The organism is Dinoroseobacter sp. S375 (assembly GCF_049800775.1).
Lineage (GTDB): Bacteria > Pseudomonadota > Alphaproteobacteria > Rhodobacterales > Rhodobacteraceae > Dinoroseobacter.
The window spans coordinates 86,233-139,660 of the sequence record NZ_JBNAFR010000009.1 but is presented as its reverse complement, the minus strand read 5'-3'; the positions used below and the strand labels follow the sequence as shown (position 1 = coordinate 139,660).

The window sequence follows — 53,428 nt, the reverse complement described above, 5'->3', positions numbered from 1 at the left end:
TCCTTGTCCACATGGGTCACGAACGAGCGGTCGATCTTGATCCGGTTGATCCGGAACTGCTTGATCGAGCTGATCGAGGCGTGGCCTGTCCCGAAATCATCCAGATCGATGCCACAGCCCAATTCGCCCAAGGCGCTGATATTGCGCAGGATAATGTCGTCTTCGGTTTGCGAGATCACCGATTCCAGAATCTCGACCGCCAGACGATCCGCCGTCAGGCCAAAGCGGTCGAGCTCCCACTTCACCTTGTCGATCAGATGGGGATTCCGCAGCTCCATCCCCGCAAAATTCACCCCGATGTTCGGAATGGCGAAACCGCCCCGCTCCCAAGCCACCAGCGCCTTGAGGCCCTGGTACAGCATAACTTCGCTCAGCCGTTCAGTGCGGCCGGTGGCCTCGATCGCAGGGAGGAATTCCGCCGGGGAGACGGTGCCGCGGGTCGGATGCTCCCACCGGGCCAAGGCCTCGAACCCCGTAACCTGCCCGGTTTCGGTGGAAACCTGCGGTTGGAACCAAGCAACAATCTCGCCATTCTCCAGCGCTTTGGCCACATCCTCGGCCAGTTCGTGGCTCGCGCGAATCTCGGTCTGCATTTCCGAGGAAAAGAGACGCAGCGCCCCTGCGCCATGGGACCTGGCTTCGACCATGGCGCGCTCCGCCGCCACCAGCAGGCTCGCGGCGGTGGGTTCGGGCGATTTGCTGGCCAGCGCAATCCCGACCGAGGCGCTGACATAGGCGGTCGTGCCATGGACCACCACCGGTTCGCTCAATGCGCGCTGGATCCGGTCGCCAATGGACAGAATCGAATCGAGCGTCATGCCTTGGGACGGGGCGAGGAAGAGCGCGTAGGCATCCGCGTCCAGCCGGACAACCATGTCATCCTCGCGCACCGCGCTGCGCAGGCGTTGGGCGGTCTGGCGGAGCACTTCGTCACCCGCATCCCGCCCCCATCTTTCGTTGAAGGAATGAAACTCATCGATGTCGATCACGAGGCAGGCGGCCGTCCGCGTGCTCGCCCCGGGTGTCGCGAAATACCGGTCCACGATATCCAGCAGGGCCGCTCGGCTCGGCAGACCCGTCAGCGCGTCGCGCCCGCCCTTGGGCGAGGTCACGACATCCATCGCGCGAAAGGCCAGAACGACGAACGGAATGAGTGTGCTGGCCCCGACCAGCCAGCGAATATCCCTTGTCGAATAGGAAATCGCCACAAAAAGAGGAATAAACCCAACAAGTAAGGCCGGATCGCGGAGCAGCTGCCGACCAGTGTTCTTCAAAGTGTCCAAAAGACGCGAAACCAAAACACATGCCTCTTCTTGCGCGCACGGCCTTGTGCCGCTCGCTGCGAATGAAGCTATGTTCCGTCCATCGCCAAGCCGTTAAGGCCCGGTTTCCTTCTGTTTCGAATTTTCCGAAAACCCTTCGGCATCCAGAGACAGATTGGCGAAGTCGAAGAGTTTCGGGTCCAACATGTGAGACGGCCGGATATTGGTCAGGGCCTTGAACATGACCTGCCGGCGCCCGGGGCTGTTGGCCTCCCACCCGTCGAGGATTGCCTTGACCTGCTGCCGTTGCAGCCCGTCCTGGCTGCCGCACAAGTCGCAGGGAATAATGGGATAATTCATCGCGCGCGCGAATTTCTCGCAATCGGCTTCGGCCACATGGGCGAGCGGTCGATAGACGAAGAGATCCCCTTCCTCGTTGCGCAGTTTCGGCGGCATCGTGGCCAGACGACCGCCATGAAAAAGATTCATGAAAAATGTCTCGAGAATGTCGTCCCGGTGGTGCCCCAGTACCACGGCCGAACAGCCTTCCTCCCGTGCGATGCGATAGAGGTTCCCGCGGCGCAGCCGTGAGCAGAGCGCGCAATAGGTCCGGCCTTCCGGGACCTTGTCCATCACGATGGAATAAGTGTCCTGGTACTCGATCCGGTGCGGCACGCCCATCTGCTCCAGAAAGGCCGGCAGTACCGTGGCCGGGAAGCCGGGCTGGCCCTGGTCGAGGTTGCAGGCAAGGATGTCCACCGGCAGCAGCCCGCGCCATTGCAACTCGTGGAGCGCGGCCAACAGCGTGTAGCTGTCCTTGCCACCGGACAGGCAGACCAGCCAACGCGGCTTGGCGCCATCCCGTGCGCTGGGCTCGATCATCCCGTATTGCTCGATCGCTTCGCGCGTGTTGCGGATGATCCGCTTGCGCAGCTTCTTGAATTCCGTGCTGCTGGGCGCGCCGTGAAACAGCGGATGGATCTCGGTCTCGTCGAGCATATCGGGCATCCTTCAGGGGTCCCGGAGGGCATAGGCGAGCGCACCCCCCGGCGTCAATCGCTTGCCCGGCGGGGGGAGGGACTTAGCTCTGGCCCAAGGGGGATCACATGCGCGCATTTCTGATCGGAGTGGTTTTACTGTTGGCGGCCTGCACGGGCAAACCAGCGCTCGAGGATCCGGCCCTGAGCGACAGGCAGCTCAATCTCGAAGACTTCTTCTCGGGCGATCTCATCGCCTATGGCCAGTTTCAGGACGTGTTGGGCACGGTTCGACGGCGTTTCGAGGTCGAGATCACGGGCCACTGGGATGGTCAGACCCTGCGCCTGGTCGAGGATTTCGTCTATGAGGATGCCAGCACCGAGCAGCGGATCTGGACCCTGACCAAGACGGGTGCGCAAAGCTGGGAGGGGACGGCCCCCGGCGTGATCGGCACTGCGACGGGGGTGGAGCGGGGGGATACGTTCAATTGGGTGTATACCATCGACCTGCCACTCGGCGATGGCACGACCACGCGATTTGCCTTCGATGACTGGATGTGGCTGCTCTCGGAGGATCGGCTGCTCAACCGCGCTTACATGACCCGAGCAGGGGTCTATGTCGGGGACGTGATCATCACCTTCGAAAAGCTCTGATCATAGGGGGGCGGACACCACCGAGAGGCGGATCACCGCACCGGCGGCAGGCCCGGGACCGGCTCAGTCCGGCACGTCATCCACGCCCATCCCGCCCCAGGGGTGGCATCGCAGGACACGGCGCAGGGCCAGCCAACCTCCCTTCATCCCGCCATGCTTGCGCAGCGCCTCCATGGCATAGGCCGAACAGGTGGGGTCATAGCGGCAATTGTACCCAACCCAGGGGGAAAACACCGCGCGATAGGCGCGCACGGGAAGCGACAGAAGGAACGCCAGCGGGCTCATGCGCGCGGGGCCTTGGACCGCTGGCCACCGGGCCCGCGCGGTTTGCCCGGGGCATGAATGCGCGCGAGTGCCGCGACCAGATCGGCGCGCAGGGCCGCGAAATCACGGGAGGCGGTGGCCTCCTTGCGTCCGATCAAAACATAGTCCCAGCCCGGCTTGCCATGGGTCGGCAGCTCAAGCCGCGCGATCTCGCGCAGGCGGCGTTTGGCGCGATTGCGGGCGACCGCGTTGCCAACCTTCTTGGAACAGGTGAACCCGATGCGGGTCTGCGCCGAGGACATGTCCTCGGCGCGCCGTCGCGCCTGTAGCAGAAAGGCAGGGGCGGCTTGACGCCGGGCCCGGGCGGCGGCGAGAAAATCCGCACGCTTGGTCAAAACGACAAGTGCCGCCTGCGACGTCGCGGGCGGCGGTGCGGGTGCCTGCGCGGCACCGGGCTCGGAGGGCGAGCGCTCTGTCGTCATAGCCCGAAGGCCAGCGGCAGGGCTCAGGCGCTCAGCGACTTGCGGCCGCGAGCACGACGGGCGTTCAGGATCTTGCGGCCGGCCTTGGTGGCCATGCGCGCGCGAAACCCGTGACGACGCTTGCGAACCAGGTTCGACGGTTGGAACGTGCGCTTCATCGCTTTTCTCCTTCGGTTGACCCGCCGCCCGGATGGCGCGCGTGCCAGAAAATCTACAGAGCCCGTCGTTTAGGCGCACGGGCCATTTGAGTCAACGCGTTTCCGGCGTTTTCCCCGCCCCTGCAGGCTGTGTCACACAGCGCCTTGAGGGGGGAGTGGCGGACCGAGGAGGATTCGAACCCCCGACCCCTTGATTCGTAGTCAAGTACTCTATCCAGCTGAGCTATCGGTCCGTGAGGGAGGTCACTAACGCCCGTCCCCGGTCATTGCAAGCGGGTTTTTCGTTATTCTGCAGCCGCGTCAAGAATGGCCGAGCTGCGCGGCAGGCGCAGGGCGAATTCGGTGCCCTCGGCATCGGTCTGCACCAGTTCCAGCGCGCCGCCATGGCCACGCACGAGCTCGGCGGCAATCACGAGACCCAGCCCGGTTCCGCCCTTGCGCACCCCGCCCTGAAACGCCGTGAACAGGTTCTCGCGCGCCCGTGGCGGCAGGCCGGGCCCGGTATCGCGGATGCAGATGATCCATTCGGCGTCTTCCTCGCGGGCGGCCACGCAGATCTGTCCCGGCTGACCGGTCGCCTCGATCGCCTGCCGGGCATTGCGCACCAGATTGGAGATCACCCGATAAAGCTGCTCGCTATCGGCGCGGATCGCCAGCGCAGGCGGTACTTCGGAGACAAGCGTCACCGCGTCGCCGGTACAGGCCAGCGTCTCGCTATCGATGACGTCATCGATCAGCGGACCGAGATTGAACCGCGAGAGCGTCGGAGGCAACTCCTCCGCCTTGCCGAAGGCCAGCGTCCCCTCGCAGAGATTGACCGCGCGGCTGATCGAGCGGACGAGCTTGGGCGCGGCGCGTTGCACGGTCGGGTCCTCCGACCGCTCCATCCGGTCCGCCAGGAGCTGCGCCACCGTCAGGATATTGCGCAGGTCATGACTGATCTTGGCCACCGCCCCGCCAAGCTGAGCCAGACGGTCCTTCTGCTTCAGGGCCGTGGTCAGCTGGGTCTGCAAGGAATTCAGGGCGTCTTCGGCATCGCGCAACTCGGTCACCCCGGCATCGGGCGCGATGATCCGGCGCGCATCCTCGGGTGCTTCTGCATAGGCCGTCATGTGATCGACCACCCGCCGCATGGGTTTCACGAGGAACCGGCGCACCGCCAGGAAAAGCAGTGCGGCCGTGAAGATCGAGATCACCGCCGACAGGATCAGGATCCGGATCCCGTAATCGATGAGGGCCGCCCGCAGGGGGGCCGTGGGCATCGTCACCTCGATCACCTCGCCCGCCCCGCGCACCGGCGTGCCGATCACGCGGATCACCTGATCCTCGGTCATGGTGAGGTTCCACATCGCATCGCGGATCAACTCGAAGGCCGAGGGATCCCGGAGATCGTAGGTGCCATAGATCTCCCCCGGCATCGGAACCGAGAGAATCAGCTGCCGCACCTCATCCCGCCGCAGCACGACGTTGAGAACCTCGGCGTTTTCCAGCAACTCCGCCTCGAGTTCGGGGGCGACCATGTCATCGGGTGTGGCCAAAAGGGCCAGCGAGGCAATCTGCGCCCGCTCCAGCCGGTCCAGCAGATAGTCTTCGCGGAAGCGCGCGACCGAGGGCACGAAGATGAGCACCTCGGCCAGCATCACGAAGATGACGGTCAGGATCAGAAAGCGTCCGGATAGCGAGTTCAAATCAGTCGCTCCTTTCTCGATCCCGACATAAGCCTGTCAGAACTTCTGGACAATGCGCACGATGCGCTTGACGAGATCACTTTCGAACAGGCGGGGGCTGAAATAGGCCCCGGCGGCGCGCTTGTTGATCTCACCCAGCGTCGGATAGGGCGCGATCATGTTCGCGACGGCCCCCATCTTGTGCTTGTTGGCGATGGCATATGCCCAGAGCCCGATCAGCTCGCCTGCCTCGGCGCCGACGATCGACGCTCCGATGGGGCGGCCTTTCACGATCATGACCTTGATCAGGCCGGTGGTCTTGCCCGAGGCAATCGCACGGTCGTTCTCGTCATATTCGAACCGGGCCACTTCCAGCGCATCGCCATGTTTTTCCCGGGCCTGCGCCTCGGTCAGGCCGACCTGCGCGATCTCCGGATCCGTGTAGGTGGCCCAGGGCACATGGTCGTCGCGGGTTTTGGCAGGCAAGCCGAGCGCGATCTGACGGATCAAGATGCCCGCATGGTAACCGGCCACATGGGTGAATTGCAGCGGTCCGGCCACATCGCCCGCGCCATAGACGCGCTTGTTCGTGGTGCGCAGCGAGGCATCGACCTTGAGTCCGCGACGATCATACTCGATCTTCGCCGCTTCGAGGTTCAGCTTGTCGAGGTTGGGCGTCCGGCCCACCGCCATCAGCAGATGGGTGCCGGTCACCGACTGGCCATCGGCGGTCTCGACCGTGATAGCGCCGTCACTGCCCGAGATCTTGGAGGCCTGTGCGCCTTCGATGATCTCGATGCCTTCGCCGCGCAGACGCTCGAGGGCAATGGCGGCCAGCTCCGGGTCGTCCTTGCCGAGCGCCTTGGCGCCTTCGAGCACGGTGACCTTGCAGCCAAGGCGCACATGGGCCTGGGCCATTTCCATCCCGATCGGGCCGCCACCGATGACGATCAAATGGTCCGGCTTCTCGCGCAGATCGAAGATCGTCTCATTGGTGAAATAGGGCACGTCCTCGACACCGGGGATCGGTGGCACGAAGGGACGTGAGCCGGTGGCGATCACGAAGCGGCGCGCTTTGATCACCGTATCGCCCGCCTGCACCTCGGTTTCCGAGATGAACTTGGCGTAGTCGCGGATCACGGTGCAGCCGAGGCCCTCGAACCGCTCCTGGCTGTCCACCGGGGCGATGGTGTCGATCACGCTGCGCACATGGTCCTTGGCGGCGGCATAGTCGATCTCGGGCTCGGCCGGGGCGACGCCAAAGCCGCCCTTGCGCACCAGATGTGCCTGCTTGCCTGCAGCGATCAGCGCTTTGGAGGGGACACAGCCGAAGTTCAGGCAGTCGCCGCCCATCAGGTGGCCTTCGATCAGGACGACCTTTGCGCCCATCTGGACCGCGCCCGCCGCGACGGACAGCCCGCCAGAGCCCGCGCCAATCACGCAGATATCGGTTTCAATACGGTTGGTCATGGATCAGGCGCCTTTGGTCTTGCGGAATTGCTTGAGGATGATGGGGAGAAGGGCGAGCGCCGAGAGGCCGAGAATGGGGCCGAGGATATGGGGCTCGAAGATGATGCCGAGGTTCGGGGTCTCGCCGCGGGCAAAGACCTCGCCCAGACCTGCGCCGACCCAGGTGTAGACGGCGGTGCCGGGGATGATCCCGAAGAAGGTGGTCAGCAGGAAGTTGCGCAGTTTCACGCCCACGAGCGCCGGCAGAAGGTTGGCCACAAAGAACGGGATCGCGGGCACGAGCCGCATCAGGAAGAGCACGCTCAGCTCGTTTTCGGCCAGGCCCTCCTTGATCTTCTTCACGTTGCCCGAGGAGGCGTCCATCTTCGCGGCGAGCTTCTCACCCAGCCCCCAGCGGGCGGCGAGAAAGATGATCGTGGCACCGATCGTGGCCGCGAACACCGTCAGGACCGTCCCCGTGGTCAGCCCGAAGAGGAACCCACCCGCCAGCGTCGCGATGGTCGCGCCGGGCAGCGAGAAGGCCACCACGGCGATGTAGATGGCCATATAGGCCGCGATGGTCAGGACCAGATTGGCGTCGCGAAAGGCGATCAGCGCCTCGCGATTGTCGGCCAGGGCCTGAAAGCTCAGCGTGTCCTTGAGGGTAAAGGCCCCGATCGCGGCGATGGCGGCGATCCCAGCCAGCGGCACCCAGCGGGGCAGAGCGGATTTGCGGTTTTCTTCCATGGTCGACATCCCGGGGTTCCTTTGGCTATGGGGCTGTTGTCCCATGATTTGCGCCTGAATGCGCGGCTGCGTTAGGGCGATCACGCCCGCTTGATCTCGGGTGATCGGCACGGGGGCTTTCGTTGCAAAAGGGCGGGAAACTGTAACAGGCGGCGGGGGGAATATGGGCTTTGTTACAGGATGGACCCCGGTGCTGCGCTGCGGCTAGGGTGGGGCGGAGAGAGATAAGGAGCTTTGGAATGCTGCGCGCTTTTGTGGTCGGGCTTTGGGTGAGTTTGCTGGCACTGGTGCCTCCGGGGAGCGCCGAGGCGCAGTCGGGGCTGCGGGAGGATGTGTTCGACATTCAGACGGCGCTCAATTTCTACGGGTTCGTTCCGGGCCCGGTGGATGGGGTGGTCGGCCCTGCGACCGAACGGGGCCTCGACGCGCTGGGCCGGTACCTCAAGCTCGGACCGGTCAATGCCTCGGCGATGGAAGGTCCCCCCTTGCCGCCCGCCCTGCGCGCCCTGATGGACGCGTTTGAGGCGCGCAACGGCGTCTATGGCGACGAGTTGGAGCCCAAGGACCAGGAGCGTCTGCGCCGGGAGGGGGAGCGGTTCTGGATCCGCAAGGCCCTCCAGCCCGACCCCGAGACCTGGGGCGTGACCACGCCGCGCGATGCCGATACCTGCGGGGCCTGGGACAATGAAGGCCTGATCGGTCAGCCGATTGACCCCAACTCCACTTTGGTGCCGCGTGGGGCAGGAAGCGTGCGGGTGATCTATTTCGGCCCTGTCACCATGGATTTCCGTCCGGACCGGCTGAACATCCGGATCGATCCCTGGAACGACGTGACGAACCTGTCCTGCGGCTGACGGGTGGCTGTGTTGCCGAGCGCTCCCTTCGCGCGGGGCGCTCCAGCGCAGCACAGCTTGGCGGTGCTGCGTGATCCGCGCGGGCGCGCCTCTCAGAAGTCGACCTCGACCCCGGGCAGGTTCAGCGCGGTAATGAGATCCCGCAATTCCTGCCGGGCGGCCACGTTCGACATGTTCAGCTGAGCGATGCCGATATCGCGCAGATCCAACAGGGTCAGGCCCCGGGGAAACAGCTCGCGAAAGATCACGCGCTCGGAAAAGCCCGGCGCGACGCGGCAGCCGATCCGCTTGCTCAGATCCTGCAGGGCATCGCCGATCTTCTTCTTGTTGTGCATGTATTGGGTGCCCAGCCGGTTGCGGAGCACGATCCAGTCAATCGGCGGCAGGCCCGCGCGGGCGCGCAATTGCCGCGCGCTCCAGACCATCTCGGAATAGACCGACGGGCCAAGCACCTTGTTACTCGTCGGATCGATCCGCGCGAGCATGTCGAAATCCACATAGGAATCGTTCAGCGGCGTGATCAGAGTATCGGCCAGCGAATGAGCCACCTGGCTCAGCCGCGTATGGGAGCCGGGACAGTCGATCACGACGAAATCACACTCCTCCTCGAGCGAGGACACCGCAGCACTCAGCCGGTAGTCCCAGATATTCTCGCCCTCGGGCAGGCTGGCCTGATCGATCTGCGGCAGCTCGATCAGGGTCGGAAGCGGCAGAACGATTTCCTCGCGCTCGCAGGTGGCGGCGCGGTTCTCGAGATAACGGCCAAAGCTCCGCTGGCGCAGGTCGAGATCAACCCCGCCCACCCGATGCCCCATACGTGCGAGCGCGGTGGCCACATGCATACAGGTGCTCGATTTGCCCGAGCCGCCCTTTTCGTTGCCGAAGACGATGATATGTGCCACTGCGCGACCCTTCTTCTCGACGTGACCCGTGCCCCGCCGGATTGCGCGCACAGTATTCAGCTGCTTCCCGGTTTGGAATCCCAAAACGGCGACAATCCGCCAAGTGCGGCGTCATTGGCCAAAGTCATGCCATGGCGCGTTTTGCTTTTTGGTTAATGCCCGCCGGTTTGAGTCGAAATTGCGGTTGTCGCAGCTGGCAGGGTCCGCCGTGCCGGTATTGCGCTCAGTCTTTCGCAAGAAAGCCGGCGGGGCCGTTCGGCCCCTCAAGTCCAACAGCCATCCGCGCGGGCCCAACCTTCACCGGGGGCGCCACGCGCATTGCGCGGCCCCGACCGCCAGTGAGCGGGGCGAAGCTGCAAGCCGGGCGACGGACCAGGCGCGGCGCAACAAAAAAGGCGCTCCCGAAGGCGCGCCTTTGGTCTTGTCAAAGAGGCTGGGCTCAGAAGCCGAGGCCTTCGTATTTCTTCTTGAACTTCGACACGCGGCCGCCGGTGTCCAGCAGGCGCGAGCTGCCGCCGGTCCAGGCCGGGTGCACGGAGGGGTCGATGTCCAGCGCCAGCTGGTCGCCCTCGTTGCCCCAGGTGGAGCGCATCTGCACCACGGTGCCGTCGGTCATCTTGACGTCGATGATGTGGTACTCGGGATGGGTATCTTTTTTCATCTCTACGGCCCTCAGTTCGATTTCGGCTTGTAGTTGGTCTGCTCGGCGATACGGGCAGACTTCCCGCGACGGGCGCGCAGGTAGTACAGCTTGGCGCGACGGACCTTACCGCGACGCACCACGGTGATGCTGTCGATATTGGTCGAGTGCAGGGGGAACACACGCTCCACACCTTCGCCGAAGCTGATCTTGCGGACGGTGAAGGACGCTGCGATGCCGTCGCCGCCTTTGCGGGCGATGCAGACGCCTTCGTAGTTCTGAACACGGGAGCGGGTGCCCTCGGTCACTTTGTAGCCGACCCGGAGGGTGTCGCCGGCCTTGAAATCCGGAATGTCTTTGCCGAGCGCTTCGATCTGCTCGGCTTCCAGCTGTGCAATCAGGTTCATGGGCCCTGACTCCTCTATATGCGCGGTTGTTCCGCGACGTGGGGCTGCCCCTAGAGCTCTTGGTCTCCGTCCGGGTCCATATCGTGGGTCTCACAATATGCCCGCCAGAGGTCAGGGCGGCGTTCTTTGGTCAGCCTTTCGGCCATCTCCCGGCGCCAGTCGGTGATTTTCGCGTGATGGCCCGAAAGGAGAATCCCGGGTATCTCGCGTCCCTTCCAGACAGCGGGTCGTGTATAGTGCGGGTGCTCCAGAAGGCCGGTGGAGAAGGACTCCTCCTCCGTGGACGCCTGATTCCCAAGCACGCGCGGTATAAGTCGGACCGTGGCGTCAATCAAGGCTTGTGCTGCAATCTCGCCGCCGGTGAGGACAAAGTCCCCGAGCGAGACCTCTTCTATGCCGAATTCCTCGATCACGCGCTCGTCCACGCCTTCGAACCGTCCGCAGAGCAGGGTGAGGCCCTCGGCCTCGGACCAGGCTTGGGCCCGCGCCTGGGTGAAGGGCGCGCCGCGGGGGCTGAGATAGACCACCGGCCATTTGCGGCGGTCCTCCGGCGTGCCCGTGGCCGCGGTGCCAAGCGCGCGGCCCAGCACATCCGGGCGCAGGACCATACCCGCGCCGCCGCCGGCGGGCGTGTCATCGACATTCCGGTGCTTGCCCACGCCGAAGCTGCGCAGATCCAGGGTGTCGAGCGCCCAGAGCCCGTCGTCCAGCGCCTTGCCGGTCAGGCTTTCGCCGAGCACGCCGGGGAAGGCCTTGGGAAAGAGGGTGATCACCTTGGCGGTCCAGGCGCCGCGTTTGCGCTGGCGCGGGGCCATCAGGTCCTGCGGCTGGGCCGAGAGCGAGATGCTCTTGGTGCCGTGCGAGCGGCTGAGCGAAGGGGCGGGTGGTTTGGTCATGTTCGGGCGGTTTAATCAATGTTTAGCAACCTGCAAGGCATTTTGCGTCCGGGCGCCCCTGTGACCGGCGCCGCGAACCGGAGAGAGGCATGACCCGAGACGACCGCATGATGGCATCGGCCCTGGGCAGCTGGCAGCAGCTGGCACCCTTTGCCGGGCTCGATCCCGCGTCCTTCAGCGGCGAGGAGCTCTGGCGGCGCGAGGATCCCGGGCGGGTGCGGATCGTGATGCGCATGACCGGCCCCGATGGGCGCAACCTGGTGTTTAAGCGCATCTTTGCGCCGGTGGATCAGGCGCGCTGGGCCGAAGGGCTTGCCGGGCAGCGCCGCGCGGTGCGGGCGTTGCGCGGGGACAAGGTTCACGCGCCCGCGGCGATCCTGGCGGAGGATGCGAGCAGCCTGTCGACCATTCAGGATTATGTGGTCGGGCGCACGCTGCAGGATCATCTCCTGCTGAAATATGACAAGCCGGATCAGCGCGGCGCGCTGTTGACGCGGGCGGGGGCCGCGCTGCGGGCCTATCACGACAGCACGGCAGCGGGGGAGAAGCGCTTCAACCCGGCGCGCATGGTCGACTATATGGAGCGGCTCGCACGCAAGGCGCTGGACGGGCAATTGGCGATTGTGGATCCCGATCTCTTTGCGGTGCTTGTAGAGAGCCTCAAGGCCGCGGCAGCGGCGGCCGAAGGCGCGCCGGTTATGCTCGCGGCGCAGCATGGGGATCTGCACGCGCGCAACATGATCCTGTCGGCCAATCGGGCGACGCTGATCGACTTCATGCATGATAAAGAGGCGCCTGCGGTCTATGATCTGGCTCGGCTGCTGGTGGATCTGGGGGCGCGGTTTGCCGGGACGCGGGCTCTGGATCCGCGCTGCGGCTTGCCGCCAGAGGATCTGGCGGCCTTGTCCGAGGGCTATGGCGCGGATATGGGCGCGGATCCCTGTATGGCGTTCCTGTGTCGCTGCCGGGTCCTGCAGGATTGGGCGGCCTTGCCGTCGGTGGGTGGCCAGCGCAGCGCGTTCCAGCAGGAGCGTCTGGTGCAGTTGCAGCGTGCGGCGACGATTCTCGCCGAGACATTAGGGATCGGTGGCGCGGTCCCTGGCAGGACCGCGCGGACCCGCGCCGCGCCGTCCGGGGCGCGCAGGTGGCAGGTCTAAAACAGGCCTTCCGGCGGATCGGCCACGATGCGCCCGGCCCGCAGGTCGACCGTCGGCACGATGGCCAGGGTGAAGGGGATCAGGACCGGGCCCTTGGCCAGCGGGCCCTTGACCTCCAGCAGATCGCCCGCGCCGTGATTATGCACCGCCGTGACCTTGCCCAGATGGGTCCCGCCCGTGTCGTGGACCGCCAGACCGATCAGGTCCGTATGGTAATATTCGTCATCGGGCAGGTGAGGCAGCCGGTCGCGCGGCACGTAGAGCCGGGTGCCTCGCAGGGCATCCGCCGCCTCCTTGTTGCCCACGCCCGAGAGCCGCGCCGAGAGCCCGTTCTTGATCTGGCCGGTCAGCCGCAGGGTGACCTCGGTCCCATCCTCGAAGCTGAGCGGGGTGTACTCGGCGATATCCTCGGGCACGGCACAGAAGCTCTTCAGCCGGACCTCGCCGCGCACCCCGAAGGCCCCGGCGATCGCCCCGACGCAGGTCAGATCCTTGCGCTTGCTCATTGTGCGGGCACTCCTGTGCAGATGCCGCGCGCATCCGGGGTGCCCCCGGCCGCGATACAGCGATCCGAGGCGAGGCGTTGCTCGAACTGCATGCCGATGTAGACGCTGGCGCCGAACACCAGAAGGATCACGGTCTTGGTCACCCCGCCCCCTCAGGCGACCGCGCGCAGGCGGTCGGCGATGCGGAAGAAGTCGGCGGCGCCGATCTCCATCTGGCCGCGATGGAAGGTCCGGCCCCAATGGCGCGGCTGAGCGACGAAGCGCAGCTCCGACAGGAGCGGGCGGACCGAGACCTCGCCCACGGCGTCGTAATCGCAACGCCGGACCCAGGTCAGGCCACTCTGGTGCGCGGCGCCTTGGCTCAGATAGGGTCCGCCGGCGCAGATCTGTGTCCAGTTCTGGGTCCAGGGCGCGTCATCGACCACTTCGCCCACGGCGGTGAAGCATTCCAGCACCGCACCGCCCGCGCTTTCATGGGGCGAGTAGTAGAGAATGCCGTCCCCGGGTTCGAGCTTGCGCACCGGCGAGGCCTTGCCTCCGGAAAAGACACAGACGCCATTTGCCACGGCCGCATGCACGCTGTCGCGTTCGGCCAATCCAATCCAATACCGTGCCACCTCAGCGGACCTCCAAATCCAAAGTGTCGGCGCGTGTTTCCCACCCCGCGCGTTCCAATTCCGGGCTGTCGGCCTCCTGCTCGGGCCAGCCGAGGCAGAAATAGCCGATCAGATCCCATGTCGTTGGGACGTCGAGGTCCCGCGCCAGCCGGTCCGGATCGAGGATCGAGATCCAGCCCAGTCCCAGACCCTCGGCCCGGGCGGTGAGCCACATCATGGTGACCCCCGCCACCACGGAGTACTGGCGCATTTGCGGCATGCTGGCCGCGCCGAGACCCGCCCCCTTGGGCGGATCCGTGTCGCAATAGATGGCAAGCTGCACCGGGGCAGCATCCATCCCCGAGAGTTTGAGCGTCGCGTAGCGCGCCGCCCGGTCCCCGTCCTGACCCGCAAGGGCCGTCGCATTCGCCTCGGCGAAATTCGCGGCGGCCGCTGCGCGCGCCTCGGCACTGTCGACCCGCAGCACGCGCCACGGCTCGGACAGGCCCACCGAGGGGGCCAGCCGCAGCGCATCGAGACACCGGGCCAGCAAATCCTCGGGCACCGGATCGGTGCGAAAGCGGCGCACATCGCGCCGCCAGCGCATCAACTCGGTCAGTTCCGCCCGGAAATCCGGGCTGAAGCTGCGCGCGGTCACGGGCGGGGCCGCGCCGATTATTCGGCCGCGGCTTCTTCTGCCGGTGCCTCTGCGGCTTCGGCGGCCTTGGCGGCTTTCTCTTCGGCGCGCTCTTGGGCTTTCTTGCCCGGGACGGCTTTCTTGGGGTTCGAACGCTCGGCCTTGGGCAGGGTGCCGGCGGCTTCGAGCATACGAGCCACGCGGTCGGTCGGCTTGGCGCCTTCACCCAGCCAGTACTGCACGCGCTCCATGTCCATCTTCACGCGCTCTTCGCTGTCCTTGGGCAGGAGCGGGTTGTAGGTGCCGAGCTTTTCGATGAAGCGGCCATCGCGCGGCATGCGGCTGTCGGTGGCCACGATGCGATAGAAGGGGCGCTTTTTGGAGCCGCCGCGGGCGAGCCGGATTTTCATTGCCATGGTGTTGTTCTCCTAGAGTTTCTTCTGTCTGAACCGGGGTTCAGGATTGGTGTTGTTTGTGGTGTTGGATGACTTCCTGAATGATGAAATTCAGGAATTTCTTGGCGAAGTCGGGGTCGAGATCGGCCATGTGGGCCAGCTCCGACAGGCGTTTGATCTGCGTTTCCTCGCGCGCGGGATCCGAGGGCGGCAGGTCATGCTCGGCCTTCAGCTTGCCCACGGCCTGGGTGTGGGCAAAGCGCTCGGCCAGGGTGAAGACGAGGATCGCATCGAGGCGGTCGATGCTGTCGCGGTGCTCGGCGAGCACGGCTGCGGCGCGGGTCACGGCGTCAGTCAAGCGCGTATCCTTTCGGTTTGAAGAGCGGGTCGGCGTAGTGGCCGATCTCCATTTCGATGCCATGGGCGAGCTGGCTGTCGCGCAGGGCCGCCGGGTCGGGATGGCGATAGACCACGTCATCGCCCGCCACCGTTGCCGCGTCCTTGTCCTTGACCGCGCCGAGGCGCTCGGCCAGCCGGATGCTGTCGAGATCCATCGGGTCGAGATAGCTGACCGCGCCCTCCCAGCCCTGGGCATAGAAATGGGTGCGGCAGGCATGGGTGGCCTCCAGCGCGAAGCCCTTGCCGGATTTCTCGGGCCAGATGATCCAGGCGATCTCGCGCTCGGGCCATTTGGCGGGCTGCCAGCCGCCGGCCATGCCATAGGTCTCGTCGGTGATCTTGTCGTGGATCATCCACATGCCGAAGCCGCGGATTTCCCAATGGCCGATCTCGGCGGCGTAGAGCATCCAGGTCTCGTAGGGGTTCAGCGGCCCGCCCATGAAGCGCGAGCGGTAGGAGGCGAAGGTCGCCTTGAAATTCGGATAATCCTGCGGGTCCGGGCCACGCAGGGAGAGACGCTGGGTTTCCAGAACGGGGATGTCGCGATGGCCCATCAGGCAGTCCCCTTCTTGTCGCCGACCCAATAGACCCGGTCATGACGCCAGACGGTCAGGTCGGGTTTGGCGGCGCGGGCCGTGGGGTCGATCTGCGCACCGAGCCGCTCCGCCAGTGTGACGGAGGGGGTGTTCTCGGGGTGGATATAGCTGACGGCGCTGTCCCAGCCGAGATGTCCGAAGGCGTGGATCAGGCAGGCGCGGGCGGCCTCATCGGCGTGGCCCTGGCCCTCGTGCCCCTCCCAGAGCAGCCAGCCGATCTCGGGTTCGGGCCAGTCGGCAGGATACCAGGGTCCGACGAGGCCGATCGGGGTCTCGGGATCGGTCTGGGCCAGAACGGTGAACATGCCAAAGCCACGCATGGGCCAGTGGGCCATTTCCACGCAGAAGGCGTACCAAGCCTCGGTCTCGGTCAGGGGGCCATGGGCGAACCGCGCGCGGTCGGACATGTAGAAGCTGCGGTAGCCGTCAAAATCCTGTGCCGCGGGGGGGCGCAGGATCAGCCGATCCGTGGTCAACAGGGTCATGCGGTCCCCTCCGCGTCGGAGGGGTGGCGGAAGATCAGGCAGGGATCGTCCGGCTTGGGCTGCGGCGCGGTTTCGTCAAGGCGCGCGCCAAGGCGCTCTGCCAGGGCGATCGAGCGGGTGTTGCGCGCATCGATATAGCTGACGATCTCGGACCAGCCGAGACGGGAACGGGCATCTGCGCGGGCCGCCAGGGCGGCCTCTTGTGCGATGCCGCGGCCTTCGGCCGCTGCGAACAGCACCCAGCCGAGCTCTGTCTCCGGGCGGCCATCGGGATAGTAGGGGCCGACAAGTCCCAGCGCCGTGTCGTCGCCGGTTTCGGTCACGGCCCAGAGCCCGTAGCCGCGCACCTCCCAATGGCCGAGCATGGCCACGGCGTTGCTCCAGGCCTTGGCATGGGACACATGCCCGCCGGCATATTGCGACCGCTCGGAGCGGTAGAACTCCGTCAGGGCAGGCACATCCGCCGGGCAGGGCGGGCGCAGGGTCAGGCGCTCGGTCGTGAGGGTGTTCATGCGAGCACCTCCGCCCGGGCCGGGTGGCGCCAGACCTGCATCGCCCCGTAATAGGGGCTGTCATAGGTGCCGTCCCGCTGGCAGCCGAGCCGTTCGGCCAGGGCAAAGGACCGGGTGTTGCCGTCGATGATCAGGCTGATCGGGCGATCCCATCCGAGGGTTTCATAGGCCCAGCGGCGCGCCACTGTCACGGCTTCCCGGGCGATGCCGCGGCCTTCGGCGCCGCCGAACACGGTCCAGGCGAGCTCGGGCGCGGGCCACGTCTCGGGGAAGTAGGGCCCGCAGATGCCCAGCGCCGTGTCGGTCTCGCGATCGGCGATGATCCAGCGGCCATAGCCGCGCAGGTGCCAATGGCCCACCGTGCCACACATCCGGTCGAACGCATCGGTCGCCTTGTAAGGCCCGCCCACACCCGCCGCGCGCGGGCTCTCGAGGAAGGCGCCATAAGCGGCGGCATCCTCGGCGCGCGGCGCACGCAAGGTCAGGCGCTCGGTCGTGAGCGTCGGGATATGCAGGGTGGTGCCGGTCATTACTTCTTCTTGCCGAACCCCGACAGGCCGGGGGGCAGACCGCCACCGCCCAGACCGGGCAGGCCGCCGCCGGGCATGTTGCCCATGGCCTTGGCGGCTTTTTCCAGATCGGCAGGGTTCATGCCGGCCAGATCGCCGGGCATCCCTGCGGGCATGCCCCCCTTGCCGCCCAAGAGGCCGCCGAGGTTCTTCATCATGCCTTTCTTGCCCATTTTACCCATCTTCTTCATGGCGTCGGCCATCTGACGGTGCATCTTCAGCAGCTTGTTGAGATCCGAGACCTCCATCCCCGCGCCCTTGGCGATCCGCTTCTTGCGGGAGGCCTGCAGGAGTTGCGGGTTGGCGCGCTCGCGCTTGGTCATGGACTGGATGAGGGCGATCTGGCGGCGGATGACCTTGTCGTCGAACCCGGCCTCGTCGAGCTTGCCCTTCATCTTGTTCATGCCGGGCATCATGCCCATGAGCCCCTCGACGCCGCCCATCTTTTCCATCTGCTCGAGCTGGCCGCGCAGGTCGTTCATGTTGAACTGACCCTTCTGGAAGCGCTTCATCATGCGCTCGGCCTGCTCGGCCTCGATGGTTTCCTGGGCTTTCTCGACCAGGGCCACGATGTCGCCCATGCCGAGGATACGACCGGCAACACGGTCCGGCTCGAAGGTTTCGAGCGCGTCCATCTTCTCGCCGAGGCCGACAAAGCGGATCGGCTTGCCGGTCACCGCGCGCATGGAGAGCGCCGCACCGCCGCGCCCGTCGCCATCCATCCGGGTCAGCACAACGCCGGAGATGCCGATGCGGTCATCGAAATTCTCGGCCGTGTGGACCGCGTCCTGACCGGTCAGGCCATCGACCACCAGCAGGGTCTCGCGCGGGTTGGCCACGTCGCGGACCGCTTCGACCTGGGCCATCAGCTCTTCGTCGATCGACAGGCGCCCGGCGGTGTCGAGCATGTAGACGTCATAGCCGCCGAGGGAGGCCTGGGTCTTGGCGCGCTTGGCGATCGCCACTGGGTCCTCGCCCTTGACGATGGGGAGCGTGTCGACGCCGATCTGGGTGCCGAGAATGGCGAGCTGTTCCATGGCCGCGGGGCGGTTCACGTCGAGCGAGGCCATCAGCACGCGCTTGCCGTCGCGCTCGGACATGCGCTTGGCGAGCTTGGCGGTGGTGGTTGTCTTACCGGAGCCCTGCAGGCCGACCATCAGGATCGGGGCGGGCGGGTTGTCGATTTTCAGCGCGCCGGGGTCCTCGTCCCCCTTGAGCACATGGACCAGCTCGTCATGGACGATCTTGACCACCTGCTGACCCGGTGTGACCGATTTGGTGACGGCCTGGCCAGTGGCTTTCTCTTGGACGGCTTTCACGAAATCTCGGGCGACGGGCAGCGAGACATCGGCCTCGAGCAGGGCCACGCGGACCTCGCGCAGGGCGGTGGAGACGTCGGCTTCGCTGAGCGCACCCTGCTTGGTCAGGCGGTCAAAGACACCAGAGAGGCGATCGGACAGATTTTCAAACATCAGGTCTTCCTTTTGGTCCTCTCGGAGCGCGTCCGCCCCGCCGTCATGTCATCCGCCGCGGGCCGTTCCGCGGCAATCCCGAAGCCCCAAGCGGTAAAGCACCCGTGGGCGCAACGCGCTGACGGGTGGCGATCCCTGCCCAATGGCATAGGGACCGGAGGGCACAGGCTCTCCGGAGGTTGGGGGGCGTATGGACGGTTGCGGTGGGTCTGTCAAGCCACGGTTGGGCCGGGCCCGGCGGTTGTGGCCGATCAAATCGAGCGCCTGCGGCGCATTTTTTATGCAGGCTGCGCCCGGTCCCCCGTGCCGGGGGCGGGCGCAGGGGCCTCCGGCGGGGATATTTCGGGACTTAAGGGAAGAACTGCGCGCGAAGAAGCCCCGCCGCGGGCGGGCGGCAGGGCGGGGTGGTTGGTTGCGGTCAGGGGGAATCTGGGGGATCAGGCGGCGAGGGCTTCGATTGCGGCATCGGCCTTGGCATGGCTTGCCTCGGCATCGACCATCAGGCGGTCGGCGGCGACGATCTCGACCTCATGGATGCCGATGAAGCCGAGCACGTGTTTCATGTACTCCGTGGCGAAGTCGATCTGGCTGCCGACCTCGGTGCCGCCGGAGGCGATGGCGAGGATGGCGCGCTTTCCCTCCAGCAAGCCCTTGGGGCCCTCGGCTGTGTATTGGAAGGTCAGGCCCGCGCGGGCGACGAGGTCAATCCAGGCTTTCAGGCTGGCCGGAATCCCGAAATTCCAGATCGGCAGGGAGATGACGACCACATCCGCCGCCTGCACTTCCGCGACGAGGGTGTCGGAGAGGGCGAGGGTCTCGATCTGGGTCGGGCTGCGCTCGGCCGCCGGGGTGAAGTTTGCACCGATCCAGTCCGCGTCGATGACCGGGAGGCCGGGGCTCACATCGCGGGCGGAGATCTGTGCGGGTGCGAGGCGGTCCACGATCCGGTCGGCGAGGGCGCGGGAGATCGAGGCGTCGCTGCGGGGGGAGCTGTCGATGCGAAGAACGGACGTCATGGGGGTGATCCTGTGCTATCGGAGGCGGCGTGGCCCCGGGGGAGTGCGGGCCCGACCGGAGGGTGGCCGGGCCATGAGCGGGAAGTTGCGTGCGTCGTGTGAGGAGAGATTTAGCCGTTGCGTGGATGAACACAATTCCTCATATTGAACAGGAAATGTGAGTGAGTGCACATTTCTCTGGACGCGACAGTTTAGCGATTGAGACGATATGCCGATTGAGAATTGGGATGAGATCCGCACCGCCTTTCAGGTGGCGCGGCTGGGGACGGTCAGCGGTGCGGCGGAGGTGCTGGGCGTGCACCATGCCACGGTGATCCGACATATTGACAGCCTGGAGGGGCGGCTTGGGGTCAAGCTGTTCCAGCGCCATGCGCGGGGCTATACGGCCACGGATGCGGGCAATGACCTGCTGCAGGTGGCGCAGGTGACAGCCGATCAGTTCGATCAGCTGTCCGGACGGCTCCATGGCCATGGGGCGAAGGTGACGGGCGAGTTGATCATCACCTCGCTGGAGATGTTCTCGCCGCTGATCGCGCCGGTTCTGGCGCAGTTTCAGGCCGATCACGAGGATCTGGGGGTGAAGTTCATCACCGATACGCGGGTGTTCCGGCTGGAATATGGCGAGGCCCATGTGGCGATCCGGGCCGGGCGCAAGCCGGATGATCCCGACAATATCGTGCAGCCGCTCTATACCCAGCGGATGACCTTCTATGGCACGCAGGAGTATCTCGACACCCACGGGCCCATCGTGATGGGCAGCGACTATGCCGGGCACCGGATCGTCGGCAGTGCCATCGAGGAGCCGCGTGCGCCCTTCAACATCTGGATGAAGGACAACATGCCCGCGGATCGCATCATCTACCGGGCCTCGGATATCCGGGCCGGGGGCGACGCGGTCGTTGCCGGGATCGGCGCGGGCTTCCTGCCCATGTGGTGGGCGGCGCAATGCCCCAACCTCGTACCGCTCTGTGATCCCATCGATGCGTGGTCGAGCCGGGTCTGGCTGATCACCCATGTGGATCTGCACCGGACGGCAAAGGTGCAGAGCTTCACCAATTTCCTCAAGGCGGCCGCCAAGGACTGGCCATGATCCCGCAGACCGCGACGAGGACCGGGGCACGTCCATGGCGATGAGCCCGGTCGCGCGGGTGCGCGCGCTGTCGCGCCCGGCTCAGGGGCATCTGGCGATGCTGACCTTTTCCGCGCTGGTCGCGGGCTCTTTCGCGCTCGGAGGTCAGATCGCCAACGAGATCGCGCCCGCTGCCCTGAACGCGGTGCGCTTTGGGATTGCGGGCGGGGTCGTGGGGCTTGCGGCCTGGGCCAGTGGCGGGTTGAGCCGTGACCTGCTCCGCGCGCCTTGGCGGTTCGTGGTTCTGGGCGGGCTCTTCGGGATCTATTTCGTCCTGATGTTCGAAGGGCTGAAGACGGCGGATCCGGTCTCGACCGCTGCGGTCTTCACGCTGACCCCGATCATGTCGGGGGTGTTCGGCTGGATCCTGATGCGGCAGGTCACCACGAAACGCATGGCGCTGGCCCTGGCAGTGGGGGCGACCGGGGCGCTTTGGGTGATCTTCGACGCGTCCTTCGCGGCATTTCTGGCCTTTGATATCGGCCGGGGCGAGGCGATCTTCTTCATCGGCTGCATCTCGCACGCGGCCTATGCCCCCATGGCGCGGCTGCTGAACCGGGGCGAGAGTGCTGCGGGCTTCACCTTCGGGATGCTGATCGCGGGCTGCGCATTGCTGTTCGCCTATGGCTGGCGGGATGTGCAGGCGACCGAGTGGTCCGAGCTGCGCCCGCTGGTCTGGATCACCATGGGGTATCTCTCGGTCGGGGCGAGCGCGGCGACCTTTGTCCTGTTGCAGGCGGCGACCCTGCGGCTGCCCTCGGCCAAGGTGATGGCCTATACCTATCTCACGCCGAGCTGGGTGATCCTGTGGCAGATCGGGTTGGGCCAGCCGGTGCCGAACCCGCTGATCCTGATCGGCGTGGCGCTGACCTGTGTGGCGCTGGTGCTGCTGCTGAAAGAGGAAGTGCCGCAAAGCTGAGCCTGCGAGGCGGGTCTTTGACCGGGCGCAAGGACAGGCGTGGCGCAAGCGGGCAAACAGGTTTCCGAAAGGGGCCGCACATGCCCGCCGCAACCTGCAAGACCGACCTGATCGCCATTTGTGACAAGGAATATGCCAAGCTCGCGCGGCTGATCGCGCCGCTATCCGATGCGACTGCCACCGCGCCTGGTGCGGAGGGTGTGTCGATCAAGGACACGGTGGCCCACCGCGCCCATTGGATCACGCTTTATCTCGGCTGGGTGTCCGATGGGCGCGCAGGGGCCGAGGTGCAGACCCCCGCGCCGGGCTATAAATGGTCCGAGCTCAAAGCCTATAACGCGCAGCTGCGCGCAGCGCAGGCCGGGCTCAGCTGGGCTGAGGCGCAGGCGGATCTGGCCGCGGAACATGCGCGGCTGATGGCGTTCCTGGCCGACGAGAGTGATGAGAGCCTGTATACGCCCCATCTGATGCCGTGGATGAATGACTGGACGCTGGGGCGCTGGGCCGAGGCCTCGGGGGCGAGCCACTACCGCTCGGCGGCGAAATTTATCCGCAAGACCCTTCGGGATCAGGCCTCGGCTGCGGCGGAAGTTCCGTCTCCAGAAACCGCTCGAACGCGTCGAGATTGACCGCCTCGAACTGTCCGAAGCTTTGCATCCAGATCGAGGCGTCGCGCAAGGCGTCCGGCTCGAGCTTGCACCATTTCACCCGCCCGCGTTTCTCCTGGCTGATCAGCCCGGCCCGGGTGAGGATCGTCAGATGCTTGGAGATCGCGGCCAGCGACATCTCGAAGGGCTCGGCCACGTCGGTCACCGCCATGTCATCCTCCAGAAGCATGGTCAGGATCGCCCGGCGGGTGGGATCGGCAAGCGCCGCAAAGACTGTGTCGAGACGTGGGGTCATGGCCGCAGGGCTACCACGCCGCCACGCCAAGGGGTAGGCCCGGGGCGCAGGGCGTGGTCCTGACCCCGTCCCGCAAGGGCGGCGCCGGGACCTGAGCCCGGCGCCGCAGGGGGGCTCAAGTCAGGCTGTGGCGCAGTTTGGGGAGCCGGGACAGGATCAGCGTATCCACCAGCAGCACCGTCAGCAGGGCAAGCCCGGCCATGGGAAAGGCCATGGATACCCCCAGCCCGACGAGGACCGCGCCTTGCCAGAGCGGCAATTCACGCGGCATGGGCGGGGCCGCGAGACGGCCCGCCTTGCTCGGGCGACGCTTCCACCAGAGCACGATCGCGCTGACGCAGAGAAACAGCACCGACAGGCAGATCAGGCTGTTGGCCAGCACGCTCCACAGGCCCAGCGTCCCCATATGCAGGGCGATCCCCACGGCCATCGCCTTGCCGGGCAGCGAATAGTCCGCATAGCGCACATCGGCGAGAACCTTGCCCGTATACTGGTCCACATGCACGGTCCGGTCCGTTGTGGGCGAGTGGCTGTCGGTGCTCATGGAATCCCGGCTCAGGGTCCAGACCCCGGTCGTGCCGCGTGGCAGGTTCAGTTGGTAACGCCCGTCAAACCCGATGGTCCGGGCCAGCGCGTCGACGCTGTCGAGGGTCACCGGGCCCGTGATCCCGGCCAGCCCCGCATCGCTGCCCGAGGCAGGCATCCGGGTCTGCTCCAGCGCCCAGGGCACCTCGCGGCGATCATGGTTCATGCTGGCATGGGTCTCGTCCGAGAGCGGGACATTGTCCCATTTCTCGGCGGGGAAATGGCTCCAGGCCTGTACCATCTTGCCGCCCCAGATCCCGGCCCATGCAAGCCCCGAGATCAGGAAGAACACCAGAAAGAGCGACATCCAGATGCCCACAACCCCGTGCAGGGATTTCCACAGCCCGCGGCCCCGGCCAAGGCTGGGGATCAGGGCGCGGCGCCAGCCGGTCTCGCGCGGCCACCAGAGGTAGAGCCCGGTCGCCACCAGAACGAGGGTGAGCGAGGCGGCAGTCTCCAGCAGGCGGTCGCCGGTCACCCCGAGCATCAGGTCGCTATGGATGTTGTCGAAAAAATCGTACCAGCCACTGCGACGCGGAAAGGTCTCGATCACCTCTGCGGTATAGGGATCGATGGCCACCATGGTCGCGTCGCCGTCAAGATCCACGCGGAAGAGCGCTGCGAGATCATCGCGACGCGGCGCGACATACTGCTTGAGCGTACCACCGGGGATGGCTGCCAGCGCCGCGTCCGACTGGATCGAGACAGCCTGCGCGGTTTCTTGCGGGATCACGGGCGTGCGCTCGCCGTCGCGCCCGTCGATCCAGGCGATCCACAGCATCATCAGCCCGGTCACGGCCAGAATGGCGAGAAAGGGGATCACGAACAGGCCCGCATAGAAATGCCAGCGCCATGCCGCGAAATAGAGTTTGTTTGCGCGCCCGTCGGGCTGCGCAGGTGTATCGGTCATCGTCATGTAAGGACTCCAAGCCTGAGACCCCGGGCCATGCAGGACACGGGGGATATTGAGTTGAAACGGTGAGGTCTCAGGCGCGCGGAGGGGCGCGGGTCAGGCGGACCGGATCGGGGCCACTGGTCTGCCGCAGGCGTTTGGCGACAAAGCCGAAGACAAAGGTCTTGGGCGTTGTGTGGCTCGCCGCCGGGCAGGGGCCACGCAGGGTGGTGAGCGTATCGCTCAACCGGCAGGCTTCGCAGTCCACGCGGGGTGCGGGGCCGTCGCCCTCGGTCGAGCCGCACAGATCAGCGAGCGATCCGCCCGCCGCCACATAGGCGGCCAGTTCCGGTGTCATGTCCGGGCCCTGCGCCCGGTGGCCATAGCCGATCGCCACCAGCGCAAGACACAGCGCGGCGGTCACGGAAAGCCGGAGAAGGCGAAGGGCAATCGACACCATGCTTTCTGCTCTAGCCGGGGCGCGCGAAACTGACCAGCGCGCTCTCGTCGCAGTTGTGCAGAGGCGGGCGCCGAGGGCCGAGGCCGCGTCGCCGGGGCCGGATTCTGTCCTGTCGCAGGCCGGACGCGCCCGAGTGGGGCGGCTCAGTCGGGGGCAGGTTCTTCGCGGCTCTCGCGGTGACAGACCGTGTCGGGGAAGGCTGGCAGCCAATCCTCCCGGCGCAGGGTCCAGAGTTCGTATTCCGGTGCGAACTGGCTCGGGGTCTCGAGGGCCCCGAGGTGAAGCTCCACCTCGCCCGGGCTCTCGGCAAAGACCGAAGAGCCGCAGGTCGGGCAGAAATGCCGCCCCTCATGGGCGCGCGTCTCGCCGGTTAAGGTCACCGCACCCTCCGCATAGATGGCGGCGGCGTAGAACAAAGCCCCGTGATGCTTGCGGCAGTCGAGGCAATGGCAGATCCCCACGCGCAGCGGCGCACCGCGCGCGGCAAAGCGCACCTGACCGCAGAGGCAGCCACCGGTCACCCTATCCATCGCGATCCTCCGTCCCTTGTCCGTCTGGGTCTCAATGGTCTGGTGCGAAACCGCGGGCCGCGCAAGAGGGGCGGGTCCGTCCATATCGACGGTTTGAGCCCTGGCGCAGGGCCCTCTGGCGGGGTTGTCAGAGGGCTAGCGCGCGGCATGGCCAGGTGGCGTCCTTGGCTAAAATCAACCAATCGGTTGAATAAGCGTAGGCCCAGTGATGGCGCTAACGCCGTGGAGGCCAGCTTGTCGCAGTTTTAAAAAATATATCAAATACATGCACTTAAGGCCGTGATGCGCCGCGCCGCAGCGCGTTGACTCTGCCCCACCCTCCGGCCTAGCTTGCGCTCAACAACGCGGAGACGTGTGGCATGACCGATGACCCTCACAAAGAGCGCCTCAAAGCGCTGGAGGCACGGATCGACGCCGCCAAAGAGGCGCAGGCCCCGGCTCCGAAGAAGGATGAGCATTACTCTCTGGCCCAGCATGCCTGGCGGATGGTGGTGGAATTGGTTGCCGGTCTCGGGATCGGTTTTGGCATCGGGTACGGGCTGGACAGCCTGTTCGGCACAACGCCGATCCTCCTGGTGGTATTTACATTGCTGGGCTTTGCGGCGGGGATCCAGACCATGATCCGGTCCTCGCGCGAGATCCAGGCGGAACGACTGAAGGCGGAGCCATCCGCCGAGCGCGAAGGGGACTAGACTGTGGCAAGCGAAGACGGCGGCGGACTCTCATTCCATCCCATGGACCAGTTCATCGTGTCTCCCCTGTTCGGGGACGGACCGGTGCACTTCTACACACCGACCAATGTGACCCTGTGGATGGCGCTGGCCGTGGCCGCGCTGACGCTGCTGCTGGTGACCGGGACGCGCGGGCGCGCCGTGGTGCCGACCAAGGCGCAGTCCATCGCCGAGCTTGCTTATGGCTTTGTCTACAAGATGGTTGAGGATGTGACCGGCAAGGACGGTCTGAAGTACTTCCCCTACATCTTCACGCTTTTCATGTTCATCATCCTGTCGAACTTCCTCGGCCTGATCCCGATGAGCTTCACCACCACTTCGCATATCGCTGTAACGGCGGTTCTGGCCTTCGCGGTGTTCTTCACCGTGACCATCATCGGCTTCGTTAAGAACGGCGCGGGCTTCCTGAGCCTCTTCTGGGTGTCCTCGGCGCCCCTGCCGTTGCGTCCGGTGCTGGCCGTGATCGAGGTGATTTCCTACTTCGTGCGCCCCGTGAGCCATTCCATTCGTCTGGCGGGCAACATGATGGCCGGTCACGCCGTTCTCAAGGTGTTCGCCGGCTTTGCCCAGGTCACCGCCGTGGCGCCCATCGCCATCATCGGCGTGATGGCGATCTACGGGCTCGAGGTTCTGGTGTCGGCCATTCAGGCCTACGTCTTCACCATCCTGACTTGCGTGTATCTCAAGGACGCACTGCACCCGCATCACTAAGACAACCGGCAGGGTCGACCCTGTCTCTGAAACTCAGCAATTCCATCGTAAGGAGACACATCATGGAAGGCGAACTCGCACATATCGGCGCAGGCCTGGCAGCAATCGGTTCCGGCGCAGCCGCAATCGGTGTGGGCCACGTGGCAGGCAACTTCCTGGCAGGCGCTCTGCGGAACCCCTCCGCGGCAGCTGGCCAGACCGCGACCCTCTTCATCGGCATCGCGTTCGCAGAAGCTCTGGGGATCTTCGCATTCCTCGTCGCTCTGCTGCTGATGTTTGCCGTCTAAGCTTTCCAAAGCCATCCTTACGGTCGGGTCAGCCTGAAACGGGCTGATCCGATGTGAAAGAGGGCCAAGGAGGGACGCATGGCAACTGACGCACACGGGGCCGTTGAATCCGCGCCGGGCATGCCCCAGCTGGATTTCTCGACCTTTCCCAACCAGATTTTCTGGCTGATCATCACGCTGGCAGCGATCTATCTGATCCTGACCAAGGTGGCCTTGCCGCGCATCGCGTCGGTTCTGGCCGAACGCAGCGGGACGATCACCAACGATCTGGCCGCCGCCGAAGAGCTCAAGCTCGCGGCAGTGGAGGCTGAGAAAGCCTATAATCAGGCGCTGGCGGATGCCCGTGCCGAAGCACAGAAAATCGTTGCCGAAGCCAAGGCCGAGATCCAGGCGGATCTGGACGTGGCCACTCAGAAGGCCGATGCCGAGATCGCCGCGAAAGCCGCGGAGTCGGAGAAAGCCATTGCCGAGATCCGGGCCAATGCGATGGAGAGCGTGACCGAGGTCGCGACCGAAACCGCAACCGCACTGGTCTCTGCATTGCTGCCGAACGCCACGGATGTGGATGTCTCGTCGGCTGTGTCGCAGCGCGTGAAGGGGTAAGGACATGACAAAACTGATCCTGCCTGCCGCATTCGCTCTGGTGGCGACACCGGCGCTGGCGGCCAAGGGGCCGTTCTTCTCGCTCTCCAACACGGACTTCATCGTGTTGATCTCGTTCCTGTGTTTCATCGGCGTCGTGCTGTACTTCAAGGTGCCGCAGATGCTGAGTGGCATGCTCGACAAGCGGGCTGAGGGCATCAAGGCCGAGCTGGACGAAGCCAAGGCACTGCGCGAAGAAGCGCAGACCATCCTGGCCTCCTACGAGCGCCAGCAGCGCGAGGTTCAGGGCCAGGCGGATGCCATCGTGGCCACGGCCAAGGAAGACGCGGAAGCCGCGGCTGCCCAGGCGAAGATCGACCTGGAAACCTCCATCGCACGGCGTCTGGCTGCCGCGGAAGAGCAGCTCGCATCCGCTCAGGCCTCGGCCGTGAAAGAGGTCAAGGACAAGGCCGTGACAGTGGCTGTCGCAGCGGCGGCCGAGGTGATCGAAGCCAAGCTGGGCAAATCCGAGCTCGAGGCGATGAATGCGGCCGCGATCCAGGAAGTTCAGGCCAAGCTGCACTGATCCCCGATCTCACAACGATTTCGAGAAACCCGGCCTTGTGCCGGGTTTTTTGTTGTGCGGTTGGGGCAAGCGCGGTCCACATGTGGACCGCGCGGTCGCGCTCTGTCCCAACGGACGCGCCATGCGGGGCGCTTGGCCCTCTCGCGGGTCCGCGCCTTCCGCGGGCGGAAGGCGCCACCGATCCTAGCGCTGCTGCTCGTGTTCGAAGCGTTGGCGGGCGATGGCTTCGTTCTTTTCCATCTGCCGCCAATCGGCCAGCGAGCCCTCCACGAAGTCCAGGTGGGTCTGCACCGCCTCTCGCGCGGCCAGCGGATCGCGGGCCTGCACGGCGGCGTTGATCGCCCGGTGCTGCTCCAGCAGCTGGTCCCGCGTGGCGCGCTGCTTGAACATGATCTTGCGGTTGTAGAACACGCCTTCACGCAGCAGGTCGAACATCGACCGCATCATATGCAGCATGATCACGTTGTGGCTGGCTTCGATGATCGCCAGATGAAACTCCGCATCGAGCGCGGATTCCTCGTCCGGATTGCGCTTGGAATGGGCCGCTTCCATCTTGCGAAAGATCGTATCGACCACGCGCAGATCCGTTTCCGAGCCGAGCCGGGCGGCCCGGTCTGCGGCCAGCCCCTCCAGATCCCGGCGAAAGGCGAGGTAATCGAAGACGGCCTCGTCATGCTGGGCAAAGAGCTGGATCAGCGCGTCCGAAAAGGCCGAGCCCAGCACTTCGGCCACATAGACGCCGGCCCCCGCACGGGTTTCCAGTAGCCCGCGTTCCTGCAGCTCGGCCAGCGCTTCGCGCAAAGACGGGCGCGACACGCCCAGCTTCTCGGATAGCTCCCGCTCCGAGGGCAAACGCTCCCCCGGGCGCAGGATCCCGCGCAGGATCAGCTTCTCGATCTGGCGAACCACCGAGTGCGACAGCTTTTCGGACTGAATGCGTTGAAATGGCATGATGCGCCCCCTGAGTGGTCAAAAGATATGACCACAAGGGGCGCGCCGCAACCCGTGAAGGGCGTATCTTTGCGCGGGTACTACCGCGGCGTGATGACGATATCCACGCGACGGTTCAGGGCCCGCCCGGCCGCGTCGAGATTGGATGCCACAGGCTGGTCCTCCCCGCGCCCGAAGGCCACCACCCGAGAGGCCGGAACCCCGTTCTGCAGCAGGATCGACGAGACCGCGTTCGCGCGACGCTGGGACAGGTCCTGATTGTAGGAGGCCGAGCCGGTATTGTCCGTATGTCCGATCACCTGAACCGTGGTCTCCGGGTATTCGAGCAGGTTGCCCGCCAGCGCCACCAGATCCGATTGCAGGGTAGGCTGCACCACGGTGCTATCCACTGCAAAGAGGATGTCCTGAGGCAGGGTCACGATCAGCTCGGAGCCGGTATTGACGATCTGCACCGCATCGTTGTTGAGGTCTTCCTCAAGCGCGCGGGCCTGCCGGTCGAGCGCATCGCCAATGGCCGCACCCACGCCTGCGCCCAGAACCGCGCCCACAAGCGCCTTGTCCCGGCTTTCGCCCGCGCCGATGGCTGCGCCCACAAGCCCGCCAATGGCGGCGCCGGTGGTCATTCTGCGATTGTCTTCGGTCACGGTGCAGGCGGACAGGGCCAGCGCGCCGGTCGTCATCAGGATCAGGGGTGTGCGTAGGGGCATGGGTACTCGTCCTCAGGCGGTTGTTTTCCAGCATATCGGGATACTTGGCCGTGTTATTCAATAGCCAAGCCCCGGAATGCCTGAAATTTGGCGCTCTTTGGCCGACAGAACGGTGCCGCAGCCCGCGCGGTTATCCGGCCTCGGCGAGCTGCGCGGCCTCCTGCGCGAGCATGGCGCGCTTGACCGGCAAGCCCCAGTGATACCCGCCAAGCCCGCCGGATTTGCGCAGCGCCCGGTGGCATGGGATCAACCAGCTGACCGGATTGCGCCCGACGGCAGTGCCCACGGCGCGCACGGCCTTGGGGGATCCAATGGACTGGGCAATCTCGGAATAGGTCGTCACATGGCCCGACGGGATGCGCAGCAACGCCTCCCAGACCTTGATCTGGAACGGGGCCCCGATCAGGTAGAGCGGGGCCTTGGCCAGATCTCCATCCTCGGCCCCAAAGGCCGCCAGAGCCCAGGGCCGCAGCCCCATCGGGTCCTCGACGAAATCCGCATTGGGCCAGCGCGCGACCATATCCTCCATCGCGGCCTCCGTCCCGGTCTCGGAGGCAAAGGCGATCCCGCAGATCCCCTTATCGGTCCCCATCACCAGTGCGAGGCCGAAGGGGCTGTCGAACCAGCCCCAGCGAATGGCGAGCCCGGCCCCCTTGCGGGCAAACTCCCCGGGGCTCATGGCCTCCCATGTCACGAAGAGATCATGGAGCCGCCCGGACCCCGAAAGACCCAGCTCCCCCGCCGCCTCCAGCGTCGTGAAGCGCTCGGCAAGCAGGGCCTTGGCATGGTCGAGGGTCAGGTATTGCTGGTACCGCTTGGGCGAGACCCCGACCCAGGCCGAGAAGGTGCGCTGCAGATGGGCCGGGCTCATCCCGATCCGGGTCGCCAGATCCTCCAGCGGCAGGGGCGCGCCGCCCGCGGCATCGATCTCGTCAATCGCGCGGCGGATCACGCCGTAATGGTAGCGGTCATCGGTCATCGGGTCGGTCATGATCTGGGTCTTGGCGGGGTCGGACATCTCGGGCCTCCTGTTCCTTCCAAGCTAATCCTCCGCGCGCGGCCGAGCGACCCGAATTTTGCGCATTTGCGCCGCTTGCCCCGAGGCCGCGCATTGGGCATATGAGCGCGGATGGCCAAGCAACTCGATTATCACACGATCCGCGAGATCTTCACCCGGTTCCAGACCGCTGAGGCGGAGCCGAAGGGCGAGCTCAACCATGTGAATGCCTACACGCTGGTGGTGGCCGTGGCGCTGAGTGCGCAGGCGACAGATGCCGGGGTGAACAAGGCGACCGAGGCGCTGTTCAAGATCGCCGATACGCCGGAGAAGATGCTGGAGCTGGGCGAAGAGGGCGTGATCGCGCATATCAAGACGATTGGGCTCTACCGCAACAAGGCCAAGAACGTCATCAAGCTCAGCCGGATTCTGGTCGAGGAGTATGGCGGTGAGGTCCCGAACTCGCGCGCAGCACTCGAAAGCCTGCCGGGCGTGGGGCGCAAGACCGCCAATGTGGTGCTGAACATGTGGTGGGGCCACCCGAGCCAGGCCGTGGACACCCATATCTTTCGGATCGGGAACCGGACCGGGATTTGCCCGGGCAAGGATGTGGTCGCCGTGGAACGGGCCATCGAGGATCACATCCCCGTCGATTTCCAGCACCACGCCCATCACTGGCTGATCCTGCATGGCCGCTACATCTGCAAGGCGCGCAAACCTGCCTGCGGCGCCTGCCTGATCCGCGATCTCTGCCCCTTCGAGGACAAGACCGAATGAGCCGGATCAACGTGGCCTCGGGCTCGCCCATGGAGCCGGTGATCGGCTTTTCCCGCGCTGTGCGGATCGGCGAGATCGTGGCCGTGGCGGGCACCGCTCCCATCGCCGAGGCCGGTGGCACGGCCTGCCCGGGTGATGTCTATGGCCAGACCCTGCGCTGTCTCGAGATCGGGCTGGCCGCACTGGCCGAGGCTGGCGCGCGCCCGGAGGATGTGCTGCGCAGCCGGATCCTGCTGACCGATGCCGGGACATGGCAGGAGGCCGCCCGCGCCCATGGCGAGGTGTTCGGCGCGATCCGCCCGGCCTGCACCTTTGTCGAAGTGAGCCGCTTTATCGATCCGACCTGGTTGGTCGAAACCGAACTTGATGCTGTCGTAAAGGACCCTGCCCCATGACCCACCCGTTTCAGGTTGTCGGCATCGGCAACGCGATTGTCGATGTGCTCGCCCAGACCGATGACAGCTTTCTCGACCATATGGGGATCGAGAAGGGGATCATGCAGCTGGTCGAACGCTCCCGCGCCGAGATGCTCTATGCGGCCATGTCCGAACGCGTGCAGGCACCTGGCGGGTCGGTGGCCAATACGCTGGCGGGGCTGGGGGAGCTCGGTCTGCGCTGCGCGTTCATCGGACGGGTCAAGGATGATGCGCTCGGGCGGTTCTATGCCCAGGGCATGGAGGCCGAGGGCACGGCCTTTCCCAACCCGCCGCAGCCGGATGTCGAGGCACCGACCTCGCGCTCGATGATCTTCGTCACGCCGGATGGCGAGCGGTCCATGAACACCTATCTCGGTGCCGGTGCGGATCTGGGGCCCGAAGATGTGTCTGAGACCGTGTTCGATCAGGTGGGGTTGCTGTTCCTCGAGGGGTATCTCTTCGACAAGGTGCCGGGCAAAGCCGCCTTCGAGGCGGCTGCTCGGTTTGCGCGCACGGGCGGCGGGCAGGCCGGGATCACCCTGTCGGACCCGTTCTGCGTCGACCGGCACAGGGCGGATTTCCAACGGCTGGTGGCTGATGAGCTGACCTTCGTGATCGGCAATGAGCATGAGTACAAAGCGCTCTACGAGACCGAGGATCTGGACGCGGCTCTGGCGCAAGCGGCATCGGTTTGCGAGCTCGTGGTCTGCACACGCTCGGGCGATCCGGTCGTCGCCATCCGTGGAGCAGAGCGGGTGCAGGTGCCCGTGACCCGCGTGGTGCCCGTGGATGCCACCGGGGCCGGGGATCAGTTCGCCGCCGGGTTCCTCTATGGTCTGGCGACGGGCCAGACGCTGGAGACCTGCGGGCGCATGGGGGTGATCGCAGCGGCCGAAGTGATCAGCCATTTCGGGGCGCGCCCCAAAACGGATGTCCGCGCTAGATTTGTGGCCGAAGACCTGCTGTGACCGTCAGTCAAACGGAGCGCCTTCGGCGCACATGATTTTTTCCGCCCCTGATCGGGGCGGGGCCTCCTGCGGGGATATTTGACGACTTAAGATGCTGAGCTTTGGGCTTCATTGTTCCCCAAATACTCAAACCCCTAACCGTGGCGCGCCGCCACCGTCTTGAGTTGCGAGAATCCGTACAGCGCCTCGAACCCTTTTTCCCGTCCGTGACCGGATTTACCGAAGCCGCCAAAGGGCAGCTCGACACCCCCGCCCGCGCCATAGGTGTTAAGAAAGACCTGCCCCGCGCGCAGACGTTTGGCGAGGCGCATCTGACGCCCGCCGTCCCGGCTCCAGACCGCTGCAACGAGGCCAAACTCGGTGCCGTTGGCGATGGCTATTGCCTCCTCCTCGGTGTCGAAGGGGAGAAGGATCTGGACGGGGCCAAAGATCTCCTGTTGGGCGAGCGGGTGATCCGGACCCATGCCCGAGAGGAGATGCGGGACCACATAAGCGCCGGTCTCGGGGGCGTCCGGGCTCAGCCGCCCCGTGGCCCGGATATGAGCGGGATCGGCGAGGGCGAGCATCTCGGTCACGCGGGCCTTTTGGCGGGCGGAGATCAGCGGGCCGATCTTGGGGTCACTGCGGGCGGGCCCCACGGTGAGCGTGCCATAGGCTTCGGCCATGCGGTCGGCGACCGTGTCGAAGATCGGGGCTTCGATCAGGATCCGAGACGCGGCCGAGCAGGTCTGCCCGGCATTCTGGACCCCGGCATTGAGGAGAAAGGGCAAGGCGGCATCGAGATCTGCATCGGCGAAGACGAGCTGCGGGGACTTGCCGCCCAGCTCCAGCGTCACGGGTGTGATCTGACCGGCGGCGGCGGCCTGCACCGCACTGCCCACGGGCACGGAGCCTGTGAAGCTCATATGGTCGACCCCGGGATGGGCGCTCAGGGCCGCGCCCGCCTCGGGGCCCAGCCCGGGCACCACATTGAGCGCACCGGGCGGCAGGCCTGCCTCCTCGGCAAGCCGGGCGAAGGCCAGCGCGGTCAGGCAGGCCTCCTCGGCGGGTTTGAGCACGCAGGCATTGCCCATGGCGAGGGCCGCCCCGACGGAGCGTCCGATGATCTGCATCGGGTAGTTCCAGGGGACGATATGACCCGTCACCCCGTGGGGTTCGCGCAAGGTATAGACCGTGTAGCCGTCCATATAGGGGATGGTCTCGCCCATGATCTTGTCGGCGGCCCCGCCATAGAATTCCAGATAGCGGGCCAGGGCGAGCGCGTCGGCGCGGGCCTGTCCCAGGGGCTTGCCCACATCGCGGGCTTCCATGTCTGCCAGCCGGTCCGCCTCGCGCAGGACCAATGCGCCGAGGCGGCTCAGCAACCGGCCCCGCTCGGTCGCGCTGTGGCGTCCCCAGTCGCCGTCCAGGGCGGCCTGCGCCGCTGCGACAGCCCGGTCGATATCGACCGGGCCACCGCGCGCGATCTCGGCCAGAGGACGACCATCGGACGGATCGATCAGGACCACCGTTTCGCCGCTGGCGCAGGGGCCCCAGGCCCCGCCGATCAGGATTTCATGGCTCGGAAAGCCCGGGTCGTAGGTCATGTCAGTGCTCCAGCAGCAGGTCGGCGAGCGTGAGGGCCATGACCTGCGCGCTGTCGATCATGTCGTCGATGCCCACCCATTCATCGGGTTGGTGGGCGAGGTCGAGGATCCCCGGCCCATACGCGATGCAGTTCTTGAGCCGCCCGATCCGGTCAATATGTTTCTGGTCATAGGTGCCGGGGGAGACCACGTAGTCCGGTTGCCGCGCCAGCACCCGCTCGATCGAGGCCGCGACAGACCGCACCACCGGGGCGTCCTTGTCTGCCATGGTGGGCTGCACCTCGAAGAGCTCGCGAATGTCGTACTCGAAACTGGGACGGCTGGCTTTCACCCGCTCCAGCAGCGACGTGATCTCGGCTTTCACCTCCGTGATGTCTTCCTCGATCAGGAAGCGGCGGTCGAGCACAATGCGGCAGCGATCCGCCACGCAGGGGGCCGGCAGGCCGGTATAGTCCGGGTCCTGCTCTGCCTCGCCGCCATGGATCGAGTTGATGTTGAGCGTGGATTGGCGCGCGCCCTCGGGCACCACGGGCATCTCGGTGCGTTTGGTGGCCAGCAGGGGATAGAGCACCGTCTCGATCTCGTGCAGAACAGCCCCCATATGGCGGATCGCGCTGTCGCCGAGAAAGGGCATGGAGCCATGGGCGATCCGACCCTTGGTCTCGATCTCGGCCCACCAGACCCCGCGGTGACCGAGGCAGATCCGGTCCTTGTTCAGGGGTTCGGGGATGATCACATGCTGCACGCGCTCGGGCGAGAACCAGCCGTTCTCCGCCAGATAGGCGACCCCGCCAAAGCCGCCCGATTCCTCATCCGCCGTCGCGCTGATCTCGATCGCGCCCGCAAACTCGGGATGGGTGGCGATGAAGGCTTCGGCTGCGATGATCGAGGCGGCGAGCCCGCCTTTCATGTCACAGGCCCCGCGACCATAGACCCGGCCCTGTTTCACCTCGCCACCGAACGGGTCCGTTGTCCAGCCATGGCCGACTTCGACCACGTCGTGGTGCGAGTTGAAATGCACGCACTCTCCCGGGCGGCCGCCCTCGTAGCGCGCCACGAGGTTCCAGCGCGGAAAGGCCTCGCTATCGGCGGCGGCGCCCTTGGCGCGGACCAGCTCGCAGGTAAAGCCCTGCGGTGCGAGCCGCGCTTCGAGCACCGCGCAGATGTCGTGGTAGTGCCGGCCGGGCGGGTTCAGGGTCGGAATTCGGATCAGGTCCTGGGTCAGCGCGACCAGCGCGTCGCGCCGGGCGGTGATCGCGGTCTTTAGGGGGGTGTCGGTCTGCATGGGGCGAGCCTAGGCCCGCAGCCCGGGCGCGACAAGCGGGCCCGGGCAGCTCGATGCGTTGTGTTTGGCGCGACGCGCCCCATTTCTAGTCAGAGGTGTGCAACGCAGTGAAAAAGGAGCAATGGATGGCGGTTCTGCGGGTAGGTGTTCTGGTTTTTCTGGTGCTGGCAGTGGCGCATATCCTCGCCGCCATGCTACAGCGGTGGCGCAGGTCGGCCGCGCTCGAAGAGCAATGGCTGGCCGAGGGCCGTCCCGGGACGTGGGAGGCCTATGAGAAGGATGGCCTTGCGCCTCTGGAGCGGTCGCTCCGGCAGAGGCTGATCTGGGGTGTATACGCGTTTCCGGCGGCTGTGATCGGGCTGCTGGCGCTTTTGACGAATTGGGATTGAGATGTTTTGGACCTACCTGCGCTGGACGCTGAAACTGATCCTGCTGGTGCTGGTTGGAGGCTTGTTGCATTACGTGCTGCCCCAGCATGACGTGGTGCGGATGGTGGATGCCTCCGAGCGGCGCGTGGATTTTACCGAGAGCAACCGTATCTTCTGGGCCCGGCCGGATAGTGGTGCGCCCATGGCCGACAGCCGGGATGTGAGGTTCATTGACGCCGCGCGGCCCGGGGGCGAGGCGATCGTGTACCGCAACGAGGATACAGGGTGGGGCTGGCCCTTTTACTTCAAGTTTGACTCGAGCGATGTGAACGCGCGGGCCAAGGATCTGGTCTCGGATGCCGAAGACCCCACATGGGTGATCGTGCGGCATTACGGATGGCGTTCGAACCTGTTTTCGATCTTTCCAAATGCGGTCTCCTTGAAGGTGACCGATTCACCGGATCCACAAATCATCCCGTGGTTCAACATCGCTTTCTTTCTTGTGCTGGCGCTGATCGCGCTGCGGATCTGGCGCTGGTGGGCGAATTTCCATGAGGCGCGGATCGAGCCGATCGTGGATGATATGGTGATTGCCATGCACCGGGCCGATGACCGCGCGGATGCCACCAAGGGGCGCTTTCGCCGCTGGTGGGACAAGATGCGCGGCAAGGCCTGAGGCAAAGCGAGAGGCATCGTCGGGCAACCGCCGGACGTGGCGCGGTCGGTATCCCGACCGCGCGGACCCGCGAGACAGGCCAAAGCGTTCAATAGAGCCGACACGATAGAGGCCGGGTGTGTCCGCGCCCTCGCCATGGGCGAGGGCGCCCCGGATCAAGCGCCCTCCGGTCAGGTGCCCGCGTTCAGGCGCCGTAAGGCACCCAGATGGTCTTCGTCTCGGTCGCTTCCGACAGGAAGCTGCGCGCATCGGCTTTGAACCAATCCCGGGCGGCTCCGTGGTTTACCCATGTGCGTTTGAGATTGCCCGCCGCTTCGGCCTCGATCTGCGCCGAGATGTCAGCGCCCGCAAAACTCCAGACCGCATCGACCCCCAGATGACTGGCCAGCGGCTTGGCCAGCGCCTCCGGGTCGCCCGTGACGATATTGACCACGCCTGCGGGCACGTCCGAGGTGTCCAGCACCTGATAGAGATCGGTTGCCGCTAGCGGGAAGGGTTGTGACGGCACCAGCACCAGCCGATTGCCCATGGCCAGCGCGGCCCCGAGGATCGACACCGTCCCCAGCAGCGGGGCCTCATCCGGCGCAAAGGCCCCGATCACCCCGACAGGCTCGGGCATGGCCAGCGCGACACCGCGCAGGGGCACGGGCTTGACCGCCCCGTCATACTTGTCTGCCCAGGCCGCATAGGTGAAGAGCCGCTCGATCGAGGCTGCGACCTCGGCCTTGGCCGCAGGCTCCCGCGCACCGGTCATCGCCTTGAGACGCGCCGCAAATTCCTCGGCACGGGCCGACAGGTTCTCCGCAAGGTAATAGAGGATCTGCGCCCGCAAATGCCCGGTGGTTTTGGCCCAGCCAGAGGCCCCGGTCGCGGCCTCCACCGCGTTACGGATGTCCTTGCGATTGCCCTCGGGCGCATGGCCCAGAAGCGCGCCCTTGGTCGACCAGATGGCCCGGGAGTAGCCGCTATCGGGCCGGGCCTGCTTGCCGCCGATATACATCTTGGCCGTGCGGTCGAGCCCTTCGGCCTTGGGCGTCTGCGGTGCTGGCACCGCCGCGACGGGTTTGAGTGGCTTCGCGGCTCCGACGGGTTTTGTATAGGCGCGCAGACCCTCCCATCCGCCTTCGCGTCCAAATCCGCTCTCGCGGACCCCGCCAAACCCGGCGGCCGCGTCGAAGAGGTTCGTGGCATTCACCCAGACCACACCCGCCGCAAGCTTGGGCGCGATGTCCAGCGCCCGGTTGACATCCTCGGACCAGAGCGTTGCCGCCAGCCCGTAGCGCGTGGCATTGGCCACCTGCACGGCCTCGGACGGGGTGCGAAAGGTCGTCGAAACCAGGACCGGGCCAAAGATCTCGTCCCGCATGAGCGGATCGGCGGGCGAGAGCCCGGTGATCAGGGTCGGCGGATAGAATGCCCCCTCGGCGGGCACCACACCCGGCTGATGTACTGTCCCCCCGCTGCTGGCCACCATCCCGGCGACCTTGGCGCGGTGCGCGGGATCAATCATCGCCCCCACATCAATGCACTTGTCCAACGGATCGCCGATCCGCAGGGTCTCCATCCGGGCGCGCAGCTTGCCGTGGAAGGCTTCTGCGATCCCTTCCTGCACCAAAAGACGCGAGCCCGCACAGCAGACCTGGCCCTGATTGAACCAGATCGCGTCCACCAGACCCTCAACCGCAGAGTCGAGATCCGCGTCTTCGAAGACGATATAAGGTGACTTGCCACCCAGCTCGAGTGTCAGCGCCTTGCCCGACCCCGCCGTCGCCCGGCGGATCTCGCGCCCCACCTCGGTGGAGCCGGTGAAGGCGATCTTGTCCACACCCGGATGCGCTACAAGCGCCGCACCGGTCGCGCCATCCCCGGTGACAATATTCACCACGCCGGAGGGCACCCCGGCCTCGCCGCAGATCTCAGCAAAGAGCAGCGCTGTCAGCGGGGTCCATTCGGCCGGTTTCAGAACCACCGTATTGCCCATGGCCAGTGCTGGCGCGATTTTCCAGGCCAGCATCAGAAGCGGGAAATTCCACGGCACGATCTGACCACAGACGCCCAGCGGTACGCGGTCGGGCAGCTCGTCCTCCATCAGGGCGGCCATGCCCGCATGGTAGTAGAAATGGCGCTGGGCGAGGGGGATGTCGATATCCCGGCTCTCGCGGATGGGCTTGCCATTGTCGAGCGTCTCGAGCACCGCAAAGAGCCGCGCGTGTTTCTGCAACAGCCGCGCCAACCCGTAGATGACCCGCGCCCGCCCCGACCCGCCCAGTTTGGCCCAGCCGGGTTGCGCCTTGCGCGCGGCCGCCACGGCGGCGTCCACATCGCCAGCGGAGCCTTGGGTGACCTGCGCAAGCGCGGTCCCGCGCGCCGGGTTCAATGTGGCAAAGGTCTCGCCGGGGTCCTGAAACCCACCGCCGATAAAGCACCCGAACTGACGTCCATGCTGGTCCAGCCAAGCCTGGGCCGGGCCGTCATCCTCGGGCGCCGGGCCATACTCCATGGTCTCGAAGATCTCCTTGACCGTCATGCTGAACGCCCCTTCATTGTTCCCCAAATACTCATGGTCCCCCCTCAGCCAAGCGCGTGCCGGTGGCCTGCGGAATAGGCCCCGGTGACATGATGCTCGAGTTGCCGTTCGATATCGCCAAGAAGGGACGAGGCGCCGAAGCGGAAGAGGTCCGGTTGCAGCCAACGGTTGCCCAGCTCTTCTTTCAGCAGGCTCAGATAGACCAGCGCATCCTTGGCCTTGGAGATCCCCCCCGCGGGTTTGTAGCCCACCTTGATCCCTGTGGCCGCCTCGTAATCTCGGATCGCGCGGATCATCACAAGGCTCACGGGCAGGGTCGCGTTCACGCTCTCCTTGCCGGTGGAGGTCTTGATGAAATCCGCGCCGGCCATCATGCAGATCAGGCTCGCGCGGGCGACATTGCCCAGATCCCCGAGCTCGCCGGTGGCCAGGATCGCCTTCACATGGGCATCCCCGCACGCCGCGCGAAATGCGCGCATCTCGTCATAGAGCGCTTGCCAATTGCCGGTCAGGACATGGCGGCGGGAGATGACGATATCGATCTCTGCGGCGCCTGCGGCCACGCTCTCCTCGATCTCGGCCACGCGCAGCCGAAAGGGTGAAAGGCCCGCCGGAAACCCCGTCGACACGGCGGCGACAGGGATGCCGGAACCGGCAAGCGCCTCGACGGCCACCTCGACCATGTCGTGATAGACGCAGACCGCCCCGGTGGTGATCGCCCCCATGCCGAGCGCCGTGAGGATCTCGGGATCCACGGGGCGACGCGCCTTGGCGCAGAGCCGCTGGACCCGGCCCGGCGTGTCGTCGCCCGCAAGGGTGGTGAGGTCGATCAGGGTGATCGCCTTCAGCAGCCAGGCCGCCTGAAAGTCTTTCTTGACCGACCGCCGCCCGGGCAGGGTCGCGGCGCGGCGTTCCACGGCCGATGTATTGATCGCGACGGCGCGGACCCAGTCGAGATCGAGCGCCATGCCAGGATTGCGCGGCAAGGTGGTCTCCGGCAAATGTGCCCGGTGCAGGTCAATCTGCTGGCCGGTGGCGGTGCGGCCCGGTGGGGTGCTGGTCACGATGAGGTCTCCTGCTGCGTGATCTGAGGCTGACACGGCCCGCGAAGGGGCGCAAGCGCGCCGCCACGTCCCGACGCCCGCGCGCGGATATGTGGGTGTGCGGATGTGCGGTGGCGCGGTCCGCTGCGCGCCCCGCGCGGACGTGCCCGTGATCGCCTGTCGTCCATCCTTCCCTATGACGGTCCTGCGACGCGGGTCCGCGCGGTCCGCATGCGGACCGCGCCCTCTATCCTCAGCCTCTCCGTTCCCCGGGCTGGACCACGTCTCGGCGATGGGCGCGCCGCCATCTGGCCGGAGGCGCGCCGTGATGGGCTTTGAAGAGGGCTTGGAAATGGCTCGGGGTCTCTATGCCACAGGCCTCTGCCACCCGCGTCAGGCTCAGATCCGTCCCGGTCATCAACCGCGCCGCATGGGCCATTCGCCGCGCATTGATCCAGTCGGTGGGCGTGGCACCGAGATGCGCGCGAAAGCTGCGCGCCAGATAGGCGGGCGACTTGCCCGCGATCTCGGCCAGCGCGCCGGGGCCGCGCGCGAACACTTCCGGGTCCTCGGCCGCGCGTAAGGTGCGCGTCAACCACCCCGGCAATCCGCCGGGCAGCGCCGGAAGGGGCCGCAGGATCCGCGTATGCAGCTCCAGCAGCACCGATTCGATGGCGAGCTGGCTGCGCGGTCCGACCTCCAGCCGCTCCAGCGCCCGTGTCATCGTACTCGCCTGATCCGCATCGAGGCTCAGCGTCACCGGGAGCGCCCCGTCGCTCCAGAAGGTACGTCCGTCCAGCTCCGGGTAACGCGCCAGCAGATGGGTGAGGCTGTCGGGCGCGATGAGCACATTCACAAGCCGCGCGGGCCCGCCCAGACCGTGCCGGTCCTGCGGTCGCATGAAACACAGGCTGCGGGGCGGCAGCGCGATCCGGGTGCCATTGATCCGGTGTTGCACCATGCCGTCGAGCACAAAAAACATCTCGTGGAAATCCTGCCCATGGGGGGCGGGGATCGGCCCGTCCCCGAGGCTCACGCGGGCAAAGTGAAACGCGGTTGGCGGGCGAAGGTAATCCCGGTGGCGCAGGGTCAAAGACATAGATAAGTCAACACAGAGGAGCTTTTGGGAAAAATAGCGCCAGAATTGTTGCGAAACCAGAGAAATGATGGGCGTGAAAGGATCCCCCATGCTTGATACATCCCCCGATCTGTCTTTCGCCCCCGTGCGCAACCCGAACCCGGCCACTCTGACACCCGAGCAGATCGACCGCTATAATCGCGACGGCTACCTGACGGGTCTGCGCGCCTTCCCCCCCAGTCAAGCGGAGGCGAACCGCACGACCTTTGACGGGCTGCTCGCCGGGCTCGGGCGCGACGGCGCCTATGCGATCAACTGCTATCAGGCACGCGCCCAAGCGATCTGGGATCTGTGCACCGCGCCTGCGATCCTCGACGTGGTGGAGGATCTGGTGGGGCCGAACATCGTCTGCTGGGCCTCGCATTTCTTTTGCAAGCTGCCGGGGGACCCGAAGCATGTGCCCTGGCATCAGGACGCCGCCTTCTGGCATCTGGCCCCGGCTCGCACGGTGACCGTCTGGCTGGCCATCGACGACACCGATGCCGAGAACGCGGCGATGCAGTTTATTCCGCGCAGCCACGATAAGGGTGCGCTTGACTGGCGCGCTTCGGAGGGCGGCGTTTTGAACAAGGAACTGGTCGAAACCGCGAGCCTCGGCGCGCCGGTGACCAACGCCCTGCGCGCAGGCGAGATGTCGGTTCATGCGGATATGCTGGCCCATGGGTCGGCCGCCAATCTCAGCACTCGTCGCCGATGCGGGCTGACCATCCGCTATTGCCCGCCCGAGGTGCGGATGACGGACGGTGCCTGGGCGCAGGGGATCGAGGCGATCCTCTGCCGGGGCAATGATCCCTCCGGCCACTGGCGTCACCACGCACGGCCCCGGGGCAATGATGTCTCGCCGGAAAACAGCCCGCGCAACCTTGGCGGAAACTAACCCGCGTGACCTGCCCCTGCGGGTCAGATCCGCGACAGGAGCAGCCCCCCGGCCACCATTACGACGGCGAGGATGCGGGTCGGGCTGATCTCGCGCGCGGCCATCCCGAACGCCCCCAGCGCGTCGAGGATCAGCGCCGCGACCAGCTGGCCAAAGACCAGCGCCGCCACAAGCGAGACGACACCGATGCGATCCGCGCTCCAGGCGGCGGCACAGACATAGATCGCGCCGAGCGCACCGCCGGTCCAGGCCCACCAGGGCAAAGGGGCCAGCGCATCCCAGCTCGGCACCGTGCCCCGAGCCAGGGTGATCGCGCTCAGCACGACGAACCCGACCCCGAAGGAGATCGCCGCCGTCGCCACCGGATCCCCTGCGTTTCGGGCCAGGGTTGCATTGATCGGGGCCTGGGTCGCGATGCCCGCACCGCCAAGGGCCACGGCTCCGAGGGCGAGCCAATAGGTCAAACTCATGTTGGGTGTCCTTTTCTTTGCGCGCAGAGAACCACGTTGCCGCGTCCAGCACTAGGTCCGGCACCCGGTTCGGCCCAAGCTCGGATGAAAGGCTTGCTTTGGGCCGGGGGCTATGGTTCAGTCACCGTGATTGCATACCTATGCAAACACCGCACGCACCGACTTTGGGAGGGGAAGGGCGTCTATGGATATCACATGGTTTGGCCATGCGGCGTTCCGGCTGAGCGATGCCCGGGGCGCGGTCATTACGGACCCTTACACGCCCGAGGGCGTGGGATATGCGCCGATCACCCAGAGCGCGGATCTGGTGGTCATCTCGTCCGATGACGATGATGCCCATTGCCGGGCCGACCTGATCCCGGGGGATCCGGAAGTGTGCAACGCGCTCAACGTGGCGCTGGACCATGGCGGAGCGCAGACCGTGGTCGGGCGCGAGATCCGCGCCGTCGCCGCCGCCGAGTGGGAACATCACCCCAGAGGCGTGCCGGGCCAGAATGGCATGTACCGGTTCGAGATGGACGGGATGCAGATCGCCCATATGGGCGATGTGGGAAACCCGCTCACCGCCGATCAGATCGCGTTCTTCAAGGATGTGGATGTCCTGCTGGCCTTGGCGGGGGGCTACCTGACCATCGAACTGCCGGACCTGATGACAATGATCCGCGCCGTCAGGCCCAAGCTGGTCATCCCCATGCATTTCAGGACCCTCACCTATCGGCCCCGCAACACCATGTGGATCGAAAGCTTCCTCAGCCATTTCGACGAGGCTCAGGTGGATTTCGCCTTTGGCGCCCATGCGCAGATTTTCAAAGGGGACCTGAGCCCGGACACGCGGGTGCTGGTCATGGACTATGTGCGACCGAACGCCTGAACTCGGGGGTTGATCCTCGGCGCGCCTGCGACATTCTGTCAAGCATCCGCCCATTTCAAAACAACCGGCATCCAAGCCGGATCACGACAACAGGAGAACAGATATGACCCTCAGACGCAGCTTGCTTTCGATCTCGATCGCGGCGTTGGCCGCCACCAGCGGGGCCGCCCTGGCTCAGGACGTGGCCCGCGAGGACACGGTGATCTTCGATCTCGACCGGACCATCAAGGATCCGGAGAATTTCAACTGGTTTACCCCGGGCACCAAGCGCATGCATGGCGCGCATCAGGCCATGTGGGAGCCGCTCTTCATCCTGAATTACGGCACGGGCGAGCTCGATCCGTGGCTTGCCAGCGGGTTCGAGGGCAACGACACCAACGATGTCTTCACCATCTCGCTGCGCGAGGGCGTGGAATGGTCCGATGGCGAGGCGTTTAACGCCGATGACGTGGTCTTCACCGTCTCCATGGCCCTCGAGAACAGTGAGATCTCGTCGCGCGAAGCGGCCACGATCCGGGCGCAGGTGGCGTCGGTCGAGAAGGTTGATGACCTGACGGTGCGGTTCACTCTGAACGCGCCCAACCCGCGCTTTCTGGTGGAAAACTTCGGAGTGCGGATTTTTGGGTCCTTCCTGATCATGCCGGAGCATGTCTGGAACGGTCAGGACCCGGCAACCTTTGCCTTCTTCCCGCCCATCGGGACCGGACCCTATACCTATACCTCCAGCGCCACGAACCGGGCGATCTGGGACCGCAATGATGACTGGTGGGGCGCGAAGTCCGGGTTCATGGACCTGCCTGAGCCCCAGCGCCTGATCTGGCTCGAGACCGGCGGCGAAGAGAGCCGTGCGCAGTTGATGGCGACGAACCAACTCGATGCCTCCCAGAACGTGTCTGTGGGCACCTTCGAGGCGATCAGGTTCCAGAACCCGGCGGTGATCGCCTGGTATCCGGACTATCCCTATGCGGCCGCCGATCCCTGCGCGCGCCAGCTGGAGATCAACACGACCATCGCGCCCTGGGACAGCGCCAATATGCGCAAGGCCGTGGCGATGATCATCGATCGCAACCAGATCGTGAATGTGGCCGCCGAGGGGGCGACTGTCGCCTCCGAGACGATGTTCGCGCAATACGGCTCCATGGCGCCCTTTATCGACGCGGTGAAGGCGGCGGGCTTCGGGCTGTCGGATGCGCCGGATCTCGACGCGGCGGCGGCGCTGATCGAGGGCGAGGGCTGGGCCAAGAATGGCGATGGGCTGTATGAAAAGGATGGCGAGGTCCTGAGCGTCGACATCCACGTGAATTCGGCCTCCACCGAGTACACCCGGACCATCGATGTGATCGCCGAGCAGCTGACGCGCGCCGGTATTCAGGCCAAGTCCGTGCCGGTCGAGAACGGCGTGTTCTGGGGCGAGGTTCTGCCCTTTGGCGGCTTCGAGATGTCCTATAGCTGGCTGTCCTGCGGGTCGGTTAACGAGCCATGGGCGTCCATGGGCCGCTATACGGTCAAGGATGTGGTGCCCGTGGGCGAGCGGAGCCCCGGGTTCAACAACACCTCGCGCTGGGACGGGCCGGGGGCCGAGGCCTATAGCGCGCTGGTGGACAAGATCGGTGGGCTGCCCTTGGGCGATCCGGAGGTGCCGACGCTGGTGGCCGAGGCTTATCAGTATCTCGATGCGGAGATGCCGTTCATCCCGCTGGTGCAGTCGGCCAAGCTCTTGCCGATGAACACCACATACTGGACCGGCTGGCCGACCTCCGAGAACTATTACAACCACCCGTTCTTCTGGTGGAACCACACGCATCAGATCATTCACAACCTCGAGAAGGCGAACTGATCTGACCGCTCTTCCCCGGGCCGGATGGTCCGGCCCGGGGCCATGCAAGGGAGAGGACCCATGTCCGAGAGATCTGTTTCCGAGATCGGACGCTTTTTCGAAGAGAACGGCTATTACCACGCGAAGGGCCTTCTGAGCGCAAGCCAGCTGGATCCGTTGGCGCGGGATTTCGACCGCATCGTCGGGCAATTGTTGCGCTCTGGCGAACAGGTGGATGCCACATGGGACGGGGACGAAACGGCCCGTCTGGCGCGGGCCGGGGACCGGATCCTGCACACCCATAATGTGCAGAAGTATTCGCGCGCCTGGCTCAATGCCTTTCTCGATGACGGGTTTCTCGATGTGGCCGAAGAGTTCCTCGGCCCGGATATCGTGCTGCATCATTCCAAGCTTTTTCAGAAACCGGCCGAGGCGGGCGCGCCCTTTCCGATGCATCAGGACTGGCCCTATTTCCCGACCGAGCAGGATCGGATGATCGCGGCCATCGTCCATGTGAGCGATGCCACGAACGAGATGGGCTGCCTGCGGGTCTATCCCGGCTCTCACAAGCTGGGCCGGATCGCGGGGGCCGATGGGCGGCAGGCCAATGCCACGCTTGACCGGTATCCGATCGAGGAGGCCAAAGTGCTGGAGGCAAAGGCCGGGGATGTGGTGTTCTTTCATTACCTGACGCTGCACGGGTCCATGCCGAACCGGTCGGATCGCACCCGCAAGACCGTTCTGGTGCAGATGTATGACGGTCAGGACCGCGTGGTGGAGGGCAACACCCATCCCGACGAGCGCATGGTGCTGCGGGGCTGGAACCACCATGCCAGCCGGGCGAGCGCCGCGGCGGCCTGACGGGCGGCCCTTGAGAGCGCGGGACGCCCCCGGGGCGTTCTGCATCACGCAATGAGGGGGAGAGGGCCGTGTTCGGTATTCCACGCAGCTATCTGATCAACCGTACGATCACCTTCGTGCTGACCGTGTTCATCGCGGCGACGCTGATCTGGTTGATCCCGCGTTTCTCGCCGGTGGACCCGGCAGAGATCATGCTCAGCCGCATGGCCGCCGGCGGCGGAGCCGTGGCCGATAGCGAGGCGATCCTTGCCCAGCTGCGTGCGGATTTCGGGCTGAATGACCCGTTGATCGTCCAATACTTGAAATACATGGGCAATCTGCTGACCTTCAATCTGGGGATCTCGACGGCCTCTTTCCCGACCCCGGTCTCGGTGCTCATCGCGCAGGCGCTGCCCTGGACGCTGGGGCTGATGATCCTGTCGGTGGTGATCACCTTCCTGATCGGCAATGCGCTGGGCGCGTTCATGGTCTGGGAGCGCACCCCGAAAATCTGGAAGGTCGTCATCCCGACCTTCATGATCTTCACCTCGATCCCACCGATCCTGTCGGGGCTGCTCTTGATGTATATCTTCTCGATCACCCTGCGCTGGCTGCCGCTGACGGGCAGTTACGGGCTGACGGTGGAGCCGGGCTGGGACTGGACCTTCGTCGCCAGCGTGATCGAGCATGGCACCCTGCCAGCGCTGTCGATCATCGTCGTGACCTTCGGCTTCTGGACGCTGGGGATGCGCGGGCTGATGATCTCGGTGCAGGGCGAGGATTACGTGAACCTCGCCAAGGCCAAGGGTCTGAAACCGCGCTACGTCCTGTATAAGTACATGGTGCGCAACGCGATCCTGCCGCAGATCACCGCCTTTGCCCTGAAGATCGGCCTGCTCGTCTCGGGTCAGATCCTGGTCGAGCGGATCTTCGGCTACAACGGGATGGGCAAGCTGCTCTATGACGCGATCCTCGATCAGGATTTCGCCGTCATCCAGGGCGTCAGTTACATCATCATCCTGATGACCGCGCTCTCGGTCTTCCTTGTCGATCTGATCTATCCGCTGATCGACCCGCGGATCCGTCTGTCCGAGGAGGCCGCGGCATGACCGATACCTCGCCCCCGCAAACGCCAAACCCGCAAACAGGCGAGGCGAATGCCGCCGAGATCTCGCGGTTCAACCGGTTCGACAATCCGTGGTTCAACCCCAAGCTGATGTGGGGCGTGGGCATCCTGCTGGTCATCATTCTCGGCGGGATCATCGGGCGGATGGTCTGGAATACCGAGCTGGTCTTTACCGGCTCGACGCCCCTGAAGCTCCCACCGCTCGGGTTCGAGAACCTGCGTCGTCAGGAAGGCGTCGCGGAATTCCCGCTGGGCACTGACGGGGCCGGGCGCGACATGCTGGCGATGCTGATCATCGGCACGCCCAACACGCTGATGATCGGGGCGATTGCTTCGATCATCGGGATGAGCCTCGGGATCTTTCTCGGCTTTTCGGCCGGGTTTGTCGGCGGGCGCGTGGATGACACGATCCGCGTGCTGTCGGATGTGATGATCACGATCCCGCCGCTCCTGATCCTTGTGGTGTTCCAATCGGCCTTCGGAGACGTAAGCCTCGTGATGATGGCTTTCCTGATCGCGGGCTTCATGTGGCAATCGCCGACGCGCCTGATCCGGGCGCAGGTGCTGTCCATGAAACGCTCGGGCTATGTGCAGATGGCGCAGCTGAGCGGGGCCTCGACCTTTCACATCATGTTCCGCGAGATGCTGCCGAACCTGATCCCGTATCTCTTCGGGTCGTTCATCGCGAACGTGACCACCGCCATCGTCACCGCCGTGGGGTTGGAGGTGCTGGGCCTCGGACCCCAGCGGATCCCGACCTTGGGCCGGGTGATCTACGACGCGATCAACTCCGGCGCGCTGATCCAGAACCTCTGGTGGTGGTGGGGCCTGCCCACGGCCCTGCTGGCGACGATGTTCATCGCGCTCCTGCTGATCAATCTCGGCCTCGACGAGGTCTCCAACCCGCGCCTGCGCAAGATCTGAGGCCGATCATGACCAAGCATGTCCTCGAACTCACGGATCTCAGCATCGACTTCCCCACGGCGCGGGGGGTGGTCCATGCGGTCACGAAACTCTCGCTGAAGATCCGCCCGGGTATCCGGGTCGGCTTCATCGGCGAAAGCGGCTCGGGCAAGACGACCACCGCGCTCTCGGTGATGCGGATGCTCGGCGGCTCGGGCCGGGTGGCCAGCGGGGCAATCCAGTTGGGCGAGACCGATATGCTGGCGCTCAGCGAGGAGGAGATGCGCCTGACGCGCCTCAGCCGGGTCAGCTACATCCCGCAAGGGGCGATGAATTCGCTGAACCCGATCATGCGGATCGAGAACCAGATCTGGGATGGGATCATCGCCCATGAGGGCAAAACCGATGCCGCCGAATTGAAATCCCGCTCGGATGCTTGTCTGGAAAGCGTCGGCCTGCCCGCGCGCACCGGGCGGCTTTACCCCCATGAGCTGTCGGGCGGCATGAAGCAGCGGGTCTGTATCGCGCTGGGCGTGTCCCTGAACCCCGAGCTGATCATCGCGGATGAACCGACTTCCGCGCTCGACGTGGTGACCCAACGCCATGTGATGCAGACGCTCAAGGACGTGCAGGCGCGGATCGGCTCAGGTCTGATCCTGATCGGGCATGACATGGGGCTGATGGCACAATCCGTGGATGAACTTGCCGTGCTCAAGGACGGTGTGCTGGTCGAGCATGGCTCGGTGCAGCAGATCCTCGAGGCGCCCGAGCATCCCTATACCAAGCAGCTGATCTCGTCCGTGCCGCTGGTGGGGGGTGCGAGTTTCCTCGACGCCGAGGTCGGTGCCGCCCCGGTGAAACGCGGCAAGCCCGGCGTGCCGCTTCTGGAGTTCAAATCCGTCTCGAAAACCTATGGCGATGTCACCGCGCTCCACCCGATGAGCTTTGCGCTCGACGGCGAAAAACCCAAGATCATCTCGATCGTCGGCCAGTCCGGGTCGGGCAAATCGACCATGGGCAGCCTGATGCTGGGCTTCAACCCACCGAGCGCGGGGCAGGTCCTGTTCGAGGGCGCGGATATCGCCAAACACTCCGCCGCCGAGCGGCTCGAGTTCCGCAAATCCGTGCAGGCGGTGTTTCAGGACCCCTATGCCTGCTTCAACCCGTTCTACAGGGTCGATCACGCTCTGAAGTTTCCCTACAAGCGTTTCGGCCTCGGCTCCTCGGATGCGGAGGTCGAGGCCAAGATGCTGGAGGCGTGCGAGGCCGTGGGCCTCGACGGGCAGCTCATTCTGCGCCGCTTTCCGCACGAGTTGTCGGGCGGGCAGCGCCAGCGCCTGATCGTGGCCCGCGCGCTGATGCTGGAGCCAAAGCTGCTGATCGCGGATGAACCGGTTTCGATGGTGGACGCGTCCCTGCGCGCGACAATCCTCAAGAACATCTACGACCTGAAGGACCGCTACGGCATCTCCATTCTCTACATCACCCATGATCTGGCCACCGCCTATCACGTGAGCGACTATGTGATGGTCCTCTATCACGGCCATGTGGTCGAGGCGGGGCCGCCGAAACAGGTGATCGGAGATCCGCAGCACCCCTATACCCAGATGCTGATCGAGGCGATCCCATGGCCCGATCTGACCCGGGATTGGGGCCATGCCGATGAGGCGTCGGATGCAGCCCGGCTGGCCGAGATCGCCCGCTCGACCGAGACGGTGATCCGCGGGGAGGTGCCGGGATTTGCGCTCTCTTAACCCGTGGCGCGCTATGAGCGCAGGGCCTGAGGGGGCCGGGACCGAAAGGCATGACAGGAGCCCATGAAGCACCAGATTTTCTGGACCGAGCAAAAGATCCTCAGCCGTTTGCCGCTGATCACCCCGCTGGTCCATCGCCGCACGTCCCCGATCCCGCCCTTTCGCTATCTGCCGCTGCCCGGCCCTTTGGCCGAGGCCCCGGTGGGTGCGGATGTGGATGCCTCCGGCTGGGACGAGATCCCCTTTGACAGCTATTGGGGCGATTGGAGCCAGGATTTCGTCCTGCGTTCGGTCTTTGCTGTGCCCGAGGGGTTTGGCACCCATGGCCCGGTCGCGTTGCACCTGCCGCTGGGGGTTGCGGGGGATATCTTCTGCCACCCGGAGGGGTTGGCCTATATCGACGGGGTCAGCTGCGCCTCGGCGGACCGGCAGCATCACGAGATCTATCTCAGCCCGGAGCACTGCGATGGTGGGCGTCACAGCCTCGCGCTCCATGGTTGGACGGGGCTGAGCGGCTGGCCCCCGGATCGCAACTCCAAGCAGAAGCTCTTCATGAAGCCCTGCGCGGTGGTCGAGATCGACACGCCCACGCGGGAGCTGGTGGCGTTAGTGACCCGCGCGCTCGACGTGGCGGGGCATATGGAGGAGGGCAACACCGCGCGGGGCCGGATCCTGCGCGCGCTCGATCTGTGCTTCAAGGCGCTGGACACGCGCGACCCGATCCGCGGGGATGCGTTCTACGACAGCGTGCCCGCAGCGCTGGATGTGTTCCGCGAAACGCTCGAAGGGTATCGCGGCGAGATGGAGGTCGACATCCTCGCCATCGGCCACGCCCATATTGATATCGCCTATCTCTGGCAGGTGGATCAGACCCGGCGCAAATGCGGGCGCAGTTTCTCGAACGTGCTGGCATTGATGGAGGAATACCCGGACTACCATTTCAGCCAATCCCAGCCCGTGCTCTACGAGATGACCGCGCAGGATTATCCGCAGGTCTTCGAAGGCATCAAGGCGCGCGTGGCCGAAGGGCGGTGGGAGCCCATGGGCGGCATGTGGGTCGAGCCTGATTGCAACCTTGCGGGCGGTGAGAGCCTTGTGCGGCAGCTCATGTACGGACGGCGCTATTACCGCGACCAGTTTGGCGAGGGGGCCGAGACGCCCGTGCTCTGGCTGCCGGATACGTTCGGCTTCACTGCCGCCCTGCCGCAGCTGATGAAGCAGGCCGGGATGAAATGGTTCGTGGCCAACAAGCTGAACTGGAACCAGTATAACCAGATGCCCAACCAGCTTTTCTGGTGGGAGGGGATCGACGGATCTCGCGTGCTGAGCCATTTCCTGACAACGCCCTCGACGGTGCAATACCTGCCCCATCCCACGACCTACAAGGCCGAGATGACCGCGCGCGAGGTCTTTGGCACATGGGAGAATTTCCGCCAGAAGCACCTGCATCAGGAGCTGATCACCTGTTTCGGCTATGGCGATGGTGGCGGTGGCCCGACGCGGGAGCTGATCGATGCGGCCCGGGCCTATGACGCGCTGCCGGGCACGCCGCGGGTGCGCATGGGCAAGGTGCGCGATTTCTTTGAACGGGTGGAGGCCGAGGTCGCCCATGACCTGCCCACATGGTCCGGGGAGTTCTATCTAGAGCTGCACCGGGGTACTCTGACGAGCCAGGCGCGGATCAAGCGGGCCAATCGCAAGGCGGAGGTCCTGCTCCACGATGTTGAGTTTCTCGCCAGCCTCGCCGGGCTGACCACGGGGGCGGAGTATCCTGCCACCGCGCTGGAGGAGGCGTGGAAGCTGGTCCTTCTGAACCAGTTCCACGACATTCTGCCGGGCACCTCGATCACCGAGGTCTTCGCGGATGCGGAGCGCGACTATGCGAAGGTGATGGAGACGGGCACGGCCCTGCGGGAGACCGCACTGGAGGCGCTTGGCACGCAGATGCCCGCGGAAGCCGAGGTCATGGCCGTGAACCCCACGGGGTTCTCCGTGGACCGGATCGGCTGGATCGGGGCGGCGGTCTCGGGCCTTGCGGATCTGCGCTCGGGCCGGGTCTTGCGGACCCAAGGCGTGGAGGGCGGCACGTTGATCGACCTGCCGGCTCTGCCGGGCTATGCCGCACTCGGGCTTGGCCCGTCCGAGGAGGCGCCGGAGCCGACTGCGCTCCGGATCACCGAGTTCCCCGATGGGGCCGTGATTGAGAATGACCTGATCCGGGTGCACGTGGCGCCGAACGGCCAGCTTGTCTCGGTGTTCGACAAGACCGCCCTGCGCGAGGTGCTGGCCGAGGGTGCGTTCGGCAATCAGCTTCTGGCGTTCGAGGACCGCCCCATGGTCTGGGACGCTTGGGACATCGATATCTTTTACGAGGATCGCTGCGAGGTGATTGATGCGCCCGTGCGGTTCGAGATCACTGAGCGCGGCCCCTTGCGCGCCAGCCTCGAGGTGGAGCATCACTGGCGCGGCTCCACCATCACCCAGCGGATCTGCCTGCATCACAACTCCAAACGAATCGAGTTCAAGACGGATGTGGATTGGCGCGCCTCCCACATCCTGCTGAAATGCGCCTTTCCGGTCGCGATTTTTAGCCCGCGCGCCACCTATGACATCCAGTTCGGCAATACCGAGCGGACCACCCATTCCAACACCAGTTGGGACTGGGCGCGGTTCGAGAGTGTCGGGCATAAATGGGCGGATCTGAGCGAGGGGAATTACGGTGTCGCCCTGCTCAATGACTGCAAATATGGCTATGATATCCGGGACAATGTCATGCGGCTCAGCCTGCTGAAATCCGCGACCATGCCGGATCCGGAGCAGGACCAGGGCCACCATGAGATGACCTATGCGCTCTTGCCCCACGAAGGGAACTGGCGGTCCGATGTGACCGAGAGCGGTTATGTCCTGAACAATCCGGTGCTGTGCCGTCCTGTGTCGGGCGGGCAAGGGGCGGAGCCGCTGGTCCAGATGGTGGGCGTGTCAGGGTTCTCGACCGTGGTCGAGACGGTCAAGCGGGCCGAGGATGGGCGTGGCTACATCGTGCGGATCTTCGAGAATGAGCGCACGCGGGGGCCGGTGGACTTGCGCTTTGGCTTCGATGTCTCGGAGGTGCGGCAGGTCACCATTCTGGAGGAGGATCTGGGGCCGCTCGCGCTGCGGGGCCGGGTGGTGACGGTGGATCTGACACCCTACGAGATCGTGTCGCTGCGGGTCCTGCCGGTTGGTGTTTGAAGGCGGGTGTGGAGGGGGGGGGGGCCCCCCCCCCCCCCCCCCGCCCCCCCCCCCCCCGGATGAGGGACACAAAAAGGGGGGGGCCCG

General features: G+C 65.5%; 61 protein-coding genes and 1 tRNA gene (1 of these 62 cut by a window edge). 24 read left to right on the top strand and 38 right to left on the bottom strand.

Annotated features, from left to right (window positions below; genetic code table 11):
* Window positions 1-1,208 carry the 5' portion of a putative bifunctional diguanylate cyclase/phosphodiesterase gene (locus tag ACP150_RS17915; protein WP_424968055.1) on the bottom strand. Its footprint begins 244 nt before the window's first position, so the window shows 1,208 of its 1,452 coding nt (coding positions 1-1,208); its start codon is at window positions 1,206-1,208; its stop codon lies off the left edge, out of view.
* Window positions 1,209-1,376: 168 nt separating this feature from the next.
* Window positions 1,377-2,261 carry a tRNA 2-thiocytidine(32) synthetase TtcA gene (gene ttcA / locus ACP150_RS17910; protein ID WP_424968054.1) on the bottom strand — a complete coding sequence of 295 codons (885 nt, stop codon included), beginning with the start codon at window positions 2,259-2,261 and terminating at the stop codon, window positions 1,377-1,379.
* Window positions 2,262-2,368: 107 nt separating this feature from the next.
* Here ttcA and ACP150_RS17905 point away from each other — a divergent pair, with 107 nt between their 5' ends.
* The gene (locus tag ACP150_RS17905) at window positions 2,369-2,893 is read left to right on the top strand and encodes a DUF3833 domain-containing protein (protein ID WP_424968053.1); all 525 of its coding nucleotides are present in this window, start codon (window positions 2,369-2,371) and stop codon (window positions 2,891-2,893) included.
* Window positions 2,894-2,956: 63 nt separating this feature from the next.
* Here the strand turns inward: ACP150_RS17905 and yidD are convergent, their stop codons facing one another.
* The 7 genes from yidD to ACP150_RS17870 all read right to left on the bottom strand — a co-directional run bounded on the left by yidD (window position 2,957) and on the right by ACP150_RS17870 (window position 7,669).
* Window positions 2,957-3,178, bottom strand: coding sequence for a membrane protein insertion efficiency factor YidD (yidD, locus tag ACP150_RS17900; RefSeq protein WP_424968052.1), 222 nt, complete (start codon window positions 3,176-3,178; stop codon window positions 2,957-2,959).
* A complete protein-coding gene (gene rnpA, locus ACP150_RS17895) occupies window positions 3,175-3,639 on the bottom strand; it encodes a ribonuclease P protein component (RefSeq protein WP_424968051.1) in 465 nt (154 codons plus the stop codon). The genes yidD and rnpA overlap by 4 nt, the downstream gene beginning before the upstream one ends.
* Window positions 3,640-3,662: 23 nt before the next feature.
* On the bottom strand, window positions 3,663-3,797 hold the full coding sequence (gene rpmH / locus ACP150_RS17890; RefSeq protein WP_012177012.1) for a 50S ribosomal protein L34: 135 nt from the start codon (window positions 3,795-3,797) through the stop codon (window positions 3,663-3,665).
* 156 nt (window positions 3,798-3,953) lie between these two features.
* Window positions 3,954-4,030, bottom strand: a tRNA-Arg gene (locus ACP150_RS17885).
* Window positions 4,031-4,081: 51 nt separating this feature from the next.
* On the bottom strand, window positions 4,082-5,437 hold the full coding sequence (locus tag ACP150_RS17880) for a sensor histidine kinase (protein WP_424968111.1): 1,356 nt from the start codon (window positions 5,435-5,437) through the stop codon (window positions 4,082-4,084).
* An 84-nt stretch (window positions 5,438-5,521) separates the two neighbouring features.
* Window positions 5,522-6,934 carry a dihydrolipoyl dehydrogenase family protein gene (locus ACP150_RS17875; protein ID WP_424968050.1) on the bottom strand — a complete coding sequence of 471 codons (1,413 nt, stop codon included), beginning with the start codon at window positions 6,932-6,934 and terminating at the stop codon, window positions 5,522-5,524.
* Between the two features lie 3 nt (window positions 6,935-6,937).
* Window positions 6,938-7,669, bottom strand: coding sequence for a TVP38/TMEM64 family protein (locus tag ACP150_RS17870; protein WP_424968049.1), 732 nt, complete (start codon window positions 7,667-7,669; stop codon window positions 6,938-6,940).
* A 230-nt stretch (window positions 7,670-7,899) separates the two neighbouring features.
* Between ACP150_RS17870 and ACP150_RS17865 the strand changes: the two genes are divergently transcribed.
* A complete protein-coding gene (locus ACP150_RS17865) occupies window positions 7,900-8,514 on the top strand; it encodes an I78 family peptidase inhibitor (RefSeq protein WP_424968048.1) in 615 nt (204 codons plus the stop codon).
* Between the two features lie 92 nt (window positions 8,515-8,606).
* Here ACP150_RS17865 and ACP150_RS17860 read toward each other — a convergent pair whose 3' ends face one another.
* The 4 genes from ACP150_RS17860 to trmD all read right to left on the bottom strand — a co-directional run bounded on the left by ACP150_RS17860 (window position 8,607) and on the right by trmD (window position 11,359).
* Window positions 8,607-9,416, bottom strand: a complete 810-nt coding sequence (locus tag ACP150_RS17860) for a division plane positioning ATPase MipZ (RefSeq protein WP_424968047.1) — start codon at window positions 9,414-9,416, stop codon at window positions 8,607-8,609.
* Between the two features lie 439 nt (window positions 9,417-9,855).
* Entirely contained in the window at window positions 9,856-10,077 is a 222-nt protein-coding gene (rpmE, locus tag ACP150_RS17855) for a 50S ribosomal protein L31 (protein ID WP_424968046.1), read from the bottom strand.
* An 11-nt stretch (window positions 10,078-10,088) separates the two neighbouring features.
* A complete protein-coding gene (rplS, locus tag ACP150_RS17850; protein ID WP_424968045.1) occupies window positions 10,089-10,463 on the bottom strand; it encodes a 50S ribosomal protein L19 in 375 nt (124 codons plus the stop codon).
* A gap of 50 nt (window positions 10,464-10,513) precedes the next feature.
* Window positions 10,514-11,359 carry a tRNA (guanosine(37)-N1)-methyltransferase TrmD gene (gene trmD / locus ACP150_RS17845; protein WP_424968044.1) on the bottom strand — a complete coding sequence of 282 codons (846 nt, stop codon included), beginning with the start codon at window positions 11,357-11,359 and terminating at the stop codon, window positions 10,514-10,516.
* Between the two features lie 89 nt (window positions 11,360-11,448).
* Between trmD and ACP150_RS17840 the strand changes: the two genes are divergently transcribed.
* Window positions 11,449-12,516 (top strand): aminoglycoside phosphotransferase family protein, encoded by a 1,068-nt coding sequence (locus ACP150_RS17840; RefSeq protein ID WP_424968043.1) that lies wholly within the window; start codon window positions 11,449-11,451, stop codon window positions 12,514-12,516.
* On the opposite strand, the gene rimM is transcribed toward ACP150_RS17840, so the two are convergent.
* The 12 genes from rimM to ACP150_RS17780 all read right to left on the bottom strand — a co-directional run bounded on the left by rimM (window position 12,513) and on the right by ACP150_RS17780 (window position 19,699).
* Complete coding sequence (gene rimM / locus ACP150_RS17835; protein WP_424968042.1) at window positions 12,513-13,022, bottom strand: ribosome maturation factor RimM; 510 nt, start codon at window positions 13,020-13,022, stop codon at window positions 12,513-12,515. The two genes, ACP150_RS17840 and rimM, sit on opposite strands and share 4 nt — an antisense overlap.
* Window positions 13,019-13,165, bottom strand: a complete 147-nt coding sequence (locus tag ACP150_RS17830) for a hypothetical protein (protein ID WP_424968041.1) — start codon at window positions 13,163-13,165, stop codon at window positions 13,019-13,021. Before ACP150_RS17830 ends, rimM begins: the two co-directional genes overlap by 4 nt.
* A gap of 9 nt (window positions 13,166-13,174) precedes the next feature.
* Window positions 13,175-13,639, bottom strand: a complete 465-nt coding sequence (locus tag ACP150_RS17825) for an EVE domain-containing protein (RefSeq protein WP_424968040.1) — start codon at window positions 13,637-13,639, stop codon at window positions 13,175-13,177.
* A gap of 1 nt (window position 13,640) precedes the next feature.
* Window positions 13,641-14,276 (bottom strand): 5,6-dimethylbenzimidazole synthase, encoded by a 636-nt coding sequence (gene bluB / locus ACP150_RS17820; protein WP_424968039.1) that lies wholly within the window; start codon window positions 14,274-14,276, stop codon window positions 13,641-13,643.
* Window positions 14,277-14,293: 17 nt separating this feature from the next.
* The gene (gene rpsP / locus ACP150_RS17815; protein ID WP_424968038.1) at window positions 14,294-14,671 is read right to left on the bottom strand and encodes a 30S ribosomal protein S16; all 378 of its coding nucleotides are present in this window, start codon (window positions 14,669-14,671) and stop codon (window positions 14,294-14,296) included.
* Window positions 14,672-14,711: 40 nt separating this feature from the next.
* The gene (locus ACP150_RS17810; RefSeq protein ID WP_424968037.1) at window positions 14,712-15,008 is read right to left on the bottom strand and encodes a chorismate mutase; all 297 of its coding nucleotides are present in this window, start codon (window positions 15,006-15,008) and stop codon (window positions 14,712-14,714) included.
* Window positions 15,001-15,603, bottom strand: coding sequence for a GNAT family N-acetyltransferase (locus tag ACP150_RS17805; protein ID WP_424968036.1), 603 nt, complete (start codon window positions 15,601-15,603; stop codon window positions 15,001-15,003). Before ACP150_RS17805 ends, ACP150_RS17810 begins: the two co-directional genes overlap by 8 nt.
* Window positions 15,603-16,130 (bottom strand): GNAT family N-acetyltransferase, encoded by a 528-nt coding sequence (locus ACP150_RS17800; protein ID WP_424968034.1) that lies wholly within the window; start codon window positions 16,128-16,130, stop codon window positions 15,603-15,605. The genes ACP150_RS17805 and ACP150_RS17800 overlap by 1 nt, the downstream gene beginning before the upstream one ends.
* Window positions 16,127-16,642, bottom strand: a complete 516-nt coding sequence (locus ACP150_RS17795; RefSeq protein ID WP_424968033.1) for a GNAT family N-acetyltransferase — start codon at window positions 16,640-16,642, stop codon at window positions 16,127-16,129. The genes ACP150_RS17800 and ACP150_RS17795 overlap by 4 nt, the downstream gene beginning before the upstream one ends.
* A complete protein-coding gene (locus tag ACP150_RS17790) occupies window positions 16,639-17,172 on the bottom strand; it encodes a GNAT family N-acetyltransferase (protein ID WP_424968032.1) in 534 nt (177 codons plus the stop codon). The genes ACP150_RS17795 and ACP150_RS17790 overlap by 4 nt, the downstream gene beginning before the upstream one ends.
* On the bottom strand, window positions 17,172-18,683 hold the full coding sequence (gene ffh / locus ACP150_RS17785; RefSeq protein WP_424968031.1) for a signal recognition particle protein: 1,512 nt from the start codon (window positions 18,681-18,683) through the stop codon (window positions 17,172-17,174). The genes ACP150_RS17790 and ffh overlap by 1 nt, the downstream gene beginning before the upstream one ends.
* A gap of 437 nt (window positions 18,684-19,120) precedes the next feature.
* Window positions 19,121-19,699, bottom strand: a complete 579-nt coding sequence (locus ACP150_RS17780) for an FMN-dependent NADH-azoreductase (protein ID WP_424968030.1) — start codon at window positions 19,697-19,699, stop codon at window positions 19,121-19,123.
* A 214-nt stretch (window positions 19,700-19,913) separates the two neighbouring features.
* On the opposite strand from ACP150_RS17780, the gene ACP150_RS17775 reads away from it, so the two are divergent.
* The 3 genes from ACP150_RS17775 (at window position 19,914) to ACP150_RS17765 (ending at window position 22,376) form a co-directional block, all read left to right on the top strand.
* Window positions 19,914-20,789 (top strand): LysR family transcriptional regulator, encoded by an 876-nt coding sequence (locus ACP150_RS17775; RefSeq protein ID WP_424968110.1) that lies wholly within the window; start codon window positions 19,914-19,916, stop codon window positions 20,787-20,789.
* A 40-nt stretch (window positions 20,790-20,829) separates the two neighbouring features.
* Complete coding sequence (locus tag ACP150_RS17770; protein ID WP_424968109.1) at window positions 20,830-21,747, top strand: DMT family transporter; 918 nt, start codon at window positions 20,830-20,832, stop codon at window positions 21,745-21,747.
* 80 nt (window positions 21,748-21,827) lie between these two features.
* Entirely contained in the window at window positions 21,828-22,376 is a 549-nt protein-coding gene (locus ACP150_RS17765) for a ClbS/DfsB family four-helix bundle protein (RefSeq protein ID WP_424968029.1), read from the top strand.
* Here ACP150_RS17765 and ACP150_RS17760 read toward each other — a convergent pair.
* The 4 genes from ACP150_RS17760 to ACP150_RS17745 form a co-directional block, all read right to left on the bottom strand.
* On the bottom strand, window positions 22,294-22,650 hold the full coding sequence (locus tag ACP150_RS17760) for an ArsR/SmtB family transcription factor (RefSeq protein WP_424968028.1): 357 nt from the start codon (window positions 22,648-22,650) through the stop codon (window positions 22,294-22,296). The two genes, ACP150_RS17765 and ACP150_RS17760, sit on opposite strands and share 83 nt — an antisense overlap.
* A gap of 115 nt (window positions 22,651-22,765) precedes the next feature.
* Window positions 22,766-24,151: a PepSY-associated TM helix domain-containing protein gene (locus ACP150_RS17755; RefSeq protein WP_424968027.1), complete on the bottom strand. Its 1,386-nt coding sequence runs from the start codon at window positions 24,149-24,151 to the stop codon at window positions 22,766-22,768.
* 70 nt (window positions 24,152-24,221) lie between these two features.
* The gene (locus ACP150_RS17750; RefSeq protein ID WP_424968026.1) at window positions 24,222-24,587 is read right to left on the bottom strand and encodes a hypothetical protein; all 366 of its coding nucleotides are present in this window, start codon (window positions 24,585-24,587) and stop codon (window positions 24,222-24,224) included.
* Between the two features lie 143 nt (window positions 24,588-24,730).
* A complete protein-coding gene (locus ACP150_RS17745; RefSeq protein ID WP_424968025.1) occupies window positions 24,731-25,117 on the bottom strand; it encodes a GFA family protein in 387 nt (128 codons plus the stop codon).
* Between the two features lie 359 nt (window positions 25,118-25,476).
* Here ACP150_RS17745 and ACP150_RS17740 point away from each other — a divergent pair, with 359 nt between their 5' ends.
* From ACP150_RS17740 to ACP150_RS17720, 5 genes are all read left to right on the top strand, one after another.
* Window positions 25,477-25,809, top strand: coding sequence for an AtpZ/AtpI family protein (locus tag ACP150_RS17740; RefSeq protein ID WP_424968024.1), 333 nt, complete (start codon window positions 25,477-25,479; stop codon window positions 25,807-25,809).
* A 42-nt stretch (window positions 25,810-25,851) separates the two neighbouring features.
* Complete coding sequence (locus ACP150_RS17735; protein WP_424968023.1) at window positions 25,852-26,559, top strand: F0F1 ATP synthase subunit A; 708 nt, start codon at window positions 25,852-25,854, stop codon at window positions 26,557-26,559.
* 62 nt (window positions 26,560-26,621) lie between these two features.
* Complete coding sequence (locus tag ACP150_RS17730) at window positions 26,622-26,846, top strand: F0F1 ATP synthase subunit C (protein ID WP_012179690.1); 225 nt, start codon at window positions 26,622-26,624, stop codon at window positions 26,844-26,846.
* 78 nt (window positions 26,847-26,924) lie between these two features.
* Window positions 26,925-27,449 (top strand): F0F1 ATP synthase subunit B', encoded by a 525-nt coding sequence (locus tag ACP150_RS17725; RefSeq protein ID WP_424968022.1) that lies wholly within the window; start codon window positions 26,925-26,927, stop codon window positions 27,447-27,449.
* Window positions 27,450-27,453: 4 nt separating this feature from the next.
* Window positions 27,454-28,014, top strand: coding sequence for a F0F1 ATP synthase subunit B (locus tag ACP150_RS17720; protein WP_424968021.1), 561 nt, complete (start codon window positions 27,454-27,456; stop codon window positions 28,012-28,014).
* A 183-nt stretch (window positions 28,015-28,197) separates the two neighbouring features.
* On the opposite strand, the gene ACP150_RS17715 is transcribed toward ACP150_RS17720, so the two are convergent.
* The 3 genes from ACP150_RS17715 to ACP150_RS17705 all read right to left on the bottom strand — a co-directional run bounded on the left by ACP150_RS17715 (window position 28,198) and on the right by ACP150_RS17705 (window position 30,690).
* Complete coding sequence (locus ACP150_RS17715; RefSeq protein ID WP_424968020.1) at window positions 28,198-28,965, bottom strand: FadR/GntR family transcriptional regulator; 768 nt, start codon at window positions 28,963-28,965, stop codon at window positions 28,198-28,200.
* Window positions 28,966-29,045: 80 nt separating this feature from the next.
* On the bottom strand, window positions 29,046-29,672 hold the full coding sequence (locus tag ACP150_RS17710) for an OmpA family protein (protein ID WP_424968019.1): 627 nt from the start codon (window positions 29,670-29,672) through the stop codon (window positions 29,046-29,048).
* 130 nt (window positions 29,673-29,802) lie between these two features.
* Window positions 29,803-30,690, bottom strand: a complete 888-nt coding sequence (locus ACP150_RS17705) for a methylated-DNA--[protein]-cysteine S-methyltransferase (RefSeq protein ID WP_424968018.1) — start codon at window positions 30,688-30,690, stop codon at window positions 29,803-29,805.
* Window positions 30,691-30,801: 111 nt separating this feature from the next.
* On the opposite strand from ACP150_RS17705, the gene nth reads away from it, so the two are divergent.
* Genes nth through ACP150_RS17690 form a run of 3 tightly spaced genes read left to right on the top strand, consistent with a single transcriptional unit; the run spans window position 30,802 to window position 32,830 of the window.
* The gene (gene nth / locus ACP150_RS17700; RefSeq protein ID WP_424968017.1) at window positions 30,802-31,446 is read left to right on the top strand and encodes an endonuclease III; all 645 of its coding nucleotides are present in this window, start codon (window positions 30,802-30,804) and stop codon (window positions 31,444-31,446) included.
* Window positions 31,443-31,841 carry a Rid family hydrolase gene (locus ACP150_RS17695; protein ID WP_424968016.1) on the top strand — a complete coding sequence of 133 codons (399 nt, stop codon included), beginning with the start codon at window positions 31,443-31,445 and terminating at the stop codon, window positions 31,839-31,841. Before nth ends, ACP150_RS17695 begins: the two co-directional genes overlap by 4 nt.
* Window positions 31,838-32,830 (top strand): adenosine kinase, encoded by a 993-nt coding sequence (locus ACP150_RS17690; protein ID WP_424968015.1) that lies wholly within the window; start codon window positions 31,838-31,840, stop codon window positions 32,828-32,830. The genes ACP150_RS17695 and ACP150_RS17690 overlap by 4 nt, the downstream gene beginning before the upstream one ends.
* A 134-nt stretch (window positions 32,831-32,964) precedes the next feature.
* Here the strand turns inward: ACP150_RS17690 and ACP150_RS17685 are convergent, their stop codons facing one another.
* Complete coding sequence (locus tag ACP150_RS17685; RefSeq protein ID WP_424968014.1) at window positions 32,965-34,416, bottom strand: aldehyde dehydrogenase family protein; 1,452 nt, start codon at window positions 34,414-34,416, stop codon at window positions 32,965-32,967.
* Window position 34,417: 1 nt separating this feature from the next.
* Window positions 34,418-35,701, bottom strand: a complete 1,284-nt coding sequence (locus ACP150_RS17680; RefSeq protein ID WP_424968013.1) for an acetylornithine deacetylase/succinyl-diaminopimelate desuccinylase family protein — start codon at window positions 35,699-35,701, stop codon at window positions 34,418-34,420.
* A gap of 125 nt (window positions 35,702-35,826) precedes the next feature.
* On the opposite strand from ACP150_RS17680, the gene ACP150_RS17675 reads away from it, so the two are divergent.
* Both ACP150_RS17675 and ACP150_RS17670 read left to right on the top strand, forming a co-directional pair.
* On the top strand, window positions 35,827-36,090 hold the full coding sequence (locus ACP150_RS17675) for a hypothetical protein (protein WP_424968012.1): 264 nt from the start codon (window positions 35,827-35,829) through the stop codon (window positions 36,088-36,090).
* A 1-nt stretch (window position 36,091) separates the two neighbouring features.
* Window positions 36,092-36,745 carry a DUF1523 family protein gene (locus ACP150_RS17670; protein ID WP_424968011.1) on the top strand — a complete coding sequence of 218 codons (654 nt, stop codon included), beginning with the start codon at window positions 36,092-36,094 and terminating at the stop codon, window positions 36,743-36,745.
* 184 nt (window positions 36,746-36,929) lie between these two features.
* Here the strand turns inward: ACP150_RS17670 and ACP150_RS17665 are convergent, their stop codons facing one another.
* From ACP150_RS17665 to ACP150_RS17655, 3 genes are all read right to left on the bottom strand, one after another.
* Window positions 36,930-39,272 (bottom strand): aldehyde dehydrogenase family protein, encoded by a 2,343-nt coding sequence (locus tag ACP150_RS17665; RefSeq protein WP_424968010.1) that lies wholly within the window; start codon window positions 39,270-39,272, stop codon window positions 36,930-36,932.
* Window positions 39,273-39,316: 44 nt separating this feature from the next.
* The gene (gene deoC, locus ACP150_RS17660; protein ID WP_424968108.1) at window positions 39,317-40,294 is read right to left on the bottom strand and encodes a deoxyribose-phosphate aldolase; all 978 of its coding nucleotides are present in this window, start codon (window positions 40,292-40,294) and stop codon (window positions 39,317-39,319) included.
* A gap of 274 nt (window positions 40,295-40,568) precedes the next feature.
* Window positions 40,569-41,414, bottom strand: coding sequence for an AraC family transcriptional regulator (locus ACP150_RS17655; RefSeq protein WP_424968009.1), 846 nt, complete (start codon window positions 41,412-41,414; stop codon window positions 40,569-40,571).
* A gap of 88 nt (window positions 41,415-41,502) precedes the next feature.
* On the opposite strand from ACP150_RS17655, the gene ACP150_RS17650 reads away from it, so the two are divergent.
* Window positions 41,503-42,330, top strand: coding sequence for a phytanoyl-CoA dioxygenase family protein (locus ACP150_RS17650; RefSeq protein ID WP_424968008.1), 828 nt, complete (start codon window positions 41,503-41,505; stop codon window positions 42,328-42,330).
* A 23-nt stretch (window positions 42,331-42,353) separates the two neighbouring features.
* On the opposite strand, the gene ACP150_RS17645 is transcribed toward ACP150_RS17650, so the two are convergent.
* A complete protein-coding gene (locus ACP150_RS17645; RefSeq protein WP_424968007.1) occupies window positions 42,354-42,800 on the bottom strand; it encodes a DMT family transporter in 447 nt (148 codons plus the stop codon).
* A 184-nt stretch (window positions 42,801-42,984) separates the two neighbouring features.
* Between ACP150_RS17645 and ACP150_RS17640 the strand changes: the two genes are divergently transcribed.
* The 7 genes from ACP150_RS17640 to ACP150_RS17610 all read left to right on the top strand — a co-directional run bounded on the left by ACP150_RS17640 (window position 42,985) and on the right by ACP150_RS17610 (window position 53,341).
* Window positions 42,985-43,671, top strand: coding sequence for an MBL fold metallo-hydrolase (locus tag ACP150_RS17640; protein WP_424968006.1), 687 nt, complete (start codon window positions 42,985-42,987; stop codon window positions 43,669-43,671).
* Between the two features lie 103 nt (window positions 43,672-43,774).
* Window positions 43,775-45,508 (top strand): ABC transporter substrate-binding protein, encoded by a 1,734-nt coding sequence (locus ACP150_RS17635; RefSeq protein WP_424968005.1) that lies wholly within the window; start codon window positions 43,775-43,777, stop codon window positions 45,506-45,508.
* Window positions 45,509-45,568: 60 nt separating this feature from the next.
* Window positions 45,569-46,348, top strand: coding sequence for a phytanoyl-CoA dioxygenase family protein (locus ACP150_RS17630; protein WP_424968004.1), 780 nt, complete (start codon window positions 45,569-45,571; stop codon window positions 46,346-46,348).
* Between the two features lie 68 nt (window positions 46,349-46,416).
* Window positions 46,417-47,436 carry an ABC transporter permease gene (locus ACP150_RS17625; RefSeq protein WP_424968003.1) on the top strand — a complete coding sequence of 340 codons (1,020 nt, stop codon included), beginning with the start codon at window positions 46,417-46,419 and terminating at the stop codon, window positions 47,434-47,436.
* The gene (locus ACP150_RS17620) at window positions 47,433-48,377 is read left to right on the top strand and encodes an ABC transporter permease (RefSeq protein ID WP_424968002.1); all 945 of its coding nucleotides are present in this window, start codon (window positions 47,433-47,435) and stop codon (window positions 48,375-48,377) included. The genes ACP150_RS17625 and ACP150_RS17620 overlap by 4 nt, the downstream gene beginning before the upstream one ends.
* An 8-nt stretch (window positions 48,378-48,385) precedes the next feature.
* Window positions 48,386-50,110, top strand: coding sequence for an ABC transporter ATP-binding protein (locus ACP150_RS17615; RefSeq protein WP_424968001.1), 1,725 nt, complete (start codon window positions 48,386-48,388; stop codon window positions 50,108-50,110).
* Between the two features lie 63 nt (window positions 50,111-50,173).
* Complete coding sequence (locus ACP150_RS17610) at window positions 50,174-53,341, top strand: alpha-mannosidase (protein WP_424968000.1); 3,168 nt, start codon at window positions 50,174-50,176, stop codon at window positions 53,339-53,341.
* Window positions 53,342-53,428 lie beyond the last annotated feature (87 nt).

Excerpts from the sequence above, each read along its gene's own strand:
- ACP150_RS17880 (WP_424968111.1), bottom strand. The coding sequence starts at position 5,437 with ATGCTGGCCGAGGTGCTCATCTTCGTGCCCTCGGTCGCGCGCTTCCGC.
- ACP150_RS17680 (WP_424968013.1), bottom strand. The coding sequence starts at position 35,701 with ATGCAGACCGACACCCCCCTAAAGACCGCGATCACCGCCCGGCGCGAC.
- rpmH (WP_012177012.1), bottom strand. The coding sequence starts at position 3,797 with ATGAAGCGCACGTTCCAACCGTCGAACCTGGTTCGCAAGCGTCGTCAC.
- ACP150_RS17865 (WP_424968048.1), top strand. The coding sequence starts at position 7,900 with ATGCTGCGCGCTTTTGTGGTCGGGCTTTGGGTGAGTTTGCTGGCACTG.
- ACP150_RS17695 (WP_424968016.1), top strand. The coding sequence starts at position 31,443 with ATGAGCCGGATCAACGTGGCCTCGGGCTCGCCCATGGAGCCGGTGATC.
- rnpA (WP_424968051.1), bottom strand. The coding sequence starts at position 3,639 with ATGACGACAGAGCGCTCGCCCTCCGAGCCCGGTGCCGCGCAGGCACCC.
- ACP150_RS17840 (WP_424968043.1), top strand. The coding sequence starts at position 11,449 with ATGACCCGAGACGACCGCATGATGGCATCGGCCCTGGGCAGCTGGCAG.
- ACP150_RS17615 (WP_424968001.1), top strand. The coding sequence starts at position 48,386 with ATGACCAAGCATGTCCTCGAACTCACGGATCTCAGCATCGACTTCCCC.
- ACP150_RS17875 (WP_424968050.1), bottom strand. The coding sequence starts at position 6,934 with ATGACCAACCGTATTGAAACCGATATCTGCGTGATTGGCGCGGGCTCT.
- ACP150_RS17755 (WP_424968027.1), bottom strand. The coding sequence starts at position 24,151 with ATGACGATGACCGATACACCTGCGCAGCCCGACGGGCGCGCAAACAAA.
- ACP150_RS17610 (WP_424968000.1), top strand. The coding sequence starts at position 50,174 with ATGAAGCACCAGATTTTCTGGACCGAGCAAAAGATCCTCAGCCGTTTG.
- rpmE (WP_424968046.1), bottom strand. The coding sequence starts at position 10,077 with ATGAAAAAAGATACCCATCCCGAGTACCACATCATCGACGTCAAGATG.
- ACP150_RS17800 (WP_424968034.1), bottom strand. The coding sequence starts at position 16,130 with ATGACCCTGTTGACCACGGATCGGCTGATCCTGCGCCCCCCCGCGGCA.
- ACP150_RS17685 (WP_424968014.1), bottom strand. The coding sequence starts at position 34,416 with ATGACCTACGACCCGGGCTTTCCGAGCCATGAAATCCTGATCGGCGGG.
- rpsP (WP_424968038.1), bottom strand. The coding sequence starts at position 14,671 with ATGGCAATGAAAATCCGGCTCGCCCGCGGCGGCTCCAAAAAGCGCCCC.
- ffh (WP_424968031.1), bottom strand. The coding sequence starts at position 18,683 with ATGTTTGAAAATCTGTCCGATCGCCTCTCTGGTGTCTTTGACCGCCTG.
- rimM (WP_424968042.1), bottom strand. The coding sequence starts at position 13,022 with ATGAGCAAGCGCAAGGATCTGACCTGCGTCGGGGCGATCGCCGGGGCC.
- ACP150_RS17745 (WP_424968025.1), bottom strand. The coding sequence starts at position 25,117 with ATGGATAGGGTGACCGGTGGCTGCCTCTGCGGTCAGGTGCGCTTTGCC.
- ACP150_RS17635 (WP_424968005.1), top strand. The coding sequence starts at position 43,775 with ATGACCCTCAGACGCAGCTTGCTTTCGATCTCGATCGCGGCGTTGGCC.
- ACP150_RS17710 (WP_424968019.1), bottom strand. The coding sequence starts at position 29,672 with ATGCCCCTACGCACACCCCTGATCCTGATGACGACCGGCGCGCTGGCC.
- ttcA (WP_424968054.1), bottom strand. The coding sequence starts at position 2,261 with ATGCTCGACGAGACCGAGATCCATCCGCTGTTTCACGGCGCGCCCAGC.
- ACP150_RS17720 (WP_424968021.1), top strand. The coding sequence starts at position 27,454 with ATGACAAAACTGATCCTGCCTGCCGCATTCGCTCTGGTGGCGACACCG.
- rplS (WP_424968045.1), bottom strand. The coding sequence starts at position 10,463 with ATGAACCTGATTGCACAGCTGGAAGCCGAGCAGATCGAAGCGCTCGGC.
- nth (WP_424968017.1), top strand. The coding sequence starts at position 30,802 with ATGGCCAAGCAACTCGATTATCACACGATCCGCGAGATCTTCACCCGG.
- ACP150_RS17690 (WP_424968015.1), top strand. The coding sequence starts at position 31,838 with ATGACCCACCCGTTTCAGGTTGTCGGCATCGGCAACGCGATTGTCGAT.
- ACP150_RS17740 (WP_424968024.1), top strand. The coding sequence starts at position 25,477 with ATGACCGATGACCCTCACAAAGAGCGCCTCAAAGCGCTGGAGGCACGG.
- ACP150_RS17630 (WP_424968004.1), top strand. The coding sequence starts at position 45,569 with ATGTCCGAGAGATCTGTTTCCGAGATCGGACGCTTTTTCGAAGAGAAC.
- ACP150_RS17715 (WP_424968020.1), bottom strand. The coding sequence starts at position 28,965 with ATGCCATTTCAACGCATTCAGTCCGAAAAGCTGTCGCACTCGGTGGTT.
- ACP150_RS17780 (WP_424968030.1), bottom strand. The coding sequence starts at position 19,699 with ATGACGTCCGTTCTTCGCATCGACAGCTCCCCCCGCAGCGACGCCTCG.
- ACP150_RS17620 (WP_424968002.1), top strand. The coding sequence starts at position 47,433 with ATGACCGATACCTCGCCCCCGCAAACGCCAAACCCGCAAACAGGCGAG.
- ACP150_RS17870 (WP_424968049.1), bottom strand. The coding sequence starts at position 7,669 with ATGTCGACCATGGAAGAAAACCGCAAATCCGCTCTGCCCCGCTGGGTG.
- ACP150_RS17765 (WP_424968029.1), top strand. The coding sequence starts at position 21,828 with ATGCCCGCCGCAACCTGCAAGACCGACCTGATCGCCATTTGTGACAAG.
- ACP150_RS17790 (WP_424968032.1), bottom strand. The coding sequence starts at position 17,172 with ATGACCGGCACCACCCTGCATATCCCGACGCTCACGACCGAGCGCCTG.
- ACP150_RS17665 (WP_424968010.1), bottom strand. The coding sequence starts at position 39,272 with ATGACGGTCAAGGAGATCTTCGAGACCATGGAGTATGGCCCGGCGCCC.
- ACP150_RS17670 (WP_424968011.1), top strand. The coding sequence starts at position 36,092 with ATGTTTTGGACCTACCTGCGCTGGACGCTGAAACTGATCCTGCTGGTG.
- ACP150_RS17725 (WP_424968022.1), top strand. The coding sequence starts at position 26,925 with ATGGCAACTGACGCACACGGGGCCGTTGAATCCGCGCCGGGCATGCCC.
- ACP150_RS17730 (WP_012179690.1), top strand. The coding sequence starts at position 26,622 with ATGGAAGGCGAACTCGCACATATCGGCGCAGGCCTGGCAGCAATCGGT.
- ACP150_RS17750 (WP_424968026.1), bottom strand. The coding sequence starts at position 24,587 with ATGGTGTCGATTGCCCTTCGCCTTCTCCGGCTTTCCGTGACCGCCGCG.
- ACP150_RS17805 (WP_424968036.1), bottom strand. The coding sequence starts at position 15,603 with ATGGGCCATCGCGACATCCCCGTTCTGGAAACCCAGCGTCTCTCCCTG.
- trmD (WP_424968044.1), bottom strand. The coding sequence starts at position 11,359 with ATGACCAAACCACCCGCCCCTTCGCTCAGCCGCTCGCACGGCACCAAG.
- yidD (WP_424968052.1), bottom strand. The coding sequence starts at position 3,178 with ATGAGCCCGCTGGCGTTCCTTCTGTCGCTTCCCGTGCGCGCCTATCGC.
- ACP150_RS17760 (WP_424968028.1), bottom strand. The coding sequence starts at position 22,650 with ATGACCCCACGTCTCGACACAGTCTTTGCGGCGCTTGCCGATCCCACC.
- ACP150_RS17735 (WP_424968023.1), top strand. The coding sequence starts at position 25,852 with ATGGACCAGTTCATCGTGTCTCCCCTGTTCGGGGACGGACCGGTGCAC.
- ACP150_RS17675 (WP_424968012.1), top strand. The coding sequence starts at position 35,827 with ATGGCGGTTCTGCGGGTAGGTGTTCTGGTTTTTCTGGTGCTGGCAGTG.
- ACP150_RS17905 (WP_424968053.1), top strand. The coding sequence starts at position 2,369 with ATGCGCGCATTTCTGATCGGAGTGGTTTTACTGTTGGCGGCCTGCACG.
- ACP150_RS17640 (WP_424968006.1), top strand. The coding sequence starts at position 42,985 with ATGGATATCACATGGTTTGGCCATGCGGCGTTCCGGCTGAGCGATGCC.
- ACP150_RS17705 (WP_424968018.1), bottom strand. The coding sequence starts at position 30,690 with ATGTCCGACCCCGCCAAGACCCAGATCATGACCGACCCGATGACCGAT.
- ACP150_RS17770 (WP_424968109.1), top strand. The coding sequence starts at position 20,830 with ATGAGCCCGGTCGCGCGGGTGCGCGCGCTGTCGCGCCCGGCTCAGGGG.
- ACP150_RS17655 (WP_424968009.1), bottom strand. The coding sequence starts at position 41,414 with ATGTCTTTGACCCTGCGCCACCGGGATTACCTTCGCCCGCCAACCGCG.
- ACP150_RS17645 (WP_424968007.1), bottom strand. The coding sequence starts at position 42,800 with ATGAGTTTGACCTATTGGCTCGCCCTCGGAGCCGTGGCCCTTGGCGGT.
- ACP150_RS17795 (WP_424968033.1), bottom strand. The coding sequence starts at position 16,642 with ATGAACACCCTCACGACCGAGCGCCTGACCCTGCGCCCGCCCTGCCCG.
- ACP150_RS17650 (WP_424968008.1), top strand. The coding sequence starts at position 41,503 with ATGCTTGATACATCCCCCGATCTGTCTTTCGCCCCCGTGCGCAACCCG.